The organism is Oligoflexia bacterium, from assembly GCA_034439615.1.
Lineage (GTDB): Bacteria > Bdellovibrionota > Bdellovibrionia > JABDDW01 > JABDDW01 > JAWXAT01.
Map to the genome: position 1 here is coordinate 1 of JAWXAT010000031.1, position 57,671 is coordinate 57,671.

At 40.0% G+C, this 57,671-nt stretch carries 56 protein-coding genes (1 of these 56 running past the window's edge); 31 read left to right on the top strand and 25 right to left on the bottom strand.

Annotated elements, in window-relative coordinates:
* Nucleotides 1-638: hypothetical protein (locus tag SGI74_06720; GenBank protein ID MDZ4677188.1), on the top strand; the 638-nt coding region annotated here is incomplete at its 5' end.
* Complete coding sequence (locus SGI74_06725; protein MDZ4677189.1) at nucleotides 616-1,260, top strand: hypothetical protein; 645 nt, start codon at nucleotides 616-618, stop codon at nucleotides 1,258-1,260. The genes SGI74_06720 and SGI74_06725, both read left to right, overlap by 23 nt.
* Here SGI74_06725 and SGI74_06730 read toward each other — a convergent pair.
* The 6 genes from SGI74_06730 to SGI74_06755 all read right to left on the bottom strand — a co-directional run bounded on the left by SGI74_06730 (nucleotide 1,250) and on the right by SGI74_06755 (nucleotide 9,022).
* Nucleotides 1,250-2,437, bottom strand: a complete 1,188-nt coding sequence (locus SGI74_06730) for a hypothetical protein (protein ID MDZ4677190.1) — start codon at nucleotides 2,435-2,437, stop codon at nucleotides 1,250-1,252. The two genes, SGI74_06725 and SGI74_06730, sit on opposite strands and share 11 nt — an antisense overlap.
* Nucleotides 2,438-2,659: 222 nt before the next feature.
* Nucleotides 2,660-3,715, bottom strand: a complete 1,056-nt coding sequence (gene mltG, locus SGI74_06735) for an endolytic transglycosylase MltG (GenBank protein ID MDZ4677191.1) — start codon at nucleotides 3,713-3,715, stop codon at nucleotides 2,660-2,662.
* A gap of 16 nt (nucleotides 3,716-3,731) precedes the next feature.
* On the bottom strand, nucleotides 3,732-5,261 hold the full coding sequence (locus tag SGI74_06740; protein MDZ4677192.1) for a succinylglutamate-semialdehyde dehydrogenase: 1,530 nt from the start codon (nucleotides 5,259-5,261) through the stop codon (nucleotides 3,732-3,734).
* Nucleotides 5,258-6,289, bottom strand: a complete 1,032-nt coding sequence (locus SGI74_06745; protein ID MDZ4677193.1) for an arginine N-succinyltransferase — start codon at nucleotides 6,287-6,289, stop codon at nucleotides 5,258-5,260. The genes SGI74_06740 and SGI74_06745 overlap by 4 nt, the downstream gene beginning before the upstream one ends.
* Entirely contained in the window at nucleotides 6,286-7,629 is a 1,344-nt protein-coding gene (locus tag SGI74_06750; protein ID MDZ4677194.1) for a M20/M25/M40 family metallo-hydrolase, read from the bottom strand. Before SGI74_06750 ends, SGI74_06745 begins: the two co-directional genes overlap by 4 nt.
* A gap of 4 nt (nucleotides 7,630-7,633) precedes the next feature.
* Complete coding sequence (locus SGI74_06755) at nucleotides 7,634-9,022, bottom strand: aminotransferase class III-fold pyridoxal phosphate-dependent enzyme (protein ID MDZ4677195.1); 1,389 nt, start codon at nucleotides 9,020-9,022, stop codon at nucleotides 7,634-7,636.
* A 77-nt stretch (nucleotides 9,023-9,099) separates the two neighbouring features.
* On the opposite strand from SGI74_06755, the gene SGI74_06760 reads away from it, so the two are divergent.
* Genes SGI74_06760 through SGI74_06790 form a run of 7 tightly spaced genes read left to right on the top strand, consistent with a single transcriptional unit; the run spans nucleotide 9,100 to nucleotide 14,104 of the window.
* A complete protein-coding gene (locus tag SGI74_06760; protein ID MDZ4677196.1) occupies nucleotides 9,100-9,906 on the top strand; it encodes a tetratricopeptide repeat protein in 807 nt (268 codons plus the stop codon).
* Nucleotides 9,903-10,487, top strand: a complete 585-nt coding sequence (locus tag SGI74_06765) for a cyclic nucleotide-binding domain-containing protein (protein MDZ4677197.1) — start codon at nucleotides 9,903-9,905, stop codon at nucleotides 10,485-10,487. Before SGI74_06760 ends, SGI74_06765 begins: the two co-directional genes overlap by 4 nt.
* Nucleotides 10,453-11,517 (top strand): AI-2E family transporter, encoded by a 1,065-nt coding sequence (locus tag SGI74_06770; GenBank protein MDZ4677198.1) that lies wholly within the window; start codon nucleotides 10,453-10,455, stop codon nucleotides 11,515-11,517. Before SGI74_06765 ends, SGI74_06770 begins: the two co-directional genes overlap by 35 nt.
* Before the next feature lie 21 nt (nucleotides 11,518-11,538).
* Nucleotides 11,539-12,309, top strand: a complete 771-nt coding sequence (locus SGI74_06775; protein ID MDZ4677199.1) for an outer membrane protein assembly factor BamD — start codon at nucleotides 11,539-11,541, stop codon at nucleotides 12,307-12,309.
* Complete coding sequence (locus SGI74_06780; GenBank protein MDZ4677200.1) at nucleotides 12,296-13,015, top strand: tetratricopeptide repeat protein; 720 nt, start codon at nucleotides 12,296-12,298, stop codon at nucleotides 13,013-13,015. Before SGI74_06775 ends, SGI74_06780 begins: the two co-directional genes overlap by 14 nt.
* The gene (hpt, locus tag SGI74_06785) at nucleotides 13,015-13,539 is read left to right on the top strand and encodes a hypoxanthine phosphoribosyltransferase (protein ID MDZ4677201.1); all 525 of its coding nucleotides are present in this window, start codon (nucleotides 13,015-13,017) and stop codon (nucleotides 13,537-13,539) included. The genes SGI74_06780 and hpt overlap by 1 nt, the downstream gene beginning before the upstream one ends.
* Before the next feature lie 13 nt (nucleotides 13,540-13,552).
* Nucleotides 13,553-14,104, top strand: coding sequence for a GNAT family protein (locus tag SGI74_06790; protein ID MDZ4677202.1), 552 nt, complete (start codon nucleotides 13,553-13,555; stop codon nucleotides 14,102-14,104).
* A 183-nt stretch (nucleotides 14,105-14,287) separates the two neighbouring features.
* Here SGI74_06790 and rimO read toward each other — a convergent pair whose 3' ends face one another.
* Genes rimO through SGI74_06810 form a run of 4 tightly spaced genes read right to left on the bottom strand, consistent with a single transcriptional unit; the run spans nucleotide 14,288 to nucleotide 17,518 of the window.
* Entirely contained in the window at nucleotides 14,288-15,664 is a 1,377-nt protein-coding gene (gene rimO / locus SGI74_06795; protein ID MDZ4677203.1) for a 30S ribosomal protein S12 methylthiotransferase RimO, read from the bottom strand.
* 4 nt (nucleotides 15,665-15,668) lie between these two features.
* Nucleotides 15,669-16,154: a YajQ family cyclic di-GMP-binding protein gene (locus tag SGI74_06800; GenBank protein MDZ4677204.1), complete on the bottom strand. Its 486-nt coding sequence runs from the start codon at nucleotides 16,152-16,154 to the stop codon at nucleotides 15,669-15,671.
* Nucleotides 16,155-16,168: 14 nt separating this feature from the next.
* Nucleotides 16,169-16,852, bottom strand: coding sequence for an outer membrane lipoprotein carrier protein LolA (locus SGI74_06805; protein MDZ4677205.1), 684 nt, complete (start codon nucleotides 16,850-16,852; stop codon nucleotides 16,169-16,171).
* A gap of 9 nt (nucleotides 16,853-16,861) precedes the next feature.
* Nucleotides 16,862-17,518 carry a hypothetical protein gene (locus SGI74_06810; GenBank protein MDZ4677206.1) on the bottom strand — a complete coding sequence of 219 codons (657 nt, stop codon included), beginning with the start codon at nucleotides 17,516-17,518 and terminating at the stop codon, nucleotides 16,862-16,864.
* A 333-nt stretch (nucleotides 17,519-17,851) separates the two neighbouring features.
* Here SGI74_06810 and SGI74_06815 point away from each other — a divergent pair, with 333 nt between their 5' ends.
* Nucleotides 17,852-17,959: a DUF2442 domain-containing protein gene (locus SGI74_06815; GenBank protein ID MDZ4677207.1), complete on the top strand. Its 108-nt coding sequence runs from the start codon at nucleotides 17,852-17,854 to the stop codon at nucleotides 17,957-17,959.
* Here the strand turns inward: SGI74_06815 and gpmI are convergent, their stop codons facing one another.
* The 7 genes from gpmI to SGI74_06850 all read right to left on the bottom strand — a co-directional run bounded on the left by gpmI (nucleotide 17,960) and on the right by SGI74_06850 (nucleotide 24,957).
* Complete coding sequence (gpmI, locus tag SGI74_06820; GenBank protein ID MDZ4677208.1) at nucleotides 17,960-19,501, bottom strand: 2,3-bisphosphoglycerate-independent phosphoglycerate mutase; 1,542 nt, start codon at nucleotides 19,499-19,501, stop codon at nucleotides 17,960-17,962. It abuts the gene before it with no gap.
* Nucleotides 19,494-19,964, bottom strand: a complete 471-nt coding sequence (locus SGI74_06825) for a 23S rRNA (pseudouridine(1915)-N(3))-methyltransferase RlmH (protein MDZ4677209.1) — start codon at nucleotides 19,962-19,964, stop codon at nucleotides 19,494-19,496. Before SGI74_06825 ends, gpmI begins: the two co-directional genes overlap by 8 nt.
* Nucleotides 19,961-21,211 carry a nicotinate (nicotinamide) nucleotide adenylyltransferase gene (gene nadD / locus SGI74_06830; GenBank protein ID MDZ4677210.1) on the bottom strand — a complete coding sequence of 417 codons (1,251 nt, stop codon included), beginning with the start codon at nucleotides 21,209-21,211 and terminating at the stop codon, nucleotides 19,961-19,963. Before nadD ends, SGI74_06825 begins: the two co-directional genes overlap by 4 nt.
* A complete protein-coding gene (obgE, locus tag SGI74_06835) occupies nucleotides 21,162-22,292 on the bottom strand; it encodes a GTPase ObgE (protein ID MDZ4677211.1) in 1,131 nt (376 codons plus the stop codon). Before obgE ends, nadD begins: the two co-directional genes overlap by 50 nt.
* Nucleotides 22,293-22,368: 76 nt before the next feature.
* Nucleotides 22,369-22,623, bottom strand: a complete 255-nt coding sequence (gene rpmA, locus SGI74_06840) for a 50S ribosomal protein L27 (GenBank protein ID MDZ4677212.1) — start codon at nucleotides 22,621-22,623, stop codon at nucleotides 22,369-22,371.
* Nucleotides 22,624-22,637: 14 nt separating this feature from the next.
* Nucleotides 22,638-23,165: a 50S ribosomal protein L21 gene (rplU, locus tag SGI74_06845; protein MDZ4677213.1), complete on the bottom strand. Its 528-nt coding sequence runs from the start codon at nucleotides 23,163-23,165 to the stop codon at nucleotides 22,638-22,640.
* A 292-nt stretch (nucleotides 23,166-23,457) separates the two neighbouring features.
* Nucleotides 23,458-24,957, bottom strand: coding sequence for an Rne/Rng family ribonuclease (locus tag SGI74_06850; protein ID MDZ4677214.1), 1,500 nt, complete (start codon nucleotides 24,955-24,957; stop codon nucleotides 23,458-23,460).
* Between the two features lie 60 nt (nucleotides 24,958-25,017).
* Between SGI74_06850 and SGI74_06855 the strand changes: the two genes are divergently transcribed.
* A complete protein-coding gene (locus SGI74_06855) occupies nucleotides 25,018-26,157 on the top strand; it encodes a type IV pilus twitching motility protein PilT (GenBank protein MDZ4677215.1) in 1,140 nt (379 codons plus the stop codon).
* Between the two features lie 12 nt (nucleotides 26,158-26,169).
* Here the strand turns inward: SGI74_06855 and SGI74_06860 are convergent, their stop codons facing one another.
* Both SGI74_06860 and SGI74_06865 read right to left on the bottom strand, forming a co-directional pair.
* The gene (locus tag SGI74_06860) at nucleotides 26,170-26,637 is read right to left on the bottom strand and encodes a hypothetical protein (GenBank protein ID MDZ4677216.1); all 468 of its coding nucleotides are present in this window, start codon (nucleotides 26,635-26,637) and stop codon (nucleotides 26,170-26,172) included.
* Between the two features lie 13 nt (nucleotides 26,638-26,650).
* Nucleotides 26,651-26,935 (bottom strand): acylphosphatase, encoded by a 285-nt coding sequence (locus tag SGI74_06865; protein ID MDZ4677217.1) that lies wholly within the window; start codon nucleotides 26,933-26,935, stop codon nucleotides 26,651-26,653.
* Nucleotides 26,936-27,199: 264 nt separating this feature from the next.
* Here SGI74_06865 and deoC point away from each other — a divergent pair, with 264 nt between their 5' ends.
* The 6 genes from deoC (at nucleotide 27,200) to SGI74_06895 (ending at nucleotide 33,361) form a co-directional block, all read left to right on the top strand.
* On the top strand, nucleotides 27,200-27,850 hold the full coding sequence (deoC, locus tag SGI74_06870; protein MDZ4677218.1) for a deoxyribose-phosphate aldolase: 651 nt from the start codon (nucleotides 27,200-27,202) through the stop codon (nucleotides 27,848-27,850).
* 8 nt (nucleotides 27,851-27,858) lie between these two features.
* Entirely contained in the window at nucleotides 27,859-29,169 is a 1,311-nt protein-coding gene (locus SGI74_06875; GenBank protein MDZ4677219.1) for a thymidine phosphorylase, read from the top strand.
* Nucleotides 29,166-30,014, top strand: coding sequence for a purine-nucleoside phosphorylase (locus SGI74_06880; protein MDZ4677220.1), 849 nt, complete (start codon nucleotides 29,166-29,168; stop codon nucleotides 30,012-30,014). Before SGI74_06875 ends, SGI74_06880 begins: the two co-directional genes overlap by 4 nt.
* Entirely contained in the window at nucleotides 29,998-30,396 is a 399-nt protein-coding gene (gene cdd, locus SGI74_06885; GenBank protein MDZ4677221.1) for a cytidine deaminase, read from the top strand. Before SGI74_06880 ends, cdd begins: the two co-directional genes overlap by 17 nt.
* Nucleotides 30,397-30,482: 86 nt before the next feature.
* Entirely contained in the window at nucleotides 30,483-31,886 is a 1,404-nt protein-coding gene (locus SGI74_06890) for a hypothetical protein (GenBank protein MDZ4677222.1), read from the top strand.
* A 191-nt stretch (nucleotides 31,887-32,077) separates the two neighbouring features.
* The gene (locus tag SGI74_06895) at nucleotides 32,078-33,361 is read left to right on the top strand and encodes a S8 family peptidase (GenBank protein MDZ4677223.1); all 1,284 of its coding nucleotides are present in this window, start codon (nucleotides 32,078-32,080) and stop codon (nucleotides 33,359-33,361) included.
* Between the two features lie 4 nt (nucleotides 33,362-33,365).
* Here the strand turns inward: SGI74_06895 and SGI74_06900 are convergent, their stop codons facing one another.
* A complete protein-coding gene (locus tag SGI74_06900) occupies nucleotides 33,366-34,886 on the bottom strand; it encodes a hypothetical protein (protein MDZ4677224.1) in 1,521 nt (506 codons plus the stop codon).
* 95 nt (nucleotides 34,887-34,981) lie between these two features.
* Here SGI74_06900 and asnS point away from each other — a divergent pair, with 95 nt between their 5' ends.
* The 7 genes from asnS to SGI74_06935 all read left to right on the top strand — a co-directional run bounded on the left by asnS (nucleotide 34,982) and on the right by SGI74_06935 (nucleotide 43,897).
* On the top strand, nucleotides 34,982-36,286 hold the full coding sequence (gene asnS / locus SGI74_06905; GenBank protein MDZ4677225.1) for an asparagine--tRNA ligase: 1,305 nt from the start codon (nucleotides 34,982-34,984) through the stop codon (nucleotides 36,284-36,286).
* A 13-nt stretch (nucleotides 36,287-36,299) separates the two neighbouring features.
* Entirely contained in the window at nucleotides 36,300-37,859 is a 1,560-nt protein-coding gene (locus SGI74_06910; protein MDZ4677226.1) for an acyl-CoA carboxylase subunit beta, read from the top strand.
* Between the two features lie 14 nt (nucleotides 37,860-37,873).
* Nucleotides 37,874-39,364 carry an acetyl-CoA carboxylase biotin carboxylase subunit gene (gene accC / locus SGI74_06915; GenBank protein ID MDZ4677227.1) on the top strand — a complete coding sequence of 497 codons (1,491 nt, stop codon included), beginning with the start codon at nucleotides 37,874-37,876 and terminating at the stop codon, nucleotides 39,362-39,364.
* Between the two features lie 3 nt (nucleotides 39,365-39,367).
* The gene (locus SGI74_06920; protein ID MDZ4677228.1) at nucleotides 39,368-39,895 is read left to right on the top strand and encodes a biotin/lipoyl-containing protein; all 528 of its coding nucleotides are present in this window, start codon (nucleotides 39,368-39,370) and stop codon (nucleotides 39,893-39,895) included.
* Complete coding sequence (locus SGI74_06925) at nucleotides 39,873-41,450, top strand: methylmalonyl-CoA mutase family protein (protein ID MDZ4677229.1); 1,578 nt, start codon at nucleotides 39,873-39,875, stop codon at nucleotides 41,448-41,450. Before SGI74_06920 ends, SGI74_06925 begins: the two co-directional genes overlap by 23 nt.
* On the top strand, nucleotides 41,437-42,669 hold the full coding sequence (locus SGI74_06930; protein MDZ4677230.1) for an endonuclease/exonuclease/phosphatase family protein: 1,233 nt from the start codon (nucleotides 41,437-41,439) through the stop codon (nucleotides 42,667-42,669). The genes SGI74_06925 and SGI74_06930 overlap by 14 nt, the downstream gene beginning before the upstream one ends.
* Nucleotides 42,670-42,772: 103 nt before the next feature.
* Nucleotides 42,773-43,897, top strand: coding sequence for a VWA domain-containing protein (locus SGI74_06935; protein MDZ4677231.1), 1,125 nt, complete (start codon nucleotides 42,773-42,775; stop codon nucleotides 43,895-43,897).
* Here SGI74_06935 and tatC read toward each other — a convergent pair.
* The 4 genes from tatC to SGI74_06955 form a co-directional block, all read right to left on the bottom strand.
* A complete protein-coding gene (tatC, locus tag SGI74_06940; protein MDZ4677232.1) occupies nucleotides 43,890-44,639 on the bottom strand; it encodes a twin-arginine translocase subunit TatC in 750 nt (249 codons plus the stop codon). The two genes, SGI74_06935 and tatC, sit on opposite strands and share 8 nt — an antisense overlap.
* Complete coding sequence (gene tatB, locus SGI74_06945; protein MDZ4677233.1) at nucleotides 44,636-44,875, bottom strand: Sec-independent protein translocase protein TatB; 240 nt, start codon at nucleotides 44,873-44,875, stop codon at nucleotides 44,636-44,638. The genes tatC and tatB overlap by 4 nt, the downstream gene beginning before the upstream one ends.
* A 17-nt stretch (nucleotides 44,876-44,892) precedes the next feature.
* The gene (locus SGI74_06950) at nucleotides 44,893-45,516 is read right to left on the bottom strand and encodes a hypothetical protein (GenBank protein MDZ4677234.1); all 624 of its coding nucleotides are present in this window, start codon (nucleotides 45,514-45,516) and stop codon (nucleotides 44,893-44,895) included.
* A gap of 95 nt (nucleotides 45,517-45,611) precedes the next feature.
* On the bottom strand, nucleotides 45,612-48,200 hold the full coding sequence (locus SGI74_06955) for a pitrilysin family protein (GenBank protein MDZ4677235.1): 2,589 nt from the start codon (nucleotides 48,198-48,200) through the stop codon (nucleotides 45,612-45,614).
* A gap of 69 nt (nucleotides 48,201-48,269) precedes the next feature.
* On the opposite strand from SGI74_06955, the gene hemW reads away from it, so the two are divergent.
* The 6 genes from hemW (at nucleotide 48,270) to lon (ending at nucleotide 56,399) form a co-directional block, all read left to right on the top strand.
* On the top strand, nucleotides 48,270-49,439 hold the full coding sequence (hemW, locus tag SGI74_06960; protein MDZ4677236.1) for a radical SAM family heme chaperone HemW: 1,170 nt from the start codon (nucleotides 48,270-48,272) through the stop codon (nucleotides 49,437-49,439).
* Nucleotides 49,440-49,509: 70 nt separating this feature from the next.
* The gene (locus tag SGI74_06965; protein MDZ4677237.1) at nucleotides 49,510-50,034 is read left to right on the top strand and encodes a nucleotide exchange factor GrpE; all 525 of its coding nucleotides are present in this window, start codon (nucleotides 49,510-49,512) and stop codon (nucleotides 50,032-50,034) included.
* Entirely contained in the window at nucleotides 50,034-51,164 is a 1,131-nt protein-coding gene (gene dnaJ / locus SGI74_06970; protein ID MDZ4677238.1) for a molecular chaperone DnaJ, read from the top strand. The genes SGI74_06965 and dnaJ overlap by 1 nt, the downstream gene beginning before the upstream one ends.
* On the top strand, nucleotides 51,161-53,155 hold the full coding sequence (locus SGI74_06975; GenBank protein MDZ4677239.1) for a penicillin-binding protein activator: 1,995 nt from the start codon (nucleotides 51,161-51,163) through the stop codon (nucleotides 53,153-53,155). Before dnaJ ends, SGI74_06975 begins: the two co-directional genes overlap by 4 nt.
* A gap of 193 nt (nucleotides 53,156-53,348) precedes the next feature.
* Nucleotides 53,349-53,714 carry an RNA polymerase-binding protein DksA gene (gene dksA, locus SGI74_06980; protein ID MDZ4677240.1) on the top strand — a complete coding sequence of 122 codons (366 nt, stop codon included), beginning with the start codon at nucleotides 53,349-53,351 and terminating at the stop codon, nucleotides 53,712-53,714.
* Between the two features lie 249 nt (nucleotides 53,715-53,963).
* The gene (gene lon, locus SGI74_06985; GenBank protein MDZ4677241.1) at nucleotides 53,964-56,399 is read left to right on the top strand and encodes an endopeptidase La; all 2,436 of its coding nucleotides are present in this window, start codon (nucleotides 53,964-53,966) and stop codon (nucleotides 56,397-56,399) included.
* On the opposite strand, the gene SGI74_06990 is transcribed toward lon, so the two are convergent.
* On the bottom strand, nucleotides 56,396-56,872 hold the full coding sequence (locus SGI74_06990; protein MDZ4677242.1) for a hypothetical protein: 477 nt from the start codon (nucleotides 56,870-56,872) through the stop codon (nucleotides 56,396-56,398). The two genes, lon and SGI74_06990, sit on opposite strands and share 4 nt — an antisense overlap.
* A gap of 176 nt (nucleotides 56,873-57,048) precedes the next feature.
* On the opposite strand from SGI74_06990, the gene SGI74_06995 reads away from it, so the two are divergent.
* On the top strand, nucleotides 57,049-57,671 hold the 5' portion of the coding sequence (locus tag SGI74_06995; GenBank protein MDZ4677243.1) for a patatin-like phospholipase family protein. It continues 574 nt past the right edge of the window; only the first 623 of its 1,197 coding nucleotides appear in the window; the start codon lies at nucleotides 57,049-57,051; its stop codon lies beyond the right edge, outside the window.

Genomic DNA, 57,671 nt, shown 5'->3' on the forward strand with positions numbered 1-57,671 from the left:
ACTCAAGATACTCTTATGAAAATCCAGATTTGTTTCCTGACATTGATAGCGAGGCAGACACTTTATCTGAAGTGACACTTGCACCGCTAGCTGTGCCTCAAGAAAATCCAATAATCGCAGAGTCAAACGGAATGGTTGTTGCGAGTAACGTTGGTACGGCAATTTATCTTACAGGTAAGCAAAGAAGAGCGTTGATTGGATATTCATTTAAGACTGCAAATAATGCGGTGGTATTACCAATTACAACACCACGCGCAGGCTTAATGATGATTGGGCGAGGTCTTTTTATGATCAAGATCAATCAAACTAATCCAAAATCACTTGCAGACACCATCTTAAGAACAAGTGTGCTCTTACATGAAGCCCGTCATAGTGATGGCAATGGTAAGTCCCTTGGATTTGGCCATGCACTTTGCCCACAAGGACATTCTTACTTCGGTCAAGGTTATGCTTGTGATCGCAACATCAATGGTCCTTACAATGTTGAAGCGGCATACCTGAAGCAGACCAGATCTGATTGTGTACTTAATAAAACATGTACAGCAGAAGAAGCAGAAGGCCTTGCTCTGATGGCTGAAGACGCTTATTCACGCGTTATTAGCCAACGAGTTTTGGATGCGCGCCCTGAAGGACATTAAGAAATTATTAAGTCTATTAATATTTGCCGTGCTCGTAGGTCTTGTATTCTACGCTTACGAGCGCGGCTCTCGAACTTCAGCTGAATCATTGTCCACTAATGAACCAACTCAACTTACAAATGCTGCAAACTCAATGGATCCTTTACCAAGCGCGTCTACTCGAACTCTCACTCAAGAAATCGGTACTCCAAAAGCTAACGCACAGGCGGTTCAACCAATTTCTATGGATGTCGTAAATAAATCTCCTACAACACTTCAAGCAGAAGTTAAAAAAATGAGCATTCCTGAATTTAGGCAACTTGCAAAAGAATCATTAAGAACCTTACCGCGTACAAAAGATGTTAAAGGGCTTAAAGATAAAGATGTTCATCATATGTCACCAGAAATTTTCACAATGAGCCGATCCCTCATGACTATCGCGGGGGCTGTAGAGTCCAATCCTGAACTTGAAAAAGATGCCATCATTTATTATAAAAAATGTGTAGATACAAAATCAATTTTACTGACTGTGCGTGGGCGCTGTTTATCTAATTACAAACGCATAGGCGAAAAACACGGCATTATAGTAAATCTTAGTGACTACCCACCTGAGTTAGCTCGTCTTGCGGAGTTTATTCCTTAATTTTAAAACCAATTGCTCGAAGGATTTCACGAGCTAAAGCCGCTGCTTGTACATTTGAAGAATTAAGCAAAGACTTAAGCTCTTCAATAACTAATGGGCTTTGGGGTTTAATTTTAAGTAGCGCAAGCTTTGCTTTTTTTGCCACCGATTCATATTTATTTACAGTGGTAAAAGTATTTTCTTCATCCAATTGTTTTTCTTTTGGTAAAGAAAGATCATTCGCACCCGGGGCATCAACCTCAGAATCAAAAAGCTTTCTAACAAGTAAAACAACCAGATCGTCGGGAAGCTGCTTTTGATTACCCAAAGCCATCACCACAGTAGCTCGAATTATTTTTCGTTCATCTTCAAGGCCTAATGCCAATGTTCTAAAAATTAATTCTTTATTTTCATTTTTTTCTGAAAGTGGATTCCAAAAAGCACGGGCGGCAAGATATCTAAGAGTATCGTCTTGTTCTGAAGCTACTGTCTGCGCAAAAGTCATGGCGACATCAAAGGTGACCAACTTAGAATAAAGTGCACCGTGAGCTGCTTGACGCACATCTAAACGTGGGCCTCTCAAACTTTCACTGATAGCTGAATAAAACATTGAGGAAAGTGGTTTATTTTTATTTACGATATTACTCTGAATTGAAAGTATCGTTTCAAGTTTTATTATTGGATCTGCATCTTGCAATAAATTATATATATCTATATCGAATGTTTCAAAAGTTTTATCATCAAAAATAAATCTTAAACAAGCGACTCGCTTAATTAATGGATTAAGCCTGGTATTGGCACAATTGAGAGCGGCGTTTCCCAACCAATAAATATGTTCGGGGTCGGTAAAATAATTTTCAATTTTGAGATAATGACCAATTCGAGAAATAATTTTATTTCTTTGAAGTTTAGTTAAATTTTTAATTATAAAATATTCGTCAGACTCTGAAGGCTCTGATCGCATCAAATTTATTATTTGAAGCCTACAAAGATACTGCACTTCCTCCAGCGAGGCTTTTTCGTCTTTTCGTTTTTCTTGTTGCATGCAAAGAATTGCAAAACGCTCAACCGCGTCGTGGTCACCACCCGTGAGATCTTCAACAGTATCTTGAGTTTTAAGACTTGGTTGAAGCGCAAGTGCCGCAGGGCTAAACACATAACTTGAAATAAATATGAGTACTAAAAACAATACTTTCATAGTAACCACAACTACTTACAAATATTATGCCCATCTATTAAGCTAAAAATTACTGACTGCACCTAGCATATTGGCTTTAACGGCTGTGACAAACACATTGAGATTAGGCTTATGAAGAACTTCTCGTCAAAAGTAACCAATAACGGCCCAGCAAAAATCAATTGTGGTATACGCGCACTGACGCGCTGCTAACGAAAAAGGTACCGGGTACCGATCAACCGATCAAATCGCTTGTTTGGAGTTTTTCTTTAAACGATCGCGCCAACTTTTGCCTGCGCGTGCGCGGACATCCATTTGAAATTTTTTGACAGCGTTATTGTGCTCACCGTACGTCACGCTAAATTGATGGGTGCCGTTATTCTTGCTCACAAAATATATGTATTTTGATTCTGCAGGCTCTATGACAGCGAGCATGCTTTCTTTACCAGGGTTTGAAATGGGTCCAACGGGTAAACCTTTTCGGGTATAGGTATTATAAGGTGTTTTTGCGCGAATATCTTCTTTAGTAATGTTTTTTCTCTCAAGGGTGTGTTTGCCATACAGAATTGTTGGATCACTTTGAAGCATCATATTAATTTTTAATCGATTATGAAAAACACTGGCAATAAGTGGTCGCTCTTCAGGGGCACCCGTTTCTTTTTCTACAATGCTCGCAAGAGTTACTACAAAGTGCATTGAGTAGCCCAACTTTTCAGCGCCAAATTTAATTTCACGATTATAAACTTCTTTAAATTTATCCACCATGGTTTTAATAATTACTCTTTCACCAGTGAAATGTTCAAAGCTGTAAGTTTCAGGGTATAAATACCCCTCGAGTGTCGGCTCATCTATACCAAGAAGCATTGCCATACGTGGGTCACGCGCTAACTTAATAAATTCATTTCTATCTACAAGATTACGACGGGCAAGATCATCAGCGATTTGATCGATGTTAAACCCCTCAGGAATATGAACCGCATGTAAAACACTTTTACCTGATGTAATAACTTTTAAAAGTTCATGGGGAGACATATTTAATTTAACTTCGTATTCACCGGCTTTTACTTTTCCCGTTTTTCTTAACAACCTTGCCATTAATACAAATCTTTTTGCATCTTTTATTAAACCTTCTTTATAAAGTAGATCAGAGGTTTTACTAAATGACCCGGGTGAAATGAGAATAACCTTAAAGGCTGGATCATCTGAATTTTTTGAAAACCAAAAATTTATATCTCGCACAACCTCAAAAGTTAATGCAAATCCGGCTAAGCAAAAAATAACAATGAATAGTTTTTTCACAAGTTATCCCTAATGGTCATACCGGTTCTTTTGGATCAAAATTCATACCTGGTAAAGCCTTACTTGCATTAAAAGGTAGTTCGTCTTCAAGGCTCGCAACAGGGTATGTTACAGAATAGATGGCGAACGTTCCAGCAGGTTGGCTATTACCCGATTTACCCATTCCACCAAACGGCAAACGTGAACTTGCGCCCACTGTGGCGCGATTCCAGTTTACAAGACCCACACGTGAATACCGCAAACATTCTTCATAAAGTTTTCTATCGTTTGAAAAAACTGACAAAGCCAAGCCATAACTTGAACTGTTTACGATCTTAATTGCCGATTCAATTTCTTCAACCATGTAAATGGCAACGTTGGGGCCAAACACTTCTGTTTTTTGATAAATGCTTTCTTCATCGAGTTTTGGTACAAGATTTATACTAGGAGTGACATAGTACCCTTCACGCTTAAGCTCTAAAATTTTTCCGCGCATGATCGGTTCACAATTTTCACGTTTTGCAATTCCTTGAAAGCGTAAATATTTATCTACACTGGCGCTGTTAATCAATGGGCCTGAAAATGGATTCTCTGTGAAATAATTAATGCTGAGTTTTTTTGCATTATTATGAAAGTGCGAGATGAATTTATCAGCTATGGATTTACGCACAACAATACGACTTGTAGCACTGCAGCGTTGGCCAGTGGTAACAAAAGCTCCCACAAGATTTTCGTAAACGGCCTTGGTGATATCACAATCATCCCAAACGATAGATGCGTTTTTTCCACCCATTTCAAGTGCGCATATTTTCCAAAAATGAGGAAGTGTGTCTTGCTTTATTCGATACCCAGTTTCGTATGAACCTGTGAAGAGTATTCCCTCAACGGTTTCATGCATCGCAAGTCGTTTACCGACTTCACCGTTGCCCTGAATAAGGTTAAAAACACCTTTTGGAAAATCAGCTTTATCAAAAAGTTCAGCCATATATTGGCCAACAGCAGGCGTAATTTCACTGGGCTTAAAAACAACTGTATTGCCCGTAATTAAAGCGGGAACAATATGCCCATTGGGTAAATGACCTGGAAAATTAAAAGGCCCAATCACGGCCATAACACCACGGGGTTTAAAACGTAAATACCCCGGTGTGACGCCCACAGCATTTTCAATTTTTTTATCTTCAACAAGTAATAGCGCTTCATTTAAAGTGACATCAATTTTATTAATCATCGTTTGAACTTCTTGTTGGGCTTCCCACAATGGTTTTCCAACTTCACGACTAATAATTGTGGCCAATTCTTCAGCGCCAGAAATATAGGCTTCTTTAAGACGAAGCATATGATTTTTACGCTTATCTAAACCAAGTTCTGCCCACGGACGAAACGCGCGGCGAGCCGCTTCACAGGCTCTATCAACACTGTCGAATTGAAATGTGCAGGTTATGATTTCTTTTTTAATATCACCTGGATCATGTTTTTGAAACTCACCTTGAGGGTGAGTTGCCTTTATGAATTCGCCATTAATATAATCACCAAGAAATGGAATGGTTTCAAAAATTTTCTGGCTCATAATGTACCTTCAGACAGTGGAGTGAGATATATTTTATCATTAGCAGTCACATCCAATAGAACTTTTGTTGTGTCTGGCAAAATTACTTTTTTCTCTTTAATACTAAAATAAGATAATACAGCCCTAAAACCCTCCGGATGATCATGACCAACGAGAGCAAGAGTGGTAAAGGCTGCAACTTTGCCATCTAATACTTCAAAATGTTTTGCTTTTTTAACGAGAGTAATTTCATCAAGCTGAGCACCGTAATGAGGGCCGCCATCAAAAGGGTCAATTTGATTGAGATATTTAAATCCAATTGATTCTAGCAAATGTTTCGCGGGCATCGTGGATAAACCTACTCGACCAATAACGAAACGAGCGCGTGCATCTAAAATACAAGTATAGATATCTTCTTCAGGAAATAAGTTTTTTATAAACTCTTTGTTTTGCCCTGAAAGATAATCCGCTTCCATATAAGGTAGACCTGTAAATTTTCGCCCCAGAGCTTCCCAAAATTCGCTGCGTCCATCAGCACTTAGAGGGGGCGTGAGTTCACAAAGAATTCTGCTTTCAAAACGTTGACGATGCATGGCCATATAGAGAAAACGAATCAGACTAATTTGTTTTCCTAATTTTTCAGGACGCCTGCGGTATTGATCATTGATAAGTAACCCACCGATTTCTGTGGGGCCGTCTGTATCGTAACAAAGTTTTAAAACCTGATGGATGAATCCAATTCCCAATTCTTTTGAATATTTTTCTTTTTTCGTCACATCAAAATATGTATGAGGAGATTCTTCAGTACCGTGTTTTGCTAAAATAAGTGATGTTCCAATAACTTTCTTTTTTTCAACATCTTCTATAACGAAAAAATATTCACTCTCATCAAGGGCTGTGGTTTCTCCACGAAATGATTTTTGACTGCGTTCAATTTTTTCTGAAACAATACGCTCATCTGCGGGCAAATTTAAAAGAGAAAAACTTTCGGCAAGATCCATGATTGACTTAAAATCACCACGCTTTACTTCTCTGATTAAAAAACTCATATACAAAACCTCTTAACCGCGCCGGCATAAAACTCTGTGGCCTGATCCAGTTGTTTTAAAATGTTATATTCATTAGCAGTATGACTATTACCAATGCTTACGCCTGGGCCAAAAACGATGCATTCAATACCATATTTTCTATAAACGCTGCATTCTGTACCTGATGCCTTCGTGATCGGTTTAACAGAAAGCTTTAATGACTTTGCAATTTCGATTGCGCCGCGCACAAGATCACTCTCAAGTGGGGTCAATGCTGATGGAGAAAATCTTTCAGGTTTAAACTCTGTTTTATTAGCAGTGGAAAAATTTTTCATTTGAGTTATCCACTTTTCCACTTCCGCTTCGCTGATCTGTGGAGTGATACGAAAACTCACTTTAAGATCTACTCCCTCAGTCGTGGTATTAAGAATTCCTGTATTTACTGTCGGGTGTGATGGCGAAAACTGCTCATCATTAAAACTCATAAAATCGCGTTCCATCTTCTGCAAATACTTAACGACTTTAATTAACCGAGAACCTGTTGAATTATTAAACGTCGTGCTGCCGTCTACTTCAACATGCGCATCAGCCGGAACTGTATTCACAGCCGAGCCCCCTCTGGCAGCAAGTACTGCGATACCCTCAGGCATTTTTTCTAAGTACGAAATAAGTTTATAAATGGCATTATCACCTAAATGCGGTGTGCTTGAATGTGCTGCTTTTCCATGAAATATTTTTTCTTGTGACATAATTGTGTCACCACCATTATGGCGAACAAGAAAGTTTTTCTCTTCTTGCGTAAACGGAACATGAAAATCAACTACCAAATAACCATTATTTGCATAAACAATTTGAAGTTCACTTGGTTCGCCAATAATAGCCTTTGATGCATCAATAGCCTTTGTAGTCATTAGATGTTGCGCTCCATGCATACCAACTTCTTCACCAAAGGTACCAACTAAAACAAATGGTGATTTCATCTGAGTTTGTGCAAATTCTTTAACGGCTCGAAGTTTACATAAAAAATCTAATTTAACATCAGCAGTTCCTAAACCATAGATCTTGCCATCTTCAATATGCGCCTCAAATGGGTTCAACCCCGTTTTTGTCCAATTCCCCATTGGGCCTGGCTCGACAGTGTCAAGATGGGTTTGAAAAAGAATTTCCCTTTTCTTCGACGATGACTTTGGCCTGGCCAATAAATTATATTGTTTTTTACCTGAAAGTTGCCCCTCTTGAAGAGTGACTTCAAGGCCCACCTCTTTACAAAGCTCTGCACAAAACAATGCCACAGCTTCATTACCTTCAGTGGGAGAAGAATCAATTCTAATTATTTTTTTACAAAGATCGGTAAATTCCAAATGACTAAGCCTCAGCGTTTTGTTTAAGTGATTTTTCTAAAATCCCCTTGATTTCACCAATGTGCTTGGGCTCAAGAATCGCGGGTAGTAAAAATCGCAATTTATAAGGGCCATGACCACAACTAAAAGAAATCAATCCATTTTGAAACAATGTTTGAAGCAGCTTCATTACTTTATCTTTACTGCCATCATAGGGGGTCAAAGACATCATTAGCCCAATGCCACCAAAATCTTGAATAAGACCTTTACACGAACCGTGTTGTAAATCTTGAAGCATTGACGCAAATTCATAGTGAATTTTATGAACCCGTCCATCATTACCAAGCATTTTAGGATTATCAGCCATCATCATCTGAAGTACTTTTGTGCCGGTAGCGAGTGAAACCGTACTTGCTGTAAATGTTCCCGCAATTAAACCTGGCTTGGGATTATACTCTTCTGTGTATAAAACGGCGCCACACTGCGCTGTTTTTGCAAGTGTGACAATGTCAATATACTCACCCAACCCTAATGTTTGAAACGCAAAAAGTTCACCCGTCCGGCAAAACGTTTGAATTTCATCAGCCCACACGGCAATTTTATTTTCTTTGCATATATTAAATAGTGCTTTGAAAAATTCAGGTGGAGCAGTGTTAAATCCACCTTCTCCTTGAACAAGTTCAAACATAAAACACGCAATATTTTCTGGGTTAGCGGCAATATGTTTTTTAAGTTCAGTTACTGTTTTTTCAGTCGAAGCCGGATCTTTTTTATCATAAAAAGGAAGATACAAAACTTCATTATACACCGGCAAACCAACACGATACTCAGGGTTGTCAGTAATCTCAGCCATTAAAGTTGATCGGCCTGCAAAACAATCTTTAAACGCTAGAATTTTTCGAGCAGGTGAGTTTTTTTGCCGACAAATTTTCAGTGCATTTTCGTTAGCGATAGTGCCGCAAGTTCCGATCCAACCTCGTTTTATGCGTGAACCCTTACTCGCACCCGCAAGTAAAATATTAAGAAGCTCACCGTACTCGCGATTGGGCTGCAGATTTCCCTGCATGATCACATCTTGCATAGATGCTTGAATGGCAACTTCAGTAAGTTCAGTGTGACAGTGACCAAAAAGTTGAATACCGATTCCGTTAATCAAATCGATTTTCACTGAACCATCGTGAAGTTCCACATACGGGCCATGACCCATTCCACTTCCAACATATGGATAAAAAAGATTGCGCCCACGAATCGTGTTGAGTTGATCAAGATAAGATTTGTAATTTTGCACACGCTCAGGATCAGGCGGCTTCACACCGTTTATTTTTTTTTGTGTAACTTGTAGCTCCGCTTTCAAATCTGATATGAGTTTTTGAATGCGCGATGAGCCATAAAATTCTTCAGCATGTGTTGTCATATAAGTCCTTATTATTTAATGATATCCTGGCTTATGACGATTGCCAATCCTGCCTGTGTAAGTTTAGACTTTCTACTATGTTTAGCAAAAAGCAAACAGCCTTAAAATTTCTCATTTTTGCCACTATTCTGTTTTCCACGACCATGGCAAAAGCTGAGCCTCGCGTGCTTTTAAATGAGGGCATTAACGCCTATCAACAAGGCCAGTGGGATCTCGCCCGTGAAAAATTTAGCCAACTCCTCGGTGATAAGCGTTGGGAATTTGTGGGGCTCTACAATTTGGGCAATGTCGCAACGCGACAAAAACATTTTGGTGAAGCACTCGGGTATTTCCGTCGAGCCCTCGCACTTAAACCCCAAGATAAAGACACCTGGTTTAACTATCGTTTTGTTTTAAATAATACTCCCAATCAACTAGCCCTTGGTCGAAACCTTAGTAACTATGAGTTTATCAGAAATGAATATCTTAATCGGTTTTCGTTTACCCAGTCTTTGATCGTGCTTTTTTTTGCATCACTCTTCATGCTTTGGAATTTGTACAAGTACATTCGAAATTATAAATTCAAAGGAGAAGAAGACAAAAGCCTCGGTGTTCCGCCACTACTACTTATTATTTGGGGAATTCTATTTTTGGTTTCTATTTCCAGCTCTACTCTTAAACTCATTGACACCTTCACAGAACGCGGAACAATTGTTGTAGCAAAGGTTGATTTGCGAAGTGGACCCAGCGAAACCAACGCCTCTATGTCAGAACTCACCGAGGGACTCGAAGTACTCGTTCAGTCTGATGAGAAAGATTGGAAGCAAGTGACACATCCTAATGGACTCACGGGTTGGGTGCCAAAAAATTCTATTATGACCACGACAGGCTGGGGGCCTTGGTGAATTTTCTTTGGGATAATATTTTTAAGCGTTTAGAAAGAGAACAAGATATTGGCGCCATCTTGGCCAACAATATTCTTTTTAGAAATCTTTCTAAAAGTGAATTGAAATTCATCGAAAAAATTATTCACATCAGAAAATACCGAGCAGGTGAAACCATTTTTCGCCAAAATGAAAATGGCGTGGGAATGTATATCGTCGTTAAAGGTCGCGTGGATATCAGCATCATCGACGAAATTTTACTCGAGCCAAACACAGAAAAAGAAGTGGTTGTCACTCGTCTTGAGCCTGGTGATTTTTTTGGTGAACTTTCCCTTGTTGAAGAAATAAGTCGCCGCTCTGCAACCGCAATTTCTAGTGAAGACACCGTACTTATTGGTTTTTTCAAACCTGATTTATTAGAAATTTTAGAGAGAAGCCCCTCTATTGGAGTAAAAGTTGTATTTCGCCTCGCAGAAGTCTTAGGAAGAAGACTTAAAGAAACCACGGAAAAAATCTCCCAACTGAAGAAGGAAATTCGACTTCTCGGGGAGCTTCATGAGGTTCAACATGACACCCGATCAGCAACGCCAGAAAATCGTTAAACGCGAACGCTGGATAAAACTCACTATCGTCGCTGTTATTCTCATCAGTGCGCTGGTTGTTCTCTTGGCAATCCCAGGCATGTTGGTTTCTTTTCTCATCGCCTTTGTCATCACTTATTTATTTAAACCGCCAGTAAATTATCTTGAGCGTATGGGAGTCGGCCGAACTATTGCGATATTAATTCCCTTTATTGTTTTGGGCGGAATCATCGCCACCTCTTCAAGCATTCTTATTCCTAAAGCGGCTGATCAAATTTCAGCTCTTCAACTCGAACTTCCAAAATACATCAAAGGTGTGAGTGACATTACGATTAGGCATACGAAAAAATTCAACTCCGCATTGTCACAATTTTCTAGCGTGAATTTATCTGAAAAAATAGAACTCTGGCTCCAAGGTGCATCTGGGTCATTACTCATAAGCATTCCAAATTGGGTCACTCAACTCTTTACGACCATGATACTGGCTCCATTTTTTGCTTTTTTTATGCTTCGTGATGGGCGAGAGATCAGCCGCCAACTCTTAGGCTTTGTACCGAATCATCTATTTGAGCTGTCGTTAAATCTCATGTACCAAATCAATCAACAACTTGGGGGGTTTATTCGCGCCCGCCTTTTAGAATCAGTTATCGTTGGCGTAGTTGTGTGGCTGGGTTTATCTATCATGGGCTTTCCCTACAGTGCTATTTTGGCAGTATTTGCCGGCTTAACAAATCTCATTCCTTATATTGGCCCCATCATCGGAGCAGTTCCGGCCATCATCGTAGCCATGGTTAATCAAGAGGGGGGTACTTCCACCATAGCCCTCGTGGGCTTGGTTTACCTCATAGCTCAAATTGTCGATATGCTCGTAATTATTCCACTTGTTATTGCTAAGATCGTCGATCTTCACCCTGTAACGGTCGTTATCGTTATTATTACTGGGGGGCAATTTATGGGGGTTTTAGGAATGATTATTTCCATACCCGTCGCCAGTATTATCAAACTAACCTTTACGGTCTTCTATAACCATGTTGTAGACTTTCGCAGCTAATTTGCTATAGACTCTGGCCATATGTTTAACCGCGTCAAAAAAACCTATGTTATCGCTTTTTGTGTAATGAGTCTCATGGCTTCTGTCATGGGCTGTTCATCTGGCGATCTCTCTGAAAGCGCCACACCCGAAGGTGCATTTAAAGCAGCTGAAGAATTTGAAAAAGACGAACGATACGAAGAAGCCATCACTAAATTTAATGAAGTTAAAAACAAACATCCTTACAGTCGCTATGCTGTTGAGGCTGAACTCCATGTAGCCGACATTCATTATAAAAAAGAATCCTATCTAGAAGCTCAAAATGCTTATCAATTATTTAAAGATTTTCATCCCAAAAATCCAAAGATTGATTATGTCACTTATAGATTGGCCATGAGTTACTATTTGCAATTGCCCGACACAACTGACAGAGATTTATCTCCGGCGTACAAAGCTGTTCAGTTTTTTGATGAAGTTATAAATTCGTATAGCACTTCACAATATGTGAAAGAATCTACAGATAAAAAAAATGAAGCCCTTCGAATGCTTGCTGAAAAAGAAGCATATATCGGAAACTTCTATTACATACGCAACATCTATGACTCAGCAATGAAACGCTATGATGAATTAGTTAAAAAATACCCCGATCGAGGTTTTGATGAAGAAGCCCTTTATCGTGCAGGTGTTAGTGCTTTTGAAACAGGCAATAAAGATTTAGGCAAACAATACATTCAACAGTTATTGGCGAAATATCCCAATGGCAGTTACGCCAGCAATGGAAAGAGCGCTCTCGAAAAATATGGCAATCGTTGACGAACGTGAACTCCTAGAAACAGCCCGAGAGAAGTTTCGCAATGGTCAAATGGCCGTCGCCGAAAGACTCTTGCAACAACTCATATTGCTTAATAATAAAATTCCTGAAGTTTATCATATGCTCGCCACCATTTATTATGATCAAGGCAAGTTCACACGCGCCATTCAAACATTTAAACGCGCCCTAGAAATTGATCCTGGATACACCGACGCAAGTGTAGGTCTCTCAATTATTTATAATGACCTTGGAAAATACGAAGAAGGTAAAGCTGTGTTTTTAGAAGCACAGCGCGTACTCGCTCAAACAAAAACTAAAGGTGATCCCTATATTGAAGAGCGATTATCAGCAAAACATCTTGAGCTTGGTGATTTGTACTATCAATATCATCGCTATGATGAGGCACTCGAGCAGTACTACAAAGCCGCCACACTCACTTCACGAAAACCAGATGTGCAAATGAAGGTGGTGGAAGTTTACCTACGTAAAAACCAAGGTAGTAAAGCCGTAAAAGAACTTAAAAAAATTGTTGAAACATATCCAACCTATTTGCCAGGTAAATTAAAATTAGGCGTAGTGTATTACAATTCAAATCGTGTTGTTGAGGCCATTCAAGAATGGGAAACTGTTCTTATGCGCGATCCGATGCACGCTGATGCACTCAATTATATCAAGCTCGCACAAGAAGTCGGCGTTACGAGTCTTTGATGTTTAAAGAAAAAGCACTCCCCTATATCTCTGCCTCTGAAATTTCAGAAATCTGCAATCGCCTCGGCAAACAAATTGAAAAAGACTATACCGGCAAAGAACTTGTGGTTATTTGCATTCTCAAAGGTAGCATTATTTTTACCGCTGATCTTATTAGATGCATTAATCTCCCCATGAAAATTGAATTTGTAAGGCTCTCAAGTTATGGCAACTCAACTGAGAGTTCAGGTCATGTACGAATTTTAAAAGATGTTACTTCAGATATTCGAGACAAAGACGTTTTAGTTGTAGAAGATATTTTAGATACAGGTCACACACTTAGCTTTTTTAAAAACCATCTCGCCGCCTCAAAACCTCGTTCACTCAAAATCTGCACACTTCTTGATAAACCCGCAAGGCGTTTGGCAGAAATTGAAGCCGACTACTGTGGCAAGGCCATTGAAGACCGATTTGTTGTAGGATACGGATTGGATTATTCTGAGAAATGTCGCAATTACCCTGATATTCTATACGTCAAAACTTAATTAGCCCCCAATCATGCAAATCGAAACTAAAAGATTAATTTTACGCGATCAAGTTTTTGAAGATTGGCGTGATATTCACGAATACGCTAAAGACTCTGAATTTTCTAAATACGAGCACTGGGGCCCAAACACTGAAGAAGACACAAAGAATTTTGTTCTCAGTAATATTGAAAGAGCAAAGGGTACTCGGAGATATAAATTTGATTTCTCAGTGGTAGATAAAAAAACTTCAAAAGTTATCGGAGGAGTTGGCCTTAGGCGAGAGAGCGAAACAAGCTCAGTGGGTAGTATTGGCTATGCTATACACCCGCTTTATCAAAACCTAGGTTTTGCAACTGAAGCTGTAAACGCATTATATGAATTTGGTTTTAACGCTTTAAAACTTCAAGTGCTTTGGGCAACTGCTGACGTTTTAAACAATGCCTCTTATAAAGTCATGGAAAAATCAGGGATGAAGCGTGTAGGTCTTATTCTTAGACATAAAGAATTTAAAATGGCCTGGCATGATAGTTATCGTTATGAAATCACATCGGTAGATTATTTTAAATTAGCGGGTGTAATTTAATGTACCAAAACGTTCATTACAAAAAATGCTATTGCTGACAAAATAAATGCTACAACTAAATTTCCACTCATGCTTCCTTGCCTCTTTCTTATGTTGCTAAATCTGTGCTGTTTTTGCTTATGAAGCTGCGTCATTTGCCTAAAACAAATGACAGCACTATTAGATCGAAACTATTCGAAACCGTCAACCTACGATTTCACCAACTAGATCATAGTCGTGACTATCAGTAATTTTCACATTTACGATTTCACCAATTTTAGCATCACCAGAAGTGATAAGTACAATCCCGTCAATCTCGGGAGCTTGTTCTTGAGTTCGACCTTTTAAGAGTAAATCTGTCTCTTCAGAAAGACCTTCAATCAAAACCGGAACAATGCGCCCAACTTGCTTTTGATGTTGTTCTCTACTGATATCAGCTTGCATTCGCATGAGTTCATCTTTGCGACGATTTTTGGTCGCCTCATCAATCTGATCAGGCATCTTACCCGCGGCAGTTATGTCTTCTGGACTATATTCAAAACATCCTACGCGGTCAAAGCGTTGTTCTTTTACAAAAGCCTTGAGTTCTTGAAAATCTTCTTCAGTTTCACCAGGAAATCCTACGATAAATTGAGTTCTAATGATGGCCTCGGGAATTTCTTTTCGAATCATTGCAAGAATCTCAACGATCTCTTCTTTGGTCATCTTACGATTCATACGTTTAAGTACTGAGTTTGAGATGTGCTGTAAGGGCATATCAAAGTACTTAGCAAGATTTGCACGCTCTTTAATGAGCCCAACCATCTCAGGCGTGATTCCATCAGGGTACAGATACAAAACTCTGATCCAATCTAAGCCCTTAACCTTTGAAAGCTCATCAAGAAGTGTAACGGGAGATTCTTTCGCATTTACGTCTTTACGTCGTAAATCCCAACCAAAATCAGTGAAGTCATGGGAAACAACGTTGATCTCACGCACACCTGTTGAAACGAGGCGCTCAGCTTCTTTAATAATATTAGGAAGCGTTCGTGATTGAAGATTGCCACGGATCTTTGGAATAGCACAAAAAGCACATCGCTTAAGACAACCCTCAGCAATTTTTAAATAGGATGTATAAAATGGCTGAGTATTAATACGCGGAGCATTTTCTTCTTGAAGATAAGTCGGAAGATTAAAAAATGATTTTTGAGCCTTTAGTTTATCCGCCTCATCCAAAATTTCAGTGATCTTGTGAAATTCACCTGTTCCGATAAAAAGATCAGCCTCTGGAAGGCTTTCAATCAACTCATCTTTGTAACGCTGAGTAAGACAACCAGCAACAACCAGCTTCATATGCTCTTTGCCTTTGGTTTTATATTCCGCCATTTCAAGAATGGTACTGATTGACTCTTGTTTTGCTGAGTCAATAAAACCACAGGTATTAACAATAATCGCGTCTGCTTGTTCAGGTTTTTGGGTGATTTTGTATTCAGCACCCACCAAGTGACCCAACATGATTTCGCTATCTACAAGGTTTTTAGGGCAACCAAGACTTACGAAATGAACAAATTTTTGCTTTTGATTTATTATAGGCTCTAACATTTAATTACGACCTCATATTTACAAATTGCAGAGGAACACCAACATCTTTAGTTTTTAAAACCTGCATCACTGTTTGCAACTCATCAATGCTTTTGCTCGTAACGCGAACTAGATCATCTTGAATAGCGGGGTTAGCTTTATACTTACCCTCTTTAATAACAGCACATACTTCTTTTGCTTTTTCTTTAGTGAGCCCATTAATGAGTTTTACCTCTTGACGAAGAGCACCCATTGAAGCCTCTACTTCTTTTTGATAATCAAGCGCCCGTAGACTTACTCCACGCTTGATAAGTTTTGACTCAAGAATTTCCTTTAGCGCTTTAAGTTTGTAATCGTCATCCGCCAAAAGTTTGATTAAATCTTTTTCCAATTGTATTTCAGTTTTTGATCCACGAAAATCATAACGCGTTGAAATTTCTTTACGCGTTTGGTTGATGGCGTTATCTACCTCTTGTAGATCTAACTTTGAAACAACATCAAATGATGGCATCTAACAAACCTCTATTAGTCAATAAGTGTAACGTCGGAATTCTTGGGTGGAATAAATTTAAAAAGTTCATCTTCCATAGGAAGATCAAATTTAATATCAGAAAATTCAAGAGTCGTTGTGTTACTGATAGTGTCTTCAAACATTATAGTTTCGATAGTTTTTGTTTTTTTATTTACAACCACGGTTAGCCAAATTACTTGGGCTTGTTTATCTTTTGGTTTTAGGTTGTATGAAACACTATCCCCATTTGTAGTTTCACTTTTACTTACAAAGTCACTGGTAATGTGGCCCTGCCCCATTAAAAAAGCAACCAACGCTTGGGGCTGACTTTTCTTTGGTTGTTGCGCTTTTAATACTGCGATTTTTTCATCTTTTTCTGTCGGGAAATCTACAAGCCATACCGCATCTTTATTTACAACGATAAGTGAATGATCAGGCTCTGTGGTTTCCCAACGAAGTCTGCCACCTTTTTTAACTTGAATTTCACCTTGAGAAGTTTTTACTTTATCTAAGAGTTGTGATTTTACCGTTTTGGAGACATGCATTTTAACAGTTTGAGTATTGCGATAGCGATCTTCAACTTCACGCAAGTGTTTTGATGTTTTTGCCTGAGCATTGGAGAAAAACAGAACAGTCATAACAACAGTTGCAATGATGATCGTTAATTTTTTTGCAATAAATATGGAGAGGCTTTTCATTCATTATATCTACCAGATTTTAGGCATATTTTCAACCAAGCGAGGGGTAGATGACAGAGTAACCCCTAACGCTCTAGGTCTACCTAACGCATGCCAGGCTTGAAGAAGCGTCGAACCTGTTGTTATTACATCATCGACCAAAAGTAGTACTCCCGATTGATGGCGTTCTTTCGATCCAGCGATCGTCCCACCAGAAAATGCAGTGCGCATATGAATTTCAACGCTCTGCCTTGCTTCAAGGGGCTTGAGTTTTTGAGCCTCAAAACCTTTGCGCTCAAGATGTTGGTCAAAGTATGGGGCACGAAAATAGTTGGCTAAATGTCTACCGATCCTCGCAGCATGATCAAGCTCACCCCAGTTTTGCGCAGGAACAGGAATTACACAGCCCACATGCTCAAACAATTGAGGACTAACTTTTTGAGCAAGACATTCAGTCAGAACAGCTGTGAGATTTTTTAAGTTCCCACCCTTTAAACTTCGAACAAGGCGCCCAGCTTCACCTATGTATTGAAAAAGCGAAACCACTGGCAGTATTTCACCGTTTTTATCAGTTAATTCACGATAAATGAGATCACTTTGCAGAAAACTCTCTTGGCACTTAACACACAAAGAATCATGAAGGCGCCAAAGAATTTTATGACAAAGATGACAAGAGTCGATGAGCATGAAAGAGAGGTCTGCAAGATGCGCCTCAGGGCAGGTTTGATTTTATTAAACACCCGCTAAACAAAAACGGCTGTGCGTTCATATGCCGGACAATATCAAGCTCAAACCCTTCTGAGTTTCTTCTGGCACGGATCAACGTTATGCTTTGAAAATTACTAAAGAAAATGTTAAATTCTTCTTAAAGAAATGGAAGCTCTGGCATGAATCAAATGGCTAAAAATATTAATTCTCATCAAATTGCAATTTTGAAAATTACTATTGAAAATAATAAAATTACTGCTGATTTGAATGACGGAAGAATAGTGTCTATTCCCATCGCTTGGTTTCCCCGACTTGTTCAAGCAAGCGCTCACCACCTTCAAAATTTCACCCTCGGGTTATGGAGTTCATTGGCCTGACATTGATGAAGATATCAGTATTAAATCTTTTCTCGCGCCCTAATCACGTTATCAACGAATGCCCCGTCATTTCCTTAGGCTGTTCCCACCCATATATTTTTAAAATTGTTGGGGCAATATCGGCAAGAATTCCATTTTTAAGTGTTTGTTTTGTAGGTGTTTTTGACACCCATACTAATGGAACCGGATTTGTCGTATGCGCTGTGTGGGGCTCACCAGTTTTAGGATCAACCATCATTTCTGAATTTCCATGATCTGCAGTTATTAAAACATCATAACCATTCTTAAGTGCAGCCTCACATACCCGGCCCACACACTCATCAATAACTTCAATTGCTTTAACAGCTGCGGGAATAATACCTGAATGCCCCACCATGTCGCTATTGGCAAAATTTAAGACGATAAGTTTGTAATTGGTAGAATCCATTTTTTTAATCAACTCATCGGTTAATTTACGAGCCGACATTTCTGGTTTTAAATCATACGTGGGTACATCTTTTGGCGAAGGTACAAGAACTCTATCTTCACCTGGATAAATTTTTTCTTCTCCACCGTTAAAAAAATATGTCACATGCGCATATTTTTCAGTCTCAGCAATGCGCAATTGTTTTTCTCCCCGACCAGAAACAAGCTCACCTAATAAACTTGTATATTGCACGGGATGAAACAAGACGGGAAACTTAAACGCCTCTTCATAACTTGTGAAGGTCACATAGTTTTGAGTTTCAATTTTCACATGTGACTTAAATTCTTTAAAATCTGAAACAGCAAGTGCCCTTGAGATTTGGCGCGCACGATCGGCTCTATAGTTAAAAAATAAAACAGAATCACCATTTTGAATACGTGCCCCACCTTTAATAAGGCGTGGCTTTATAAATTCATCATTTTCATTTTTCAAATAAGCATCGTTAATAGCCACGGTTAAACCGTCAAACTCACAAAGAGCTTCACCCCCAGGAGTTTTTCCTAAAGCCAGCGCATCATAGGCGATTTGTGTTCGCTCCCAACGCTTGTCGCGATCCATCATGTAGTAACGACCACCTAATGTGGCGATTGTTCCGACACCCGTTTTTTTAATCACCAGCTCTAATTCTTTTGCATATTGAAGTGCACTTTTTGGTGGAGTGTCACGACCATCAGCAAAAAAATGAATGTAGATCGGCCGCTTTGAATTTACTCTGGCAGCTGCTTCAAGAAGTAAAAACAAATGCACTTGATGTGAATGTACACCACCATCGCTGATTAAACCCATCAGATGAAGTGCACCGGTGGTCTCGGTAAGTAATCGTTTTACGTCAGGTAGACCTTCAAAACCTTTTTGTTTTGCAAACTCTTCGATCTTTGTAAGCTCTTGTTTAATAACACGGCCACCACCAATATTAAGATGTCCGACCTCGCTATTTCCCATTATACCATCGGGCAATCCCACCGCATGCCCGGAAGTTTCTAATTGCGAATGCGGACATGTTTTAAATAGACGATCAAGATTAGGTTTTTTTGCAAGGTAGATGGCATTATTCTCAGTGTTCTCACTGCAACCATAACCATCAAGAATCATAAGCAAAACCCGTGAATCTTTACCCATTATGATAACTTGTTCCTTTCAAAATCGTCATGGCTCGATAAGTTTGCTCACAAGCAACGGCTAAAGCCAAATGATGAGTTATTGTGAATTCAGAAAGACATAATTGCAAGTCTGCTCGTTTTTTTACTTCATCATTTACACCATAAGCGCCGCCTATAACCACAATGATTCTTTTCTTACCTCCGCCCAAGATACGCTCTAATCGCTTTGAAAATGCTTTGGTATCTAGACGCTGTCCTTTTTCGTCGCAGAGCAGTACGAAGTCATCTGGTTTTAAATAATTAAGAATTATTTCTGATTCAGATTTAATTTTCTTATCTTGGGCATCTCGATCATGAGATGGAGAATTAAGAACAATACATTCTGTTTCGATCCAAAATGATATTTTCTTTTTATAATCAAGAGTGAGCTGTTCAAGCCAAGGGGGAAGTCGTGAACTTATTCCTACAAAACAGAACTTCAAACGGGTAAAGAAACGCCCTTTTCACGGGGGGCATTTGTTTTTAGTTCGCCTTGGATTTGTTCACAATCTTGCCAGAGGCCCTCGATATTATACTGACCACGAACTGCGTCTTCAAAAATATGAATAACAACCGCACCGTAATCAATCAAAACCCAATGACCTTCGCGCAAGCCCTCAATACTGATTGGCGCAAGACCGAATTCTTCTTTAACTGAACTCATAATGTTATCTGCCAATGAACTTGCATGTTTTGTACTAGTTGCACTGCAAATAATTGAGTAATCAGCATAGGCATTTTTAGGAACCATGTCGTAAATTTTTAAAGCTAGTCCCTTTTTTTCTAGAGCTTGCATTGCACAATAAAGCGAGAACTTACGGTAATCGTCAACTAAAGGGGATTTTCGTTTATAAAGCCCTTTATCGTTAATGTACTCAAGCACTGATGGAACTAAAAATTTCTGAGCATTGTGGCTATTACGCAAAAGTTTTCTAATTTCAGTAGAAGATGTATCGACATCTTCAATCTCTACAAGATTAATGGTGCGTCCGCTTGAGAGAATAACAATGTTCGTATCAGACGCCTTAACATAGTTTTCAAGCCCGGATGGTAAATCAACAGCACCCAAAGTCACTGTAGACCCAGGTCTTGTTGTGACTACAAAATTACTAAGAGTTAATAATTTTGAAAAATCTTTCCAGTGCGGAAAATCTAAAAAATTATCAGCACCCATAATAAAATAGAGATTTTCTGATTTATACATCTGAGAAAGTTCTTTGAGTGTGTCGACAGTATAACTTACACCGCCACGACGAATTTCTCTATCATCACAAACAAGATCGTTTGAGTAATTTTTAATAGCTAGTTTGATCATCGCCACTCGATCATCGGGATTTTGCGCACTCGATGTGCGATGTGGGGGTGTGAAATTGGGGATAATCAAAACTTTATCTAAACCCAAACGTTGTTTCACGCTTAATGCGGCATTGAGATGCCCAACATGTATGGGGTTAAAAACACCGCCTAAAATACCGATACGCTCATCAGATGTAGGTTGAACTTTACGAGCTACAGATTGCTTTGATGATTGCTTAACAGCTTTTGCAGCTTTAACTGCCTTAGCTGCTCTTACAGTTTTAACAGCTGATTTAACTGCACGCTTAACTGTTTTCTTAACAGCTTTTTTGCTTTTTACTTTTTTAGCTAAGGTTAACGCCTTGGCCTTCACCTTTGTTTTTAGCTTTGCCAATGACTTTGCTAGTTTTTTTAGCTTTGCTGGCTTTTTCAACTTCGATTTGGACTTTTTCATTTTCTTCACTGAGTAACCTCGTCATTTTATCAATAAGTTCGCGGATACCTAAGCCGGTAACAGCTGAAATTAAATGTACGTTCACGCGTTTTTTGCGAAATTTCAATACTAATTCTTGTCGTGTTTTTTCATCGAGAAGTTCAACCTTATTTAATACTACAATTTGGGGCCGTGTGCCGAGCTCAAAGAAACCCTCTTCTTCATTGCGATCTTTGTCATAATATTCAAGCTCACGGTTAATATCTTCATAATCTTCAACTGGATCACGCCCTGAAAATGCCGAAGCATCAACGACGTGCAGAAAAAACCTTGTTCGTTCGATATGACGCAAAAACTTTATACCTAATCCTGCACCTTTGTGAGCGTCTTTAATAAGACCGGGTATATCTGCCACAACAAAACTTTTAAAGTCTTTCGCCTGAACAACGCCCAAATTTGGAACCAAAGTTGTAAACGGATAATCTGCAATTTTTGGCTTTGCTGCTGAGATACGTGAGATCAAAGTAGATTTTCCTGCATTTGGAAAACCGATAATACCAACATCAGCTAAAAGTTTTAATTCTAAAACAACTTGTGCTTCTTGACTATCTTCACCAGGTTGAGCAAATTTTGGAGCTTGATTTACACTGTTTTTAAAAAATTGATTACCTTTGCCCCCGCGTCCACCCCTTAAATAAACGAAACGCGAATTTTCACCACTCATGTCACAAATAACTTCACCATCGGGTGATTTAATTAAAGTCCCCTCAGGAACTTGAATGACCATGTCGTTTCCTGCGTGCCCCGTCATATTCTGACGCTCACCAGGTTTACCGTCTTCTGCTAAAAATTTTCGGACGAATTTTAAATCAAGGAGAGTTCCTAATTGGCGACTCACTTCAAAAATAACATCGCCACCTTTGCCGCCATCACCACCGTCAGGACCACCGCGAGGTACAGATTTTTCACGGCGCCAAGATATGATTCCGGGGCCTCCATGGCCTGACTTTACTAATATTTTAGCTTCATCTACGAACTTCATGAACGCATTACCTACAAAAAAACAGGGTGAGGAAATCGCTCCTCACCCCAGGAACCTTATAATAATTCAAATCAAATTAAGCGGGATACACGCTCACAGCTAAACGAGTTCTGCTTTTACGCTCAAACTCAACTTTACCATCTACTAAAGAGTAGATTGTGTGATCGCGGCCCATTCCAACGCCGGAGCCCAAATGAAATTTGGTTCCACGTTGACGAACAATAATGGTTCCCGGTTGAACAACTTCGCCTGCAAATCTCTTAACGCCTAAGCGTTTACCTGCAGAATCTCGACCGTTTCTAGTACTACCACCAGCTTTTTTTGTTGCCATTTTCTAACCCTCAATTACTTTTTTGATTTCGCTTTGGTTGTCTTTTTCACGCTAGATTTTTTCTTAGCAGATGAAGACTTTTTCTTAGCCGTATCTTTTGACCCGGCTCCCTTTGCTACTTTTTTAGTTTGTTTTTCTTCCACACCTTCAACTGAAGCTTTGCGCTCAACTACTTTCTTTTCGCGATTTGCGAGAAGAACATGGGGCTTGGTTTCAGCTTTTGCACTTCCAGATGAAGTTAAAATCTCAGTTACAAAAAGGCGTGTTAACTCTGATCTGTGGCCTCTCATGTTGCGGTATTTCTTACGACGCTTTTTCTTGAAAACTAATATTTTTGAGCCACGATATTGTTGTTCAATAACAACTGTGACTTTTGCGCCTGATACTGTCGGAGAACCAATTACAGTTTGATCTCCTCCGATCATAAGAACTTCTGTTAAATCTAATGTTGCTCCTGGTTCACCTTCAAGCTTTTCAACGGTGAAAGAGAGACCTGGCGTAACGCGATACTGTCTACCGCTTGTCTTTACAACTGCGTACATTTTAGGAACTCCTCTGAACTTAATCGTGTTGCGCCTTTTTCAAGCGCATCAATTAGAATTTTGCTTAAATTAAGAGTCTTTAAATGCCATAAAAGACAGGGTTTTGTCAAGATAAGCGCTTATGCAATCGCTGTTGGGAGAGGTTTTGGTGGAGAAACGTCAAAGCTTAGCCAAAAATCACAAGGGGTTGTTTAATTTTCATGGTGCATACGACGGCTGCCACCCGCTAAATCACGCTCCGAATGCCATTCACACTCTTAATGCTTAAAAAGCAATGACCCGGCTTGTTTTGTTAATGTTTGGAAAATACCTCGAACTGCTCTAAATGAAAGGCTTCTTCAGTTTTAATAACAATACGACGACCCAATGATTCTTCTGTCTGTTCAAGCATTTCGCGCTCTTCATCATATAGCCAGTCCGCCAAATCAGGATGTACGTGAATTTGTGTGACTTGAGCCTCTTTATCGCGACCCTCTCGCTGAAGTTCGCGAAAAATTTCATAACAAATCGTCGTTTTACTCTTAATAAAGCCTTTTCCGTCGCAGTAGGAGCAGGGTTCGCAAAGTGTCTTCACTATGCTTTCACGCGTGCGCTTGCGGGTCATTTCTACAAGACCTAATGCGCTCATGTTTAGAACATTTGTTTTTGCTCTGTCTTTTAGCAGTTCATCTTTGAGTGCAACGAGAACTTTTTCGCGATTAGCTTCTTTCTCCATATCAATAAAATCTAAAATTATAATACCGCCGCAATTTCTAAGGCGCATTTGATAAGTGATCTCTTTTACGGCCTCAAGATTTGTTTTAATAATCGTATCTTCGAGATTTCTTTTTCCCACATAGCGACCTGTGTTCACATCAATCGCCACGAGGGCTTCTGCCTCATCTATAATGATATAACCACCGCTCTTGAGCCAAACTTTTCGGCCAAGGGCTCTAGAAATTTCAAGTTCAATTCCAAAATGATCAAAGATCGGGTCTTCACCAGTGTAGATTTCAACATGTGCTTTAAGCTTCGGCATAAATTGATTTACGAATTTTAAAACTTTTTTATGGGCTTTTGCGTCGTCGATTACCAATCGTTTTACGTCTTCAGTGAAAAGATCACGCACAGCTCTGAGTTCAACATCTAGATCGGCGTGGACTATTCCACTGCCAGATTGTTTTTCATAATTACGCTGAACTTCTTTCCAAAGTTTGGTCAAAAAATCCATGTCACTTTTAATATTTTTTTGGCTTGCTCCCTCGCACGCCGTACGCACAATGAACCCCCCCTCAGGTGGTCGCGCGGTTTTAACAATTTCTTTAAGTCTTTTTCTTTCTTCTTCTTTTTCAATGCGCCGAGAAATTCCGATATGTGAAACAGTAGGCATATAGACAAGGTTTCTACCGGGAAGACTGATATGCATCGTGATGCGGGCACCTTTTGTTCCGATAGAGTCTTTTGCCACCTGAACCAAAATTTCTTGGCCCTCTTTTACAAGATCTTGAATTTGAGCTTTTGGTGCTGGTGGGCGGGTGATTTCTTCATTTTCATCGTCGATAATAATATCTTCCGTAGAAACTGAATCATCGCGAATATCGCCAACATATAAAAACGCTGCGCGATCAAGACCGATATCAACAAAGCAAGCTTGCATGCCGGGTAATACCCGTAAAATACGGCCTTTATAAATACTACCCACGAGACCTTTGTCACGCTCACGCTCAATGAGTAAATCGCTGATCACGCCATTATCTAATAGCGCCACGCGGGTCTCTGCTGAGGTCGAGTTTATGATGAGTTCTGAGGCCACTTTCTAATTTCCTTACGACTTTTCAAGTATCTGCCGATAAATATTCTGAAGGAAGTGTCTATGGCGAAACTTGATCAACTATTTGTATTGATGAAGCAACAAAATGCTTCCGATCTTCATTTGACGACCGGTTCGCCACCGTTTTTCCGCCTTCATGGTGAGATGGTGAAATTGAACTATCACAACCTCACGCCAGAAGAAACACAAGCTCTTATTTTTGAACTATTAACTGAAAAACAAAAGCGCCAATTCATTGAAAACTGGGAACTTGATTGCAGCTACACCCTTGAAGGCACGGGGCGATTTCGCTGTAACGTGTTTATGCAAAGGCGCGGTATTGCAGCGGTTTTTAGAATAATTCCTGAAAAAATATTAACCGTTACTGATCTTGGGCTTCCCGATTCACTTTTAGATTTAATCAATGTGCATAAAGGCTTAGTGCTCGTGGTTGGGCCAACGGGTTCTGGTAAATCAACAACCCTTGCTTCATTAATTCACCACATCAACTCAACTCAACAATCGCATATTATCACCATTGAAGACCCGATTGAGTTTGTGCATGCGAATTTAAAATCACTCATCAATCAAAGAGAAGTTTCAAGTCATACAAAATCATTTGGCAATGCTTTAAGAGCAGCACTTCGCGAGGACCCAGATATTATTCTAGTGGGTGAGATGCGCGATCTTGAGACAATCAGTCTTGCCATGACTGCTGCAGAAACAGGTCACTTGGTGTTTGGAACTCTTCATACAAACAGTGCACATAAAACTATTGATCGAATCATTGATGCCTTTCCACAAGAACAACAATCTCAAATTAGAGTTATGCTTTCTGAAAGTTTAAGAGGTGTTATTGCTCAATCACTTTTGCCTAAGGCCGATGGCCAAGGTCGAATTGCCTGCTTAGAAATGCTTATCAACACGAGTGCCGTTTCAAATTTAATTCGAGAAGGAAAAACGTTTCAGATTCCGAGCGCTATGCAGACGGGTCGAAATGAAGGAATGATTACCTTTGAGTCTTATGTACAAGATTTATTGAAACGCGGAATGGTCACACAAAAAGAGGCCAATGAATTTGTGGGTAAAAAACCTTTACTCAGCACGAATTCCTCATTTGCTGGTGGCGGAGCTGGTGCTGGTGCTGGCTCAGTACCGAGTCCTAATCCCGCAATAAAACCACCCATCAAAAAGTCTTCATAAATTTTATAATTATTAAAACTGAATGGCTATTTGGCCACCTAGAGATGTGGCGGTGTTGTCTGCTGACTTTTGGATAAGTGGCCCCCATAGAAGTTTAGGTTCTTTGATTTCAACGTTGAGATCAGTTGAAATTTCGGGTGCTAATTTTTTCTGATCTAAAAACACACCGCGAGGGGAACCGTCAGAATTAGTAACCGGGCCTTCATAATATTCACGAGTAGTGGCTGAACGAAACGTAACATAGACAGTTCCAACGATTACACCTACGGCAAAACCAATAGCAATATTTGAAAGCTGTTCTTGGGGGCGTCCGTAAAAACTTAATGTTGAAAGACCCATGATTGCACCACCAAGACCTGCGAACACAATGGTTGCAAGTTGTCTGCGTGGGCCGCTTGGTTTTTTGCGCATAGCTTGTTGGCCAAAGGCGCTGCTCCCAACAAAAATCATGATCAATAATGTAGCGATAAATTTTTTCAAAATTTAATCCCCCCTATTTCGTACTTTCACGGCGAATGAAAAACAACTCCTTGGGAATACCCTCTTTTACATCGTGTATTTCAACATCCTTCACTTCGGCAGTAGCGGGGCCTTTACGCGCCCATTTAATCATTGTGTCGACGTGCGCCTCTGTTCCAGCGACGAGTATTTCTACTCGTCCATCGGGCAAGTTTCTCACCCATCCGTTAAGCGCTAATTTTGTACCCATTTCATGAGCATGAAAACGAAAACTCACGCCTTGAACTTTCCCTGATAAAAACACGCGTTTACAAACCATGAATCGATGTTACACCCTTCTAAAGTAGATAATCGTATACTTTGACAATAACGGTACGCGTTGCTATTTTATAGTGTTTTCTTAGGAGCCCCCATGAAACAAGCCCAAAAACATGACTTGGAACGCCTGGTCGAAATTGTGACATCAGAAGTATATCGAAGGCTAGATCCTTCAGCGCCTGCTAACACAACCGTTGAGCCAAAACGCGACACGCAAAATACTACTGAAGTCAAATCACCACCTACTCGTCAGCAAATTGCCTCAATGATTGACCATACGATGCTAAAACCAGATGTTTCTCATGAACAAATCAAAAAACTTTGTGAAGAAGCAGCTCAATATAAATTTGCTACCGTTTGCGTGAATTCAAGTAACGTTGGTCTCGCAGCAAAACTTTTAGAAGGCTCAGGTGTAAAAGCCATCGCCGTTGTTGGATTTCCATTAGGGGCCAGTGCCCCTAGAGCGAAAGCATTTGAAACATTAGAGGCCATTCGCGCAGGTGCTGGTGAAATCGATATGGTTATTAATATCGGCTCTCTCAAAAGCAAAGACTACAAACTAGTTTATGACGACATTCGCGGCGTAGTTGATGCCGCGGGAAGTATTCCGGTAAAAGTCATTCTTGAAACTTCAAACTTAAATACAGAAGAAAAAATAATTGCATGCGGACTTTCTAAAGCAGCGGGAGCAGCGTTTGTAAAAACAAGCACTGGTTTTGGAGGCGGCGGCGCTACAGTTGAAGATATTAAACTTATGCGAAAAATCGTTGGCCCAGATATGGGAGTAAAAGCCAGTGGCGGTGTGCGCACTTATGAAGATGCTTTAAAAATAATTAAAGCTGGTGCAAATCGCGTTGGAGCATCTTCAAGTGTTGAAATTGTCACGGGCCAAAAAACAGAATCAAAAGGTTACTAAAAACTCTCATGATTCCAGCAGAGATAATCAAATTAAAACGAAACGGTTTTGAACTTTCAGAAAAAGTAATCCAAGAATTTATTAAAGGTTATGTTGAAGATTCAATTGCTGATTACCAAATGTCAGCACTTCTCATGGCCATTTACTTTCAAGGTATGACAAAAAAAGAAACCTTCGCTTTAACTTCAGCCATGCTTCACACGGGCCTTGTTATTGATCTTTCTGATATTTCAGGAATGAAAATTGATAAACACTCAACCGGTGGCGTTGGCGATAAAACCAGTATTGTTATTGGCCCTATCGTCGCAGCAGCGGGTGTGAAAGTGCCCATGATTTCTGGGCGTGGCCTTGGTCATACAGGCGGAACACTTGATAAGCTTGAAAGTATACCTGGTTTTAATACTCAGCTTTCACTATCAGAGTTTAAAAAACTCGTTAATGAACACGGGGTTTGTTTTATAGGGCAAACAAAAGAAATCTGCCCCGCTGATAAAAAAATGTATTCGCTAAGAGATGTCACAGGCACCGTTGAATGCATTCCATTGATTTGCGCTAGTATCATGTCAAAAAAATTAGCGGAAGGAATCGATGGTCTTGTACTGGATGTAAAAGTTGGCCAAGGCGCTTTCATGAAAAATAAAAATGAAGCGCAAAAACTTGCTCAAGGGCTCATTGAAATTGCAAAACTTGGGGGAAAATCTGTAACAGCCCTTTTAACAGATATGAATCAGCCCCTAGGGTACGCAGTTGGCAATGCATTAGAAGTTAAAGAATGCCTTGAAGTTCTTGATAATAAAGGGCCTGATGATTTACGCGAACTTTGCCTTGAGCTTTCTGCTCATATGATTTTACTTGGAAAAAAAGCTAAGAATATTTCTCAGGCAAAAAAAATTGCTGAAGAACTTTTGGTTTCCGGTCGAGCAAAGAAGGTTTTTGTTGATATCGTGAAAGCACAGGGCGGAAGATTTACTCTGCCCACTGCTGATAAAACACAAACACTTAACTCACTTAAAAACGGTGTCGTTAAAAAATTAGACGCCGGCAAAGTTGGTCTTGCCAGTTTAACACTTGGTGCAGGAAGAAAAAGATCTGAAGATACTATCGACATGGCTGCAGGAATAATTCTGCATAAAAAAATAGGCGATAAAGTTAAAAAAGGAGAGCCCCTTGCGACTCTTCATTACAGCAATAAACTTCCAACTACTTCTCTCAACGAGTCACTCAACTATCTTAAAGACGCCTACGAGTTTAGCTTGCAAAAAAGCAGTCCTCCCCGTCTTATTATTAAGGTGATGACCACTCAAGGATCTAAAAAATGACCAACATCCCAGATCAGCTCAACGATGCTGTTTCATATATAAGATCGCAATGTCAGATGAAGCCTCGAATAGGTCTTATTTTAGGAAGTGGCCTGGGTAATTATGTTGATACAATCAAAGCTGAATGGAGTAGCGAGTATTCGCTGATTCCTCATTTCGGTACAACCTCAGTTGAAGGTCATCGCGGAAGACTTGTTTTGGGTCACATAGAAGATGTTCCCGTCGCTGTCCTTCAAGGTCGTCTTCATTTGTATGAAGGGTATTCAATTTCTGAGGTGGTGTTTCCAACGCGCACCCTTGCCATGCTTGGAATTGAAGTGCTTTTAGTTACAAACGCAGCTGGGGGTTTAAGTAAACGTATGGTGGCTGGTGATTTTATGGCCATTAATGATCACATAAATCTCATGGGCGATAATCCACTTAAAGGGCGTCAAATGGAGCGCCTTGGCCCGCGCTTTCCAGATATGACTGAAGCTTATGATAAAAAACTTATTAAAATTTCTTTAAATGCGGCAAAGAAAAATAAACTGCATATGCGTGAAGGTGTTTACATCGGACTTCCTGGCCCCACATACGAAACTCCGGCCGAAGTTCGTTATCTTCAAAAAATTGGTGGCAATGCTGTCGGAATGAGTACGGTTCCTGAGGTTATAGCTGCAAATCACTTGGGTCTTCGTGTTTGTGGCGTGAGCTGCATAACAAATCTCGCTGCGGGATTATCTAAAAACAAATTAACACATACTGAAGTGACTGAGACCGGCAAGCGCGTTGAAGGTAAATTTCAAAACTATGTGACTATGCTTGTGAAACAAATTGCGGAGCATCTTGATGGAACCACTCGATAAAGCTTCAAGGGCAATGAAAAAAGCCTACGCCCCCTACTCTGAGTTTCAAGTTGGCTGTGTTGTTGTTGGTAACTCAGGTCAAGAATACATCGGTTGCAATATAGAAAATGCAAGTTATGGAGCGACAATTTGTGCCGAACGCATTGCCATTGGCCAGGCTATTGCCCACGGTGAAAAAAAGATTAGTAAAATTTATCTTATTAATAGTTCAAAAATGCCCGTCACCCCGTGTGGAGTTTGTCTTCAGGTGATGTCAGAATTCGGAAAAGACTTTGAAATTACCTCAGCCTCTAAAGATCAAAAAATAGTACGTGAGATGCATTTTAAAGATCTATTTCCCATAGCATTTGATAAAAAATCTCTTCCTAAAAAAACTCGTTAGATTTAGACCTCTTTTAACCTATAAAACTAAGGCTCAATTTGCTATATTACTCCCCAGAGTTAGATTTTTTTACTCAGGAGTAGTTCATGCAGTACCGTATTTTTTCTTTTTTGCTTGTTGTCCTGTTTAGTCAATTAGCTCAAGCTCAATTTTATCACAAAGATCCCGCTCGAGGTCTTAATGTTAATATGATTACATCACCAAGTGGAATTGTTGAAGAGTGTATTTTGCCTAAAAGATTTCCAGGAATCGAATATTCTGACCGAGATCTTAAAATGGAGCAAAAACTCTGTGGCCTTGATTTTTACAATCACCCTCAGCTTGCAGTTTGTCCAAAACTAAAGAGCACAAATCCTGGCATCGAATTACATGTTGTTCCTGAAGGTTCTACAAAAGCAGCGATTGAATCAGCCAACTGCCAAGTCCCCCAATTAGGTAAAAAAATTGCAAAATATAAAAACACCATCACGTGTAGCTACACACCTGCGGCGCTTGGTTATTATCATGTGTCTCGCATTTTAGGTGGTGTCGGAAATGTGCCACAATCTGTAGTTCGCACAATGAGTAAAGAAAACCACTTAGACGTAGTTAAAAAAGCAATTGCAGTCACTCGCGCTAAACACACACCCGGAACAATTATAAGAATCGCTTGGGAAAGACTCTGGCCTGCGGCACATGGGGCTCCCGCAAAATTTCCTAAAATTTTTGATGTCGATTTAACCTCAATTTATGGCGCACTCTCTGTAAACGTGACCGATGAAGAAAAGTATTCTGAACTTAATGGGAAGGGTTCTTACGAATCTCGTTATGTTCGCTTTAAAAATTCATCTGCCTATAATGAGGTGCAATCACTTAAACCTATTTCAGAAATGGTTGGCCCCAGCCTTCAAGAATCAGCTCAGCAAATCATTCGCATGAAAGATGTGAGTGATATGATCTTGTTAGATTATTTACTCAATCAACTAGACCGAATTGGAAATATTCATTTAAAATATTTTTGGGTTTATGTTTATCAAAACCAGTTGATCAAAGTTTCGCTTAAAGGAACACCCGCACTGCCCGACCCGGAACAAAAAACACAAATGAATTCTGTTGGCGCAGTTTTAGTTAAACAAATGATTTTGCGAGATAATGACTGTGGTGTTGCAAAAGATAATATGGCCAAACTCTCAGGCCTTTTAGACGGGGTTCATCATTTAAGCCCACAAACATACAGACGGTTTTTATGGTTTACTTCTCAACTTCAAAATCCTGAATCACAAGAGTTTTTCAAACGTGAAACCCTTTTTACTGATAATGATCTCAAGGGTGTTGGCCGAGGACTCATAACAAATGCGCTTTTAGTAGCAAAAACCTTACAAAATCGCTGCAAACAAGGGCAATTACATTTGGATTTAGATCTAAAAGCTCACGTACAAAGCCAAAACATTCGTGATAGTCGCGAACATTGCGATTTACCCGCTAATTATAATCCCAATTTAGATAATTGAATTATCTGATTACATTCTTTACCTGGTAGCGGATAACCCGCTTCCGGTACCGTGTATTTCCACGACCTAAGCCCATGTCAAAAGATAATCGCTGACGGTACTAACCCTAGACCCACCCTCAAGTGTTATTCTTTATAAGAAGAAGCAAACGTTCGGGGGAACGCGCTTTTTCTAACTAATGGGGGAGTTGCATGGATGCAACCACACGGGGCTTTTTTCTTTTTTTCACCATTCTCTATCTCACAGCTTGCGGCCAAGAAAATGCAGGAAAAGTAAACACGACAAGCTTTGATTGTGCGGGACAGGCGATTTCTGACAGCTTTCTCATTCAATGGAAAGATGACGTTCCACCTGAATTTGCAGCCTATAAACTAAGTCCCGACTCAAAAGTGACCCGCTTTACTGGCGTTAACAAAACACAAATTGAAAATGAAATTCTCCATAAACATCGCAATAACTATAAAACGGCTGAACATGAATTCACTTTAGACGTTGAGGATATTCAACCCCATGCGGCCGCATGTAATACCAATCTTTCAGAACTGCCCGATTCTTGGGGCCCCATTGATATAAATGCCAGCCAAGCGTGGACAACTCTTGGCAAACAAGGCGAAGACATTATCGTAGGCATTGTAGATTCAGGGGTGGATACCCGGCATCCTCTTTTACAAGATAATATCTGGATCAATACTGGTGAAATTGCTGGAAACGGAATTGACGATGATCAAAATGGCTACATTGATGACCACAAAGGCTTTAATTTTGCTGGAATGAATTCTGATGTCATTAGCGGTTCTACCCACGGCACCCATGTGGCAGGAATTGTCGCAGGTAAAACATCTGCTTCAACGAATAACTTCACCGGTGTTGCGCCAAAGGCGAAGATTATGCCGCTTAAATTTATCCATGCTAATTCTGGGTCGGTAGGTGATGCCATAAAAGCGATGGAATATGCCCGACGCCATGGCGCTAAGATTATTAATGCTAGTTGGGGTGGGGATTTATGCAGTGATGTTTTAAAAGACGCCATTGTGGCCGCAACTGTATCCGGTACCGTGTTTGTTAATGCCTCCGGAAATGCTGGTAAAGATTTAGTTCGTGCACCTGAATGGCCCGCTGTTTATCAGCTAGCAGGTAAAATTACAGTAGGGGCTTATAATCTGAATCAACGCTTATCTGGTTTTTCAAACTACGGGGATTTAGTAGATCTTGCGGCACCAGGGGAGAGCATCTTAAGTACTGTGCCCCCTCAAGTAGGTACAGCACAAGGTAAGATGTGCGCCATGAGTGGAACAAGTATGGCCACCCCATTTGTCGCAGGTGTATCAGCACTCTTATTTTCTTATAAACCTTCAGCCACACCCACTGAAATTGCAACAGCCATCAGCGCAAGTGTTGTAACTGGCCAGTATGGCGTTAGAACCAAAGGCAAGCTCAATGCACTGGGTGCAGCCCAATACTTAATGAGCCATTAATTTTTTAGTGGTTTTTAAACCAAGGGGTTTGAACTATGGCGGAAAGATCTTCGCAGTAAACCTTTTCATCTACTGCGGCATTACACATTCCCTTATTATTTCGAACAGCCTCTAAAGTCGAGCGTGCCACGTGGAACTCGTGGCGACGATAATTATCTGATTCAAGTCGCAACAACAAAGGACCCTGTGGATCACGCCTTAAATAGTTAACTAGCTGACGCATGCGAAAGAGATCTTCAGATATAGAATCAAAATAATAAAACTGCGCTAGAGAGCTCCACGTAACTTCGCCGCCCTCGGGTAATTCGATAAAACCCAAAAGATTTGAATTAGCAGCTTGTTGAAAATATGTTCTTGAACAGTACTTATCGCCCATTTTTAAACAAAGCGTGCCGAGCATAAAGGCCTTTTCACCTTGCGACCAACCCCATTTTTCAACAGCCTCTTCTTTAATTTTTCTAAATAGAAAAATTCTTGTTCCAACTTGAAAGTCATTCATAAAACCTTCACCTGGATTTTCATAATTTAATTTTGCTGGCGAACTTTCACACGATTCGCTTTGAACCCGAGCTTTGTCTAATAACTCGGTGTTTTCAGGAATTCCCGCTAAATGAAACGTCTCGTGCAAAAGTGTGTCACCAAGTTCACTTCCGCAGCGACTTAAAGCTAAATTTATACGAGGTTGAGTTACAAAAAAACCCTCATTAAATGGCAATGACGACATTGCACACGCATCGGCATTCATTGATGGGCGTGCTCTACAATCAATAATGGGTTGTTGTAATAGCGCTACTAATAATCTTGAAGCTTGGGTTTTATTTTGCTCCATCCAACAAGTCAGTTTGGGTTCAATTTCAGCCAATGCATCTTCAATTTTCACTCGTTCATTAAAGCTGCAATTGGTTGCATATTTAAAATTAAGAGCACTTCCGTTAAAATCTGAGATTTGAGCAACAGATGAAAGATCTCGCGGCGTAATTTTTGATTCTAATCCCTTTGATAACTTTTCAAGCAACGTAGAAATCCCCTCAACACTCCACGCGGGAACTTCACGCAACTTTAAACCTGCGGCGGGAATTGCGATTTTTCCAAAATTTATTTTCATAGGCTTTGAACTTCGACTACGCCTTCGCTTCTTTTTAAATTCTACGATCTTTTGAATGGAACCATCACTCCAGGTGATTTTTTCGCCATCTTGTATGACACCCGTGCGCGCTTTTTCTCCGTCAAAATCTACGATACGCCTATCGGCTAAAACCAAAATAGCTCGTGTTGGCTTACCTAAGCGATCGGCTTTGAACCCCGCCCAGCGAGCACCAACTGAGCGTTCTAGGATTCCTGTGGGGGCTTCATCAAAATCGTCGTCTGATCTTTCCCAAATTTCTACCCAATGACCGGTTTCGTCTTCTTCGGTCTCATGGGGAAGTTCTAATGATGATTCAGGCAAAAACCACCAACTTAAAGTGGCGGGTTCTGCCGTGGCAACGCTGGGTGTCAATATGAGTAAGAAAATAAAATGAATCATGTAATGAACAACTACATCAGGGGAAGTACTTAGTTTCAAGTCGTAATCGAAAAAATGTTGGAAATAAGAGGGGATACCATGCTACGCAAGTGAATATGCCTAGTGAAATTAAACGTACCTATATCAACGATCTGTCGCAACATGTCGGTCAAACCGTAGAACTTCGCGGTTGGGTTTACAACAAACGTTCAAGCGGCAAAATCAAATTCCTATTACTTCGTGATGGCACGGGCCTTTGTCAGTGTGTTTATTTTAAAGGCGAGTGTGAGGAAAGTTCATTTGTTGAATTTGAAAACCTCACCCAAGAATCCTGCGTTTATGTCACAGGCGTTGTTAAAGAAGAAAAACGTAGTCCTGGTGGTTTTGAACTTTCTGCTAGAACTTTACATATTCATTCAGGTGCTGTTGATTACCCCATCGGTCCAAAAGAACATGGCACTGATTTTTTAATGAACAACCGCCATCTTTGGTTGCGCTCAAATCAACAACACGCAGCTTTAAGAATTCGTGCTGAGATTGTAAAAGCCATTAGAGATTTTTTTGATGGCCGTGGATTTACCTTAGTTGATGCGCCGATTTTTACACCCAGCGCTTGCGAAGGAACATCAACACTTTTTGAAACAAAATATTTTGATGAAAAAGCTTATCTCAGTCAAAGCGGTCAACTCTACATGGAGGCCGGTGCTGCAGCTTTTGGCAAAGTTTATTGTTTTGGGCCAACCTTTCGAGCAGAAAAATCAAAAACACGCAGACATCTCATTGAATTTTGGATGGTAGAACCCGAAGTTGCCTTTAATGACCTTTATGACAACATGGAACTTGCAGAACAATTTGTTGAGTACATTGTTCAACGTGTAATTAAAAACAAAGAAGCTGAGCTTAAAGTACTTGAGAGAAACACCGAGCAACTTGCAAAAGTGAAAGCTCCGTTTCCAAGACTTCACTATACAGAAGCTGCTGATATTATTTTAAAAGAAAATCCTGCCTTTATTAAGGGGGATGATTTTGGCGGAACTGACGAAACAATCATTTCATCAAAGTTTGAAAAACCCGTTTTTGTTCACCATTATCCACAAGCCATCAAAGCATTTTACATGAAAGAAGATTCTAGCGAGCCCGGCTCAAGTATGAGTTGTGATCTTTTGGCAACGGAAGGCTACGGAGAAATCATTGGTGGTGGGCAAAGAGAAGATGATCTTAATAAACTCTTGAAAAAAATTGAAGAACATAAATTAAATGAAGAAGATTTTAACTGGTTTTTGGATTTACGTCGTTATGGCTCGTTTCCCCACGCTGGCTTCGGACTCGGTGTTGAAAGAACCGTTAGCTGGATTTGTGGACTCAGTCATGTTCGTGAAACAATACCTTTTCCACGACTCTATGGTCGCTTAAGACCATAATAGGGGATCAATCATGCCAGAAATGACAACCCACGAACGCTTACAAGATTTAGAAGCGCGCAACGATAAAGCCATGCTGGGCGGTGGTAAAGAACGTTTACAAAAACATAAAGAATCAGGCCGGCTTTCTGCGCGCGAACGCTTAGAGATTCTTTTAGATCCACAATCGTTTGTTGAATTCGATAGATTTGTTACACATCGCTGTAGCGATTTTGGAATGAAAGATAAAAAAATTCCTGGTGATGGCGTTATCACTGGCTACGGTCGCATCAACGGAAAACTCGTTTATGTTTATAGCCAAGACTTCACAGTTTTTGGCGGAAGCTTAAGCGCAACTAATTCTCGAAAAATTTGCAAAATACTCACAATGGCAATGAAAAATGGCGCACCCATCATCGGTCTTAATGATTCCGGGGGTGCCCGCATTCAAGAGGGCGTTGAAAGTCTTGGCGGTTATGCTGATATATTTTTACGAAATACTTTAGCAAGTGGTGTGATCCCACAAATTTCTGCCATCATGGGACCCTGCGCCGGTGGAGCCGTTTACAGCCCCGCGATCACTGATTTTATTTTCATGGTTAAAGACACAAGCTACATGTTTGTTACTGGGCCAGATGTTATTAAAACTGTAACTCACGAAGAAGTGACGAAAAAAGATTTAGGCGGTGCACTCACGCACAGTTCAAAATCTGGTGTCGCTCACTTTGCTTGTGAAGATGACAAACATTGTCTTTTGATGATTAGAGAGCTTTTAAACTTTTTACCTTCAAACAATGTTGATGACCCACCTGTTTTACCCGCAAAAGATGCGCAAGATCGCTTAGAAGAAAAATTAAACTCACTTATTCCTGATAGCTCAAAAAAACCTTACGACATGAAAGATCTCATTAAGATTATCGTTGATGAAGGTTATTTTTTAGAAGTGCAGCAACATTACGCGCCCAATATTCTCATTGGCTTTTCAAGATTTAATGGTCGAAGTGTGGGCATTGTCGCAAATCAGCCGACACATCTTGCTGGTTGTCTCGACATTAAAGCCTCGGTAAAAGCTGCGCGCTTTGTTAGATTTTGTGACGCATTTAATATTCCACTTGTAACAATTGTAGATGTTCCTGGTTTTTTACCAGGAACAGAACAAGAATACGGCGGCATTATTAAACACGGCGCAAAACTTTTATATGCTTATGCTGAAGCAACTGTTCCAAAGATTACTCTCATCACTAGAAAAGCTTACGGTGGCGCTTATGACGTTATGTCTTCAAAACATCTTCGTGGTGATTTGAATTTGGCTTATCCAACGGCTGAAATCGCAGTTATGGGTCCTGATGGTGCTGTTAGTATTATTTTTAGAGAGCAAATTCTAAAATCTGGCGGCGATCAAAAAATAAAAGATCAACTCACCGAAGATTATAGATCTACATTTGCTAATCCGTATAAAGCAGCAGAGCTTGGTTATATCGATGAGGTCATTGAACCCTCACAAACACGCCGACGAATTATTGACGGCCTTGAGAGTTTAAAAAACAAGCGCGACTCAAACCCACCCCGTAAGCACGGGAATATTCCACTCTAAGGGAGGCTAGGAAAATGTTTAAAAAAATTCTAATAGCCAACCGAGGTGAAATAGCAATTCGAGTACACCGCGCGTGTAAAGAGTTGGGAATCAAAACTGTAGCGGTATTTAGCGAAGCTGATCGTAATAGTTTACATGTGCTTTTGGCTGACGAAGCTTACTGCATTGGCCCAGCACCGAGTCGTGAAAGTTATCTTAATATTCCAAAAATTATTGATGTGGCTAAAAAATCTGGCGCCCAAGCGATTCACCCTGGATATGGATTTTTATCTGAGAATGAAGACTTCGCTGAAGCCTGTACAAAATCTGACATTGTTTTTATTGGCCCCACACCCCACGCGATTAGTAGCATGGGTGATAAAATTTCTGCCCGCAATCTTATGGAAAAAGCCGGGGTTCCGATTGTACCCGGAACAAAAGGAGCGGTAACTGACCCCGTTGAGATTAGAGAGTTTGCTAAAAAAGTAGGCTTTCCTGTTTTGATTAAAGCCGCAGCAGGTGGTGGTGGAAAAGGAATGCGCCTTGTTCACACAGAAGCAGAACTAGAGAGCGCTGTTAGAGGTGCCAAATCTGAGGCTCTCAATTATTTTGGTGATGAGAGCGTATATATTGAGAAATATATTACCAACCCTAAACATATTGAAATTCAAGTTTTCGGCGATAATCACGGCAACGTTGTTCATCTTTTTGAACGAGAGTGTTCCATTCAACGAAGACATCAAAAAGTTATTGAAGAATCCCCCTCGCCAGCGTTGAATCCAAAAACGCGAGCCGCAATGGGTGAAATCGCAGTGCGCGCAGCAAAATCAGTTAATTACACAGGCGCTGGTACAATCGAATTTATTTTTGATATTGATTCAGGAGCATTTTATTTTCTTGAAATGAACACACGTCTTCAAGTTGAGCATCCGGTTACTGAACTTGTGACAGGCGTAGACCTTGTTCAAGAACAAATTCTCGTAGCCTTTGGCAATAAGCTTACTTTTAAACAAGAAGATCTCTCTCAAAGAGGATGGGCTATAGAAGCTCGAATTTGCGCAGAAGATCCGATCACCTTTATGCCAAGCCCAGGGAAAATTGTCAGATGCCGACATCCTCAAGGGCCTTTCACACGAATTGATAGCTATGTTTACCCTGGCTATGAAGTTCCCATGCATTATGATCCATTGATTGCAAAACTAAGTACTTGGGGGCCAGATCGTAGCACCGCAATTGCTAGATGCTTGAGAGCACTGGAAGAATTTATTCTCACAGGAATAAAAACAAACATTCCTTTGCACAAAAGAATTCTACAGCATGAGAAATTTCTCAAAGGTGATTTTTCAACTCACTTTATTGAAAAAGACTTTGATGGTTTTGATAAACTATTCACAACAATCGATGATCGCGTTTACTTAATTACCGCCGCAATTGAAGCGTTTAATGAACACAAGAGCCAGGGCGTTTGGGATCTCAATCTTGTCAGCCACTGGAAACGCTATGGTCGAAAAATGTCTTTGAGGTAAGAAATGTATTTTGAAGCAGAGATTAAAAGAAAAAAATACAAGGTTGAGGTTAAAGAAACCAAAACCCATTGGCAGGTAAATGTTCAACAAGTTGGGGAACAACCCGAGCTTATTGAAATTTCAAAAGTTGATTATACAAAATTTGATGATGCCATTTCTTTTTTATTCGGCGGCAAATCATACATGCTTGATCTTGTTCCCACCAAAGAAGGGTGCACGATCTTTACCGGAAATAGTTATCGCAATGTCACTATCCACAATGACGAAAGTCTTTTGCATGAATCTTTGAAAGGTTCAGGTGGAATGGGAAGTTCAGACCAACTTGCAGCTGGTATGCCCGGTAAAATTGCTAAGATTTTTGTCAAAACAGGGCAAAGACTAGTTGCGGGTGCTCCAATTTTAATTATGGAAGCTATGAAAATGGAAAATGAAATGCGCGCCTCACATGACTGCGTAGTTAAAAATGTGCATATCGCCGAAGGCGCCTCCGTAGACACAGGGGCTGTTCTTGTCTCCTTTGAAACCAACTGAATTTTTTTTTAGTCCTAAAGATTCCATAACACATGAAGATTATGGAAAGTTTTTGGGCGCACCCGGCGAATTTCCATACACGCGGGGAATTCAAAAAGACATGTATCGCGGAAGACTCTGGACCATGCGGCAATACGCTGGTTTTGGTACCGCTGAAGAAAGTAACAAGCGTTATAAATTATTATTAAAAAAAGGCCAAACTGGTTTAAGTGTGGCTTTTGATCTCCCCACTCAAATGGGTTATGACTCTGACGACGTTATGGCAAAAGGTGAAGTCGGCAAAGTAGGGGTGGCCATTTCTTCTCTTGAAGACATGGAGATTTTACTTAAAGACATCCCGCTAGATAAAGTTTCAACAAGCATGACCATAAACGCAACTGCCGGAATTTTACTGGCCCTTTATATTTGCGTAGCTAAAAAACAAAATGTTTCGCTCAAAGATATTAAAGGCACCATACAAAATGATTTACTCAAAGAATATATAGCGCGGGGCACGTATATTTATCCTCCGCGCCCCAGCATGAGAATCATCACCGATATTTTTTCATATTGTAAGGACAACGTTCCTCAGTGGAATACCGTGAGCATTAGTGGCTATCATATTCGTGAGGCTGGCTCTACTGCAATTCAAGAAGTTGCTTTTACTTTAGCAAATGGCATTACTTACGTTCAAGCAGCCCTAGATGCCGGGCTTGATGTAGATGATTTTGCTTCTCGATTGAGTTTCTTTTTTAATGTGCATAATAACTTCTTTGAAGAAGTTGCAAAATTTAGAGCGGCCCGAAGGCTTTGGGCAGAAATTATGCGCGATCGCTTTAAAGCAAAAAATCCAAAAAGCTGGCTCCTTCGTTTTCACTCTCAAACTGCAGGAGTCACTCTTACTGCCCAGCAACCTGAAAACAATGTCGTACGCGTAACCCTTCAAGCCTTGGCAGCAGTTTTAGGCGGAACTCAAAGTCTTCACACAAACTCGAAAGATGAAGCCCTGGGTTTACCAACTGAAGAGGCCGTAACACTAGCACTTCGCACACAACAAATAATTGCCAACGAATCAGGTGCACCTAATATCGTAGACCCACTTGGTGGGAGTTATTATATTGAAAATCTCACCTCTAAAATTGAAGCCGGTGCTAAAGATTATATTAAACGTATCGAAGATTCGGGCGGTGTTATTCGCTGTATTGAAACTGGATTTATCCAAAAAGAAATTCAAAACGCCAGTTATGAATTTCAACGTCACGTAGAAAAAGGCGAAGAAATCATTGTCGGGGTTAATGCCTACGTGGATGAGAAAAACACTACGAAAAAATTAAAAATACTAAGCGTGCCGCCAGCACTTGAGAAAAAACAAGTTGCTAGGCTAAAAAAGTACAAAACCTCTCGCAATCAAAAAAATGTTAAGGTTTCGTTAGAACACATTCTCAACGCTGCAAAAACAAATGACAATCTGATACCTTTATTTGTAAAGGCCCTAGAGAATAAAGTTACATTGGGTGAAATTAGCCACACACTTCGTCAAGTTTTTGGAGTTCATAAAGAAAATGTTGTCGTTTAAAAATTCTTTTCTTTTAACTCTGGTTTTAATAGTCGTAATCACTACTAGTGTTAACGCCAACACCAAAGCACTTAACCCGACAGTTATCCCCAATTACACACAAACTAAAAATTTAACAACTTGGAGAGCTAAACTTGCGACATACAATGTTTGGGGTTTAATGCTCTTTAGTAAGTTTAAAAACGATAGAATGCCAAAAATTGGTGAGGCACTCAGAGAACAAGATCTTGACTATGCATTGTTACAGGAAGCCTGGACAACACGAAGTCGCCAAGAAATTTATAGTTCAGCTGGCCTACCATTTATCACGTACTCAGATGTGAATAACACGGTTGGTTCAGGTTTATTTTCACTTTCAAAGCATCCCTATAAACGCCACACCTTTATGCCCTTCACCTTAAACGGTGGATTTGGTCGTCTGTGGGAGGGCGAAGTATTTGCCGGCAAGGGTGTTTCGATGGCGACACTTGATATTAATGGCCTACCCATTTCATTTTTTAATCTACATACAGTGGCTCGACACGGATTAACCGCCACTGACGCAATTGAAGATCGCTACACACCAGAACGCTTAGCTCAACTTTTTGAAATATTTCAGCATATTGTTGAAAACGTAGATTCAGACGCATTTGTTGTCGCTGGTGATTTTAACATGCGCTGGTTTCATACCGAATATAAATTCTGGAAAACCTTAACCTCACTCAGCGGCAACACACTAGAAGAATTCGATAAGACCACTTGCACTTCATGTAAAGACAATATGTTTAATATTAACCCCAGTGGTCAGGTGGACTATGTTTTTGTTTCTCCGAAATTAAAAATTATTGAAAACAAACTTTCTTATACAGAGCGTTTTGTAAATAAACTTGGGGTCTCATTAAATCTCTCAGATCATTACGGTTGGGTTTCAAAAATTGCAATGAATTCATCTAAGAATGAATTTAACAGTGTAGTCGCAAAACAAAACACAATGGATGCGCTCAACTTTCTTGAACTCAGGCTTTATAGATATTTAAATAAAAAGGGCTCATTAGATGACGAAGATTTTCCTGACCCCTTTAATGGCATACAAGACAGAATATGCATTAGCTGTCGCGTGCGTGATTGCATTCGCAAAGTAAATATTTATCAAAAAGTGCTCACTCCAGACGCACAACTCACAGTTAACCAAAAAGCACTTAAATTACGCTTGGAATCTTATTTTAAACTCTTCGATTAATCGTTTTTCGTCTAACAAATATACAGCTCAAAAATATATATCCAACACACTTTGACCTTCTGTTCGATGATCTGTAAAATCAAACAATGGAGTGGGGGAGTATATGAACACCACATCAATATCAATGTGTTTGTTTTTAATGCTTACATTAAGTGCTTGTGGGCCAGGTAGTCCTAGTTTTAGCATAATGCCCACCAATCAAGTTTTTAAACAAGCACCTGGTTTTTTTAATAATCAACTCGATATTCTTTTTGTAATTGATAGCTCGGGCTCTATGGGTGAGGAGCAAGTAAACCTTGCAAGTAATTTTTCAGCTTTTATTAACGACTTTCAAACGAAGGGTTATGATTTTAAAATTGCGGTGATTGGTACTGACGCTTACCTAGCCAATTCACAATTAAGTGGTTATAACTCAGCAAATTCTTCAGTTGCAAAATTTCGTGATCGCGCCATTAAAACTTCAAGTGGCGTTTATCAAGCAATCAGTAATGATAGTATCTGCGGAAACCCCGCCGCACCATTTACAAATGTTTTTGTAATCACCCCATCAACGCCAAATCTAAGTAGTGTTTTTTCAATAAATGCAAAACAATGTATTCGCGGCAATGGTGATGAAAGAGCATTTTCAAGCTTTATGACAGCCCTTAATAGTCCATTAAACGCAGGGTTTTTAAGACCACAGTCTTTTTTAGCCGTAATTATTGTTTCAGATGAAGATGATTTTAGCGGTTATAATCGACCAGCCGAACCAGGCGGAGACAATCCACATGATTATTCACACCCAGATATTGATCCAGTAAATAACTATGTAACTCAACTCGATACACTGACTAATTCAACATCAAGCTTTAAGCGCTATAACGTTTCAAATATTTCAAGACTTGATGAGAATTGTGGAGGTCATCGAGAAATTCAGTATCCGAGCCGCTACATGCAGCTAAGCACATTAACAAATGGAATTTCTGGAAGCATTTGTGATCCAAATTTTTCAACATCTCTAAATCTCATACAAAAAAATATCGCAGAACTTAGCACACAGTTTTATCTTGATCGCACACCTCAGGTAGACACCATCGTGGTCACTGTAAATGGAGTTAAGATTGCTCAAGATCCAGTAAATGGCTGGACTCATAATGCAACTATTAACTCAATAGTTTTTCACGGGGCTTCAATACCCCCACAAGGCGCAGCGATTTCAATTTCATTTGTTCCGGCAACTGTTAAGTAGTTTTTCTAGTTAAAACTCGAACAAGAACCACACTGATTTCATAAAGAATCACTAGCGGAATTAAAAGTGCGAGCATACTCAGCGCATCGGGTGGTGTTACAACCGCAGAAATTACGGCCAACACAACAATGGCATAACGTCTGTTTTTGATTAAGAATTGATGATCAATAACACCCATGATACCTAAAAATACAAGAATCACAGGAAGTTCAAAAGTAATACCGAAGGCTAAGAAAAATTTTAGAATAAAATCTATATATTCACTAATGGTGATCATCGGCGTATCGGTTGTGCCACCAAAGCCTAATAAAAATTTAAAAGCGAAAGGTAAAACCACATAATAGGCAAATGCAGATCCACCTACAAAAAGTGAAATTCCTGAGAATACAAAACCTGCTGCATATTTTTTTTCTTTTAAATAAAGACCTGGAGCAATAAATTTCCAAATTTGATAAAGCCAAAGTGGACTTGTTAAAATCACACCCGCTAAAAAGCTCACCTTCATATGCGCCATAAATTTTTCAAACGGACCCGTAAAATGCAAACCCTTATCAGCCGCTGGCAGGTACGGAACAATTGGGTCACGCAAAAAATTAAAAATGTACTCACTAAATCCGTAGCAAAGAGCAAAGCCGCCCAGAAGAATATATGCCGTTGTAATAAGCCTCACGCGCAGATCAGAGAGATGTTCGGCAATTGTCATAACTTGAGACTGAGTTTGTGGCCCCTCACTATCAATCATGTGGAGCTCTTATTTTTATCATCTGTTTTTGTTAACTCATTGCTTGTTTTTTTATTTTTAATTTCATCATCTACAACATTGCTTGTCATAGAAACTGTAACGTCTGACATGGCTTTTTTTAATTCACCAATTGTTCGCCCCAAAACTTTTGCAAGTTGTGGCAATTGCTTTGGACCAATGAAAATTAACGCTATGGCCGCCAAGAGCAGCATTTCGCTAAATCCGAGATTAAACATTAAAGAATCTCTCCTATTTAATTTTTTGAATTGCGCTCAGTAGATTGTCCGAAAGGAACAGTCGTGGGGAGTCCCTTTTCTTGCAACTGCTTACGCGCAAGCTCACTCCCCGTTCGAACATAGACTTCATAAAGTCGCAAGAGATTTTGATTGTTTTGAACAAATACCTCTTGGCTTACCTCTGTGAGTACATTTACAAAACCTGAAAATTTATTATGTAGTTCACCGTAGAGCTCTTGAAATGAATCTTCTTTAATTGCCCCCGAGAGACTTCGATAGGCGATTGCTCCCATTTCACGATAATAATCTAAATCAATAACCTTGCGATTAAGTGAATCTGCAAAAAACCCGCTGATATAGAGTGAAGTATCGCCAAGTTTTTTAAGTATTTTTACCTTTGCACTATCATCTAATTCTGAAGATTGCGCTTTCAAAAGTAGAACCGCCAAAGGCTCAGTGTCATTTGTATTTTCGTGAGTTTTATCAAATAGATTTGTAGTGATCATGTATCGAGCAAGCAGGTCTACAATGTAGTATTCTGCCACTTTTGACGCTTCAAAGCCTTGATGTGACATCGCCTCTGTCACACGTTCTTGAAAGTATTCCGAAGGTGCCGTGCACAAGGAAATCTTATTGGTCATGCCTTCCCCTCTACCTCTATTATACCAAGGGTTAAGGAGTAAAGTAAGCACCTTATATAGCTGAAAGCACTAGCCTTTTGTCTAAATTTTAATACTCACCAAGGTTGCTCTGGCCCCACGGCTACAGTGACATAGGGAGCATTAAAGAGGCGCTGGGCAACTCGCTGAACGTCTTGAGCTTTGAGCTCTTTAAGATGCTCTGCAAATCGAAATGTGTCCATGCAGTCAATTCCATAAAGTTCATCAAATAATATGGAAGAAGCCTGTGAACCATTGCGCTGAAGTCCTATGTGATTTTGACCAACAAGATAACGTTTTGCGCGCTCAACCTCATCATCACTGGGTGCTTTTTGCGTAATAAGATCTAATTCTTGATGAATCATCTTAATCGCTGTTTTACCTTTTTCAGGAGAACAACCAATATACACACCAAAATATCCGGTTTCGATTCCGTCCATGTGAACAGGTGAAACGGTGTAGGCAAGTGATGCTTTATCTCGAAGCTCTAAGAATAGACGCCCACCTTGCCCCGCCAAAATGGCTTGCAAGACTTGAAGTGCATAGCGATCGGGATCTTTAAAAGAAATTCCGCGATAACCAACAATAATATGGCTTTGTTCTTTTTCAGATCGTGAATAGGCGTGAATATTTTCTGTGAGTGGTGCGATATCAAAACGAGATTCTTGTTTTTGACCACGACCAATGCCCTTGCACATTTCTTGAAAAAATTTAAGTTGTTTATCTTCGTCAAAATCACCAACTGCTACAAAAACCGCGTTGTCTGAAGAAACTATTTTTTTCCAATGTTCTAAAATAGAATCTGTTCCGAGTTTTGAAATAGATTCGTTTGTGCCCAAGAGATCACGTCCATAGGGATGATCTTTAAATATTTTATCCATGAATATTTGTCCGGCAACACTTGAAGGGTGATCACCGCGCGTACGCAAATGTTCTTTTTGTATCGAAGCTTCTCTTAAAACAGCTTCTTGTGGAAATATTGGATTACTCAACACATCTTCAAAAAGTGTTAAGGCGCGCTCTTCATGAATCTTTAAAGATTCAAGAGTCATTCCAATACTATTACGTCCGCCAAAAGCTGAAATGCTTCCCGCGCAATCTTCTATGATTGAGGCGGTTTCACTTTCTGTGTAGCGGCGAGAACCAGATGTCCAGGTGTTTGAAAGGAGTGTTGTTACTCCCTGATTATGATCTTTCTCAAGTCTTACGCCTCCTAAAAACCCAGCTTTAATATGCACGATTGGAACTTCGGGGTTTCTTTTTAAAACCACAAGTGCGCCATTTGGTAGTCTGTGTTTTACAATTTTACTGTGATGAACAGACATTTTTAAAGGCACTTTAAGTGTTTGGCTTTTTTGTACTTTTTCTTTATCAACAGAAACTTTTTGTTTTTGCGAAGTCTTTAACTGTTTTAATAAGGCCTTTACCTGTTCTTGAAATTTCTTTTTTGGAAGTACCGATGTTTCTTTTTTATGAATCATCAAGGTCACGCTGCTTCTCTCAGGCGAAAGATACTTACGAGCAACGCGCAATATGTCTTTAGGTGTGAGTGCTTGAACTTGCTTAAGATATCGCTGAATATACTCTGGATCATTCAGTAACGTTTGAAACATACCTACTTTTCGAGCAAGGCCGTCTACTGTCTCCAGAGAAAAAATCTCTTCGGCCTCTAAATTAAGTCTGGCGCGACTAAGCTCGCCTTGGGAAATAGTGTGAGATAAAATGTATCCTAATTCTTGGGTAATAATATCCATTGTTTCAGAAATATTTTCGGCTTTTGCATTTACCCCAATAACAAAAAGGCCTTCGTCTAAGGGGTTAAAACTCCCGGCACTTACGCCCATGACCAAAGATCTTTCAAGGCGTAATCTTTTAACAAGACGTGAACTATCGCCTTGACCCAAAATACACCCAAGCACATCAAGTGCTGCAACATCTGCATTTTTAGCAGCAGGTACACGAAAAGCAATATTAAGTGCGGCCTCTTGAAATTCAGTGGTGAGATAATCAACGCGGGGCTGCTTTTGCGGTGATTCTTTTTTACGTGCGATTTTTTTCAGTGAATGAGCTTTAAACGCACCATAGTATTTTTCAATTTGTTTTTTAATTTCAGTCTTATCAAAATCCCCCGTTACAACCAAAGTCATGTTTGTAGGCACGTAACGTGATTGATAATATTTCACAAGCGTCTTAGGTTTTACTTTTTTAATATTTTTTGCGTACCCAATAACAGGAATTCCGTAGGGATGTTTTTTAAACACCGTTGAAAATAATCTTTGCATCGAAATGCTATGTGGATTGTCAAAGGATCGTTTAATTTCTTCTAATACAACTTCTCGCTCTTTATCTATTTCAACTGGATCAAATTTTGGGAAACCCATCATTTCAGCAATACAATCAAGCCCTACATCAAGCTCTTCTTTTGACATAGTAACGTGAAAAACTGTGTGATCAAAAGTAGTGTACGCGTTTAGTTCACCACCTGAGCTTTCAACGGTTTTTGCAACTTCTCCAACTCCAAATTTACTTGTTCCTTTAAAAACCAGATGCTCAATGAAATGACTAATACCTTCTTCGTCTTTTTTTTCATCAGCACTGCCAGTTTTTACCCACATTTGCACAGCGACTACGGGTGCTTTATGAGATTCAACAAGTAAAACTTTCAACCTATTCTTCAATTGAAATCGTGTGAGCATTGCAGTGGATATCCCTTCATGTTGCTAGTATAACAGGCCATGGCTTTTGGTGTTTACGTCCATATACCCTATTGTCTTCAACGTTGCGTCTACTGTGACTTTGCTACTTACGAGTTTTCTCAAATTCTCGAGCCCCAATCTTATGTTGAACTCGTGAAAAAAGAAATCACTTCGCGCGCCTCAGTTATTCATCCACGAAAACTCGATACACTTTATTTTGGTGGAGGAACACCATCACTTCTTGAGCCTTCTCAGCTTATCGAAATAATCAACACATTGAAAGAAAACGGTTTTGAACTCTCAAAATCGTCTGAAGTAACTATTGAGATCAATCCGGCAACTCTGACGCAGAAAAAACTCGAAGCACTGATTAAAGGTGGATTCAATCGCTTTTCAGTTGGAGCGCAATCCTTCAATGATCGGCTTTTAAAGATTGCTCACCGCAAGCATTCTGCACAAGACACGCGTGACACGTTGAGTCTTTTAAATTCTTATAAATTAAATTTTTCAGTGGATGTTCTTTTTGCGCTTCCGACTCAAACCTTAGACGATCTCGCCCATGATTTAGATGAGATCCAGCATTTTAATCCACCGCATGTTAGCCCCTATTGTTTAACAGTTCCTGAATCAAATCCAATGGCAAAAAACCGCCCGCAAGATGAAGTTCAAATCGAAATGTTTTCACTTATTGAAACTAGACTTCTAAAGCATGGTCTTAATCGCTACGAAATAAGTAATTTCGCAAAACCGGGTTTTGAGAGCCGGCATAATCTACTTTATTGGAATGACGACGAGTACTGGGGCATTGGTCTTTCAAGTCATAGTTATCTCCACCGCTTTGAATGGGGCAGTAGATTTTGGAACCCACGCTCAATCAATGACTATGTAAAACAAATTGAACAGCAAGATTCAAAACCGTGGACATTAGACGGTTTACCTAACGAAAGTGGCGAAAGGCTTAAGGAACATCAAGCCTTGACTGATTTTTTTCATATTTCATTACGTCGCGCTGAGGGTTTTAAGCCAGAAAATTTTGAGCGTAAGTTTAGCCGCCCACTTCAGAGCATTGCAGCAAAACCCTTAGAAAAGCTTTTAAACAAGCGACTCCTCATTGAGAATGATAACGGTTATGCACTGAGCCCTGAGGGAATTCTTCTTTCAAATCATGTCTTTGAAGAACTCACCTTTTTACAGCCTTTAATCAGATAATTAAGCCTCGCGGCATTGACAAAATTCCCTCCTGAAATCATATTGATATGAGTTTAAGAAATGAGGTTTTATGAGTGATCCCAAGGATGACGCAAACGATAACGTGACCGCTTTGCCTGTTAAAGACATACCTACTGAAAGCGATCCGGCAAAAAATGAGCTTGAAGAGTTAAAAAAGCAAAACCTCTATTTAAGAGCTGATTTTGATAATTATCGAAAGCAAATGATTAAAGAACGCTCTGATCTTATTAAGTTTGGTTCTGAGCCCGTTATCAGAGAGTTTTTAAACGTATTAGACAATCTTGAACTTGCGGCAAACACAGAACTTACAACTGAGAGTCTTGAAAAATATAAAAGTGGTATTCAAATGATCATTGCTCAATTTAGTAAATCTTTAGAGCGCTTTGGAGTTGAAGCCGTCGATGCAAAAGGACAAATATTTGACCCTACAATGCATGAGGCTCTAACTTCATCAAACAACCCGGATCTCCCGCCCAATGTAGTTACACAAGTCTTTAAAAAAGCTTACAAGCTCAACGGAAAAATTATTCGCCCCGCACAAGTCGTTGTTAACACTCCCCAGAAAGAAGGGTAATTACTTTGGCCAAGCGAGATTATTACGACGTACTTGGAGTCCAACGCACGTCCGGTGCTGACGAACTTAAAAAGGCGTATCGCAAACTTGCACTTCAATTTCATCCTGATAAAAATCCAGACGACAAAGGTGCAGAAGAAAAATTTAAAGAAGTTTCTGAGGCCTATGACGTCTTAAGTGACGCTAAAAAAAGACAGATGTATGATCAGTTTGGCCATGCAGCTAGTGGTGCCGGAGGTTTCGGCGGCGGTGGTGGCTATGAATACAACTCCGGTGGTTTTCAAGACCTCTTTAACGATGTCTTCGGAGATTTTTTTGGCGGCCAAAGAGGCGGACGCTCACGAGATCCTCGCAAACAAAGAGGAGCTGATCTTCGATATACTCTTACTGTAAGTTTTGAAGATGCTGGAGTTGGTTGTGAAAAACAAATCAGCTTTATGAGAAATCGTTCATGCACAACATGTAAAGGTTCGGGAAGTAAATCTGGGGAAACACCTACACCGTGTGTACAATGCGGTGGAGCCGGTGAGGTCAGATTTCAACAAGGTTTTTTTGCTGTGTCACGCCCATGCCCACAATGTCATGGCGAGGGAACGGTAATTAAAAACCCTTGTAATACTTGTCGTGGAGCACGTGTTGTTCAAACTCCAACAAAATTAGCAGTGAGTGTCCCCGCAGGTGTTAACACGGGTCAGCGCTTAAAACTAAAAAGCGAGGGTGATGAAGGCCCACAAGGCGGACCTCCTGGAGATTTATATGTCGTGATTCAATTGGCCCAGCATGTATTGTTTGAAAGACAAGATGATGAAATTATGTGTGAAGTTCCATTAAGTTATTCTGAGGCAGCACTTGGAACCGAAATAAGCGTTCCAACTCTCAATGGTCAAGTTTCACTTAAGATTCCTCACGGCACTCCAAGTGGGAAAACATTCCGCGTTAAAGGAAAAGGGTTTCCTCACCTAGGTGGCTACGGCGCAGGAGATCTTTTTGTTAGAGTTGTAGTAGATGTTCCTGCTAGCCTTAATAGTGAGCAAAAGGATCTCTTGAAAAAACTTGAAACTGCTACTCAAGAAACTCCAATGAAAAAAGAGTATAAAGAAAAAATCAGGAGCTTAAAAAAAACCCCATGAAAACAAAATCAACTTTTATCTTATTGAATTTTTTTGCACTTATATTCATAAGTGGTTGTTCCACCACACCTGAAGTTAAAAAAGTAGCACCCGAGCAAGCCACAGCCCTTCAAGCCAAAGAATTTAATGAAGCTGAGCAACTTTATAAAAAAAAGAAAACACCACTTGCTAGTAAAAAGTTACAAACTTTTATTCAGAATTATCCAAATACCGAATACACAGATGATGCAGCTTACTACTTAGCAATCATTTACTACGACCAAGGTGACTATTTCAAAGCTGCAAGATATTGGCTTTCAATTGTTGATGGTACTCGTGCAAGTCAATATTACGATCAATCAATTGTTGGTGCCGCCAATGCTCAAACTCAGTTGGCTCGCTACGATGAAGCGCTTGAGCTTCTTAAAAAATTTCGCATAAAAGACAACACTGACAACGCCTTAGCCATTCAAGCTCTTGAACTTTCTTCTCGCCTAAAACTTCAAAAAGGAAACAGTCCGGGGGCGGCTCTTGATCTCATGTCTGTGGCTGATTTGAAGGAAAACCAACAAGACAAACAACTTCTTTGGACAAAGGTCGCCGATATTATCAACGGCAATATGTCGCAAAAACAATTAGATGAAATCATTGGAAATGAAAAATTCTCACGCCTCGAGCCACAAGCCCGTTATCGACTAGCAACTTTGCACTTTGATCAAAAAAATTGGTCTACAGCGAGAAAACAATTTGTTGTGGTGGCAGAAAAATTTCCCAACACAGAATTTTCTAAACGCGCTCAGCAATACTTAAGTACGATTGATGCTTTAGAGCGTACTGATGCCACAAGCGTAGGAGTTGTATTGCCATTGAGTGGAAAACATTCACAAATGGGTTACAAGACTCTTCGTGGAATACAAATGGGAATGGGTCTTTTTAATAAATCGAGTGATTCACCAATAAAATTAGCCATAATTGATAGCGAGGGTAACGCTGACGTTGCAAGACGTGGTGTTGAAAAACTAGTGAGCCAAGATCATGTTGTTGCTATCTTGGGTGATATTGTAAGTAAAACAGCTCAAGCTGTGGCGATTAAAGCTCAAGAGTTAGGTGTGCCTTGTATTACTCTCACACAAAAACAAGGCATCACAGAGATTGGTAATTTTATTTTTAGAAGCACCCTCACACCCGACGCACAAATGCAGTCACTTGTTGATGTGGCTATGACTCAACGTGGTTACAAACGTTTTGCGATTATTTTTCCTAACGATTCTTACGGTACAGAATACGCGACCGCTTTTTGGGATCATGTCCTTATTCGAGGCGGACAAGTAATGGCGGCGCAAACCTATCGTCCTGAAGAAAAAGATTTTCGAGACGTCATTCAGCGCCTAGTTGGCACTTACTACGCTGAAGATGATCGCGGAAAAGAACTTTCTCTACGACTTGCGGCTTGGCAAAAAGAACAAACAAGTAAATCAGCGCGAGAAAAACCTCCAAAAGATTTACTACCTCCTGCAATTGATTTCGATGCGATTTTTATTCCTGATAGCCCAAAAACAGTTGGTCAAGTGGCTGCCATGCTTGCCTATAATGATGTAAATAAAATTCCTTTATTGGGTACAAATCTGTGGAATTCACCTCAATTCATCGAGCGCGGTGGTAAATTTATTGAAAATTCTTTATTTATTGATGATTATTTTCAAGCCGATTTAAGTCCGTTTATGAAGCGTTTCACCACTGATTTTAATTCTCAATTTGGATACAAACCTGATGTCTTCGAAGCACAAGGTTATGATGCGGCTTCACTGCTTGATAACGTTCTCAAAGGCATGGGGTACTCAACGACAAGAGTGGCTCTGAGAGATCGTTTGCTGTCAGCAACAGGTGTGAACGGAGCCACGGGTCCTCTCAAAATGTCTTACCTTCGCGAAGTGGAAAAATCTTTGATTCCACTAACCGTCATCAAGGGTCAAATAGTCAAATCAGATAACACGGTAGGGGCGGCGCAATAAACGCACCGCAACAATAAATCCGTTGGAAAATTATATAGTTACGCATTATTTGCGTGACAAAAATACTCCTCGCGACTACAAATCTTACAAAGTCTGTTTTGTATATTTGTAAGCAATACAGTCTTCGGGGGATAAGCAGTACAAGGATGTAGCAGTAGAAGTTTCCATATTTTCGCTTCGGGGAGGGGATACCATGCGTGCGAAAGAGCTGGAACGTTTTAAGAAGTTGCTTCTGACTCAAAAAGCAGAGCTGCTAAATAACAGCAGAAAACTTTTGAAAGAAGAAGCTCAACACAACCAGGATGATCTTGCTGATGAGACGGATCTTGCAGCTAGTGAAGTCCACCAAAATCTGACGCTTCGTCTTCGAGACAGAGAACGTCTTTTAATTCAAAAAATTGAAAGCGCTCTTGGAAAAATCGAAGTCGGATCGTACGGCGTTTGCGAGGAATGTGAAGAGCCAATCGAGCCGAAGCGCTTAGAAGCGCGTCCAGTAGCCACTTTGTGCATTGCCTGTAAAGAGGTTGAAGAACACAAAGAAAGAGTTTTTGCTTATTAATTAATAACTAGGCTTATATCCTAGGCAAATAAAAAAACCAGACTTTCGATATGAAGGTCTGGTTTTTTTATTTTCATCAATGCTTTCATACATGAAATACTCTGACACACTGATCGCGAGTTCAAATACCTCGTTTGTTAAAAATTATTTTCAGCCAAGCCCTTATAATCTGAATTATTTTCTAAAGATTCGAACTTTCATCTCCGATGAGTTTAATGAGACAACTTTACTCTCCTCGGAGGCTAGACAATGACGTTCGACGATAAAGCGCTTGAGATTCCAGAAACAATGCCAATGCTTCCTGTTAGGGATATTGTAGTTTTCCCTTACATGATCTTGCCACTATTTGTGGGTCGTGAACCTTCTATCAAAGCGGTCGAAGATGCATTAGCAAAAAACAGGCTAATCTTTCTGGCTTCACAAAAAGAGCTCACTGAAGAAAATCCTTCACCTGAGTCAATTTATGAAGTCGGAACAATCGCAATGATCATGAGAATGCGAAAGCTCGCAGACGGGCGCGTAAAAATTCTCATTCAAGGTGTTGCAAAAGGTAGAGTTGAAAAATTCACTCAGACCGCACCAAGTTTTATAGTAAAAGTTAAAAAAATCGATGAAAACGCACTCTCTGCTCCTTCAATCGAAATTGAAGCGATGATCAGAAATGTAAAAGAGCATCTTGAAAAAATCATCTCCCTTGGAAAAATGCTTTCACCTGACATCCTCATGGTACTTGATGATGTAGGTGATCCCGGAAGACTTGCTGACCTTGTCGCAAGTAATCTAGGTCTTAAAGTTCAAGAAGCTCAAGCGATCCTTGAAACACTTGATCACAAAGAGCGTCTCCGTCGTGTGAATGATCTCTTAGTAAAAGAACTTGAATTATTGGCAATGCAAGCGCGCATCCGCTCACAAGCAAAAGATGAAATGACTCGCTCGCAAAAAGAATACTTCTTACGCGAGCAAATCAGAGCCATCAAATCTGAACTTGGTGAACAAGATACAAAGTCTGAAGAAATCGATGAATTACGTGAAAAAGTTGAAGCTTGTCACATGCCTGAGCACGCCGAAAAGGAAGCTCTTAAGCAATTGTCACGTTTAGAGAGAATGCACCCTGATGCTTCTGAAGCAACAATGGTACGTACTTACATAGACTGGCTCGTGGATCTTCCTTGGTCAAAAAACACTGCAGATAATTTTGATCTCCAACGTGCCAAAGAAATTCTAGACGAAGATCATTTTGATCTAAGAAAGATTAAAGATCGCATCTTGGAATTTATGGCTGTTAGAAAATTAAAATCCCGCATGAAGGGTCCGATTCTTTGTTTCGTAGGCCCCCCAGGTGTAGGTAAAACTTCTCTTGGCAAAAGTATTGCTCGCTCCATGGGTCGTGAATTCGTTCGCATCTCCCTTGGCGGAGTAAAAGATGAAGCTGAGATTCGCGGTCACAGACGTACATACGTAGGTGCCATGCCCGGTCGGATTGTTCAGGGTTTAAAGCAAGCTCAAACAAACAATCCTATTTTCATACTCGATGAAATTGACAAACTCGGAAGTGATTTTAGAGGCGACCCCTCATCAGCAATGCTTGAGGTTTTAGACCCCGAACAAAATCATTCATTTCGCGATCATTATATAAATATTGATTTTGATCTTAGCAACGTAATGTTTCTCGCAACTGCTAACGTTTTAGAAACCATTCCTCAAGCTTTACGCGATAGAATGGAAATCATCCAACTATCTGGTTACAGCGAAGAAGAAAAATTGATCATCGCACGCAAGTACTTGATCAAGAAACAGATGGAAGAAAACGGCGTTACAGATAAAAACATTGAATTCAAAGATGAAGGCACAAAACGCATCATCGGCGGATACACACGAGAAGCTGGTTTGAGAAATCTCGAACGCGAAATTGGAAGCGTTTGCAGAAAGATCGCCCGCGGAGTTGCCGAAGGCAGCACCGAGAAAACCATCATCAACCAAAAATCTGTTGAGAAACTCTTGGGTCCTCCAAAATACATCCGCGAAGATGAATTGGAGAGAAACGAGATTGGCGTTACAACGGGTCTTGCCTGGACTCAATTTGGCGGAGAAATCCTCTACATTGAAGCTTCAAAAATGAAGGGCAAAGGCGGACTTACATTAACAGGTCAGCTTGGCGATGTAATGAAAGAATCAGCAACAGCCGCAATGAGTTTTGCACGAGCTCACGCTAAAGATCTTGGCATCTCAGAAGATTATTTTGCAGAGCATGATATCCACGTACATATTCCCGCAGGTGCTATTCCCAAAGATGGTCCTTCGGCTGGTATCACACTTGCCACTTCGATCATTAGTTTACTTACAGATAATCCTGTAAGAAAAGATGTTGCAATGACAGGTGAACTTACACTTTTAGGAAAAGTACTTCCTATCGGTGGGTTAAAAGAAAAATCTCTCGCGGCAATGCGACAAGGCGTAAAAGACGTAATTATTCCTTTTCGCAATGTGAAGGACTTGGAAGAAATTCCCGAGGAATTCAGAAAGAAACTGAATTTTATTCCGGTGAAAAATCTTTCTGAGGTTTTGGCAGTAGCTCTTGAAAAGAAGATCACTTCATTAAAGACTGCTGGTCAAGATCCTGGTTCAACAATTGGCTCACGCGGTGCTAAGCAACGCAAAGGTCGATTAGTTGCGGGTGCGGCTTAACCGCCGAAAAAAATATCATCCGGTGAGGGTAACTGTGTACGTGGTGCTTCGGCGCCACGTGTTCTATTTACTTGGTCTTCTAAAATTCGAACAAGCATGCGTAAATCAACGACTTCTTCTTTGAGAAGAGAAATTTGCTCTTCTTTTTCTTGCAAAATTTTTGCGTAAGCTGCTTTGAGTTCTTCAACGAGTCGGTTTGCAGAAGTTAAGACTGACGCTTCAACGAACGTAGATGTTTGCAAAGAGGCAGATTGTGTTTCTTGGTGAAAATTTTGTGTAGATTGAGACGTGGGTTTAGATTGTTGTTGAGGTTGAGTCACACGCACATCGTCAATTTCATCAGCTATTAAATATTTACCATTTTCTTGCTTAAAATTAATGGTACTAGACTTGATGCGCCGCCTTAAAGTCGACAAACTTATGCCATACTTTGCTGAGTAACTGAGTAACGGTAACCATTGAGTAGATGCCATAACACCCTCCGACTACTCAAGCTTAACATGTGAAAAACCTTTGTAAACTCAAAATTGAGTATTCACTAGACCAGACCATGGTGGGTACTCAATAAATATGGATTATGGTGGTACTTTAGAAAAATACACGGATAAAATATATAACTGCGGTGTGATTTACTCTAACTTGAGGCCTTATGCTGAAGCTTAAGAATAAAAAGAAAATTGCTCTAGTCTTAAGCGGTGGTGGCGTGAAAGCCGCGGCATTTCATATTGGGGTTTGTTTAGCACTTCAAGAAAAAGGATTTAAATTTATTGGTGGCACCCACGAACGCGTGGAAGAAAGCCCTCACCTCCATGATCCCCTAGCCATTAAAACTTATGTTGGTTCAAGTGCAGGGGCTTTTATATCTTCTATTTTAGCATCTGGTCATTCAATTGAAAATATTATTGAAAGTTTTCAAATGGGTGCTGGGCTCATAAAAAAACCTGTGCGTAAAACAAAATTTAAAGCCATGTCTTATTTCGACATGTTTTCACTAAACGCCCCTTCATTTGGCGGAATGTATAACTACCTCTTTAAAAATAAATCTCTAATCACCGGTGGCATTGAAACGATTTTAAAAAACAAACTAAAACTTGATGGTATTTTTACTGCACGAGGCATTGAAAAATACATGCGTAAATATGTACTCCCCACAAATTCATTTAGTGAATTGGGTGTTGAGTTTTTTGCCATTGCCACACATTTAAATCATTCACGAAAAGCTGTGTTTGGGCCTCTACCAACACAGACAAAAGATCCCGAAGTTAGTTATAT

Excerpts from the sequence above, each read along its gene's own strand:
- SGI74_06930 (MDZ4677230.1), top strand. The coding sequence starts at position 41,437 with ATGTTGTCGTTTAAAAATTCTTTTCTTTTAACTCTGGTTTTAATAGTC.
- SGI74_06730 (MDZ4677190.1), bottom strand. The coding sequence starts at position 2,437 with ATGAAAGTATTGTTTTTAGTACTCATATTTATTTCAAGTTATGTGTTT.
- SGI74_06745 (MDZ4677193.1), bottom strand. The coding sequence starts at position 6,289 with ATGAGTTTTTTAATCAGAGAAGTAAAGCGTGGTGATTTTAAGTCAATC.
- SGI74_06865 (MDZ4677217.1), bottom strand. The coding sequence starts at position 26,935 with ATGGTTTGTAAACGCGTGTTTTTATCAGGGAAAGTTCAAGGCGTGAGT.
- SGI74_06725 (MDZ4677189.1), top strand. The coding sequence starts at position 616 with ATGCGCGCCCTGAAGGACATTAAGAAATTATTAAGTCTATTAATATTT.
- SGI74_06895 (MDZ4677223.1), top strand. The coding sequence starts at position 32,078 with ATGGATGCAACCACACGGGGCTTTTTTCTTTTTTTCACCATTCTCTAT.
- SGI74_06935 (MDZ4677231.1), top strand. The coding sequence starts at position 42,773 with ATGAACACCACATCAATATCAATGTGTTTGTTTTTAATGCTTACATTA.
- SGI74_06770 (MDZ4677198.1), top strand. The coding sequence starts at position 10,453 with ATGACACCCGATCAGCAACGCCAGAAAATCGTTAAACGCGAACGCTGG.
- hemW (MDZ4677236.1), top strand. The coding sequence starts at position 48,270 with ATGGCTTTTGGTGTTTACGTCCATATACCCTATTGTCTTCAACGTTGC.
- tatC (MDZ4677232.1), bottom strand. The coding sequence starts at position 44,639 with ATGATTGATAGTGAGGGGCCACAAACTCAGTCTCAAGTTATGACAATT.
- SGI74_06910 (MDZ4677226.1), top strand. The coding sequence starts at position 36,300 with ATGCCAGAAATGACAACCCACGAACGCTTACAAGATTTAGAAGCGCGC.
- rimO (MDZ4677203.1), bottom strand. The coding sequence starts at position 15,664 with ATGTTAGAGCCTATAATAAATCAAAAGCAAAAATTTGTTCATTTCGTA.
- tatB (MDZ4677233.1), bottom strand. The coding sequence starts at position 44,875 with ATGTTTAATCTCGGATTTAGCGAAATGCTGCTCTTGGCGGCCATAGCG.
- deoC (MDZ4677218.1), top strand. The coding sequence starts at position 27,200 with ATGATTGACCATACGATGCTAAAACCAGATGTTTCTCATGAACAAATC.
- SGI74_06805 (MDZ4677205.1), bottom strand. The coding sequence starts at position 16,852 with ATGAAAAGCCTCTCCATATTTATTGCAAAAAAATTAACGATCATCATT.
- SGI74_06780 (MDZ4677200.1), top strand. The coding sequence starts at position 12,296 with ATGGCAATCGTTGACGAACGTGAACTCCTAGAAACAGCCCGAGAGAAG.
- SGI74_06810 (MDZ4677206.1), bottom strand. The coding sequence starts at position 17,518 with ATGCTCATCGACTCTTGTCATCTTTGTCATAAAATTCTTTGGCGCCTT.
- SGI74_06790 (MDZ4677202.1), top strand. The coding sequence starts at position 13,553 with ATGCAAATCGAAACTAAAAGATTAATTTTACGCGATCAAGTTTTTGAA.
- lon (MDZ4677241.1), top strand. The coding sequence starts at position 53,964 with ATGACGTTCGACGATAAAGCGCTTGAGATTCCAGAAACAATGCCAATG.
- SGI74_06760 (MDZ4677196.1), top strand. The coding sequence starts at position 9,100 with ATGTTTAGCAAAAAGCAAACAGCCTTAAAATTTCTCATTTTTGCCACT.
- SGI74_06855 (MDZ4677215.1), top strand. The coding sequence starts at position 25,018 with ATGGCGAAACTTGATCAACTATTTGTATTGATGAAGCAACAAAATGCT.
- SGI74_06920 (MDZ4677228.1), top strand. The coding sequence starts at position 39,368 with ATGTATTTTGAAGCAGAGATTAAAAGAAAAAAATACAAGGTTGAGGTT.
- SGI74_06880 (MDZ4677220.1), top strand. The coding sequence starts at position 29,166 with ATGACCAACATCCCAGATCAGCTCAACGATGCTGTTTCATATATAAGA.
- asnS (MDZ4677225.1), top strand. The coding sequence starts at position 34,982 with ATGCCTAGTGAAATTAAACGTACCTATATCAACGATCTGTCGCAACAT.
- rplU (MDZ4677213.1), bottom strand. The coding sequence starts at position 23,165 with ATGTACGCAGTTGTAAAGACAAGCGGTAGACAGTATCGCGTTACGCCA.
- SGI74_06965 (MDZ4677237.1), top strand. The coding sequence starts at position 49,510 with ATGAGTGATCCCAAGGATGACGCAAACGATAACGTGACCGCTTTGCCT.
- accC (MDZ4677227.1), top strand. The coding sequence starts at position 37,874 with ATGTTTAAAAAAATTCTAATAGCCAACCGAGGTGAAATAGCAATTCGA.
- SGI74_06950 (MDZ4677234.1), bottom strand. The coding sequence starts at position 45,516 with ATGACCAATAAGATTTCCTTGTGCACGGCACCTTCGGAATACTTTCAA.
- dksA (MDZ4677240.1), top strand. The coding sequence starts at position 53,349 with ATGCGTGCGAAAGAGCTGGAACGTTTTAAGAAGTTGCTTCTGACTCAA.
- SGI74_06755 (MDZ4677195.1), bottom strand. The coding sequence starts at position 9,022 with ATGACAACACATGCTGAAGAATTTTATGGCTCATCGCGCATTCAAAAA.
- SGI74_06900 (MDZ4677224.1), bottom strand. The coding sequence starts at position 34,886 with ATGATTCATTTTATTTTCTTACTCATATTGACACCCAGCGTTGCCACG.
- obgE (MDZ4677211.1), bottom strand. The coding sequence starts at position 22,292 with ATGAAGTTCGTAGATGAAGCTAAAATATTAGTAAAGTCAGGCCATGGA.
- SGI74_06800 (MDZ4677204.1), bottom strand. The coding sequence starts at position 16,154 with ATGCCATCATTTGATGTTGTTTCAAAGTTAGATCTACAAGAGGTAGAT.
- SGI74_06875 (MDZ4677219.1), top strand. The coding sequence starts at position 27,859 with ATGATTCCAGCAGAGATAATCAAATTAAAACGAAACGGTTTTGAACTT.
- hpt (MDZ4677201.1), top strand. The coding sequence starts at position 13,015 with ATGTTTAAAGAAAAAGCACTCCCCTATATCTCTGCCTCTGAAATTTCA.
- cdd (MDZ4677221.1), top strand. The coding sequence starts at position 29,998 with ATGGAACCACTCGATAAAGCTTCAAGGGCAATGAAAAAAGCCTACGCC.
- SGI74_06975 (MDZ4677239.1), top strand. The coding sequence starts at position 51,161 with ATGAAAACAAAATCAACTTTTATCTTATTGAATTTTTTTGCACTTATA.
- gpmI (MDZ4677208.1), bottom strand. The coding sequence starts at position 19,501 with ATGGGTAAAGATTCACGGGTTTTGCTTATGATTCTTGATGGTTATGGT.
- SGI74_06740 (MDZ4677192.1), bottom strand. The coding sequence starts at position 5,261 with ATGAGCCAGAAAATTTTTGAAACCATTCCATTTCTTGGTGATTATATT.
- rpmA (MDZ4677212.1), bottom strand. The coding sequence starts at position 22,623 with ATGGCAACAAAAAAAGCTGGTGGTAGTACTAGAAACGGTCGAGATTCT.
- SGI74_06990 (MDZ4677242.1), bottom strand. The coding sequence starts at position 56,872 with ATGGCATCTACTCAATGGTTACCGTTACTCAGTTACTCAGCAAAGTAT.
- SGI74_06775 (MDZ4677199.1), top strand. The coding sequence starts at position 11,539 with ATGTTTAACCGCGTCAAAAAAACCTATGTTATCGCTTTTTGTGTAATG.
- SGI74_06890 (MDZ4677222.1), top strand. The coding sequence starts at position 30,483 with ATGCAGTACCGTATTTTTTCTTTTTTGCTTGTTGTCCTGTTTAGTCAA.